Annotated in this window: 45 protein-coding genes and 1 tRNA gene; 31 read left to right on the top strand and 15 right to left on the bottom strand. The window is 71.1% G+C overall.

Annotated features, from left to right (window positions below; translation table 11 throughout):
- Window positions 1–67 precede the first annotated feature (67 nt).
- Window positions 68–2044 (bottom strand): dolichyl-phosphate-mannose--protein mannosyltransferase, encoded by a 1977-nt coding sequence (locus HMPREF9062_RS11885; protein ID WP_009750403.1) that lies wholly within the window; start codon window positions 2042–2044, stop codon window positions 68–70.
- A 35-nt stretch (window positions 2045–2079) separates the two neighbouring features.
- Here HMPREF9062_RS11885 and rsmI point away from each other — a divergent pair, with 35 nt between their 5' ends.
- Together rsmI and HMPREF9062_RS11875 are read left to right on the top strand one after the other, a co-directional pair.
- Window positions 2080–3063, top strand: a complete 984-nt coding sequence (gene rsmI, locus HMPREF9062_RS11880; protein ID WP_009750402.1) for a 16S rRNA (cytidine(1402)-2'-O)-methyltransferase — start codon at window positions 2080–2082, stop codon at window positions 3061–3063.
- Between the two features lie 9 nt (window positions 3064–3072).
- Window positions 3073–3693, top strand: coding sequence for an isochorismatase family protein (locus tag HMPREF9062_RS11875; protein WP_009750401.1), 621 nt, complete (start codon window positions 3073–3075; stop codon window positions 3691–3693).
- 7 nt (window positions 3694–3700) lie between these two features.
- Here the strand turns inward: HMPREF9062_RS11875 and HMPREF9062_RS11870 are convergent, their stop codons facing one another.
- Complete coding sequence (locus HMPREF9062_RS11870) at window positions 3701–4528, bottom strand: hypothetical protein (RefSeq protein WP_009750400.1); 828 nt, start codon at window positions 4526–4528, stop codon at window positions 3701–3703.
- A 25-nt stretch (window positions 4529–4553) separates the two neighbouring features.
- Window positions 4554–5333, bottom strand: a complete 780-nt coding sequence (locus tag HMPREF9062_RS11865; protein WP_050795292.1) for a hypothetical protein — start codon at window positions 5331–5333, stop codon at window positions 4554–4556.
- Between the two features lie 135 nt (window positions 5334–5468).
- Here HMPREF9062_RS11865 and metG point away from each other — a divergent pair, with 135 nt between their 5' ends.
- The 7 genes from metG to HMPREF9062_RS12255 all read left to right on the top strand — a co-directional run bounded on the left by metG (window position 5469) and on the right by HMPREF9062_RS12255 (window position 14426).
- A complete protein-coding gene (metG, locus tag HMPREF9062_RS11860) occupies window positions 5469–7307 on the top strand; it encodes a methionine--tRNA ligase (RefSeq protein WP_009750398.1) in 1839 nt (612 codons plus the stop codon).
- A 33-nt stretch (window positions 7308–7340) separates the two neighbouring features.
- Entirely contained in the window at window positions 7341–8282 is a 942-nt protein-coding gene (locus HMPREF9062_RS11855) for a TatD family hydrolase (protein ID WP_009750397.1), read from the top strand.
- Window positions 8283–8354: 72 nt separating this feature from the next.
- Window positions 8355–9359, top strand: a complete 1005-nt coding sequence (locus HMPREF9062_RS11850; RefSeq protein ID WP_009750396.1) for a G5 domain-containing protein — start codon at window positions 8355–8357, stop codon at window positions 9357–9359.
- Window positions 9360–9431: 72 nt separating this feature from the next.
- On the top strand, window positions 9432–10433 hold the full coding sequence (gene rsmA / locus HMPREF9062_RS11845) for a 16S rRNA (adenine(1518)-N(6)/adenine(1519)-N(6))-dimethyltransferase RsmA (protein WP_009750395.1): 1002 nt from the start codon (window positions 9432–9434) through the stop codon (window positions 10431–10433).
- Complete coding sequence (locus HMPREF9062_RS11840) at window positions 10430–11407, top strand: 4-(cytidine 5'-diphospho)-2-C-methyl-D-erythritol kinase (RefSeq protein ID WP_009750394.1); 978 nt, start codon at window positions 10430–10432, stop codon at window positions 11405–11407. The genes rsmA and HMPREF9062_RS11840 overlap by 4 nt, the downstream gene beginning before the upstream one ends.
- Window positions 11407–13392, top strand: a complete 1986-nt coding sequence (locus HMPREF9062_RS11835; RefSeq protein WP_009750393.1) for an ABC-F family ATP-binding cassette domain-containing protein — start codon at window positions 11407–11409, stop codon at window positions 13390–13392. Before HMPREF9062_RS11840 ends, HMPREF9062_RS11835 begins: the two co-directional genes overlap by 1 nt.
- Entirely contained in the window at window positions 13389–14426 is a 1038-nt protein-coding gene (locus HMPREF9062_RS12255) for an acyltransferase family protein (RefSeq protein ID WP_009750392.1), read from the top strand. The genes HMPREF9062_RS11835 and HMPREF9062_RS12255 overlap by 4 nt, the downstream gene beginning before the upstream one ends.
- Here the strand turns inward: HMPREF9062_RS12255 and HMPREF9062_RS11825 are convergent.
- Complete coding sequence (locus HMPREF9062_RS11825; RefSeq protein ID WP_009750391.1) at window positions 14420–15043, bottom strand: TetR/AcrR family transcriptional regulator; 624 nt, start codon at window positions 15041–15043, stop codon at window positions 14420–14422. The two genes, HMPREF9062_RS12255 and HMPREF9062_RS11825, sit on opposite strands and share 7 nt — an antisense overlap.
- Before the next feature lie 162 nt (window positions 15044–15205).
- Here HMPREF9062_RS11825 and HMPREF9062_RS11820 point away from each other — a divergent pair.
- The 17 genes from HMPREF9062_RS11820 to pth all read left to right on the top strand — a co-directional run bounded on the left by HMPREF9062_RS11820 (window position 15206) and on the right by pth (window position 33673).
- Window positions 15206–15277, top strand: a tRNA-Gln gene (locus HMPREF9062_RS11820).
- Window positions 15278–15444: 167 nt separating this feature from the next.
- Window positions 15445–16434, top strand: a complete 990-nt coding sequence (locus tag HMPREF9062_RS11815) for a bifunctional UDP-N-acetylglucosamine diphosphorylase/glucosamine-1-phosphate N-acetyltransferase GlmU (protein WP_009750390.1) — start codon at window positions 15445–15447, stop codon at window positions 16432–16434.
- 117 nt (window positions 16435–16551) lie between these two features.
- Window positions 16552–17526: a ribose-phosphate diphosphokinase gene (locus HMPREF9062_RS11810; RefSeq protein WP_009750389.1), complete on the top strand. Its 975-nt coding sequence runs from the start codon at window positions 16552–16554 to the stop codon at window positions 17524–17526.
- Window positions 17527–17746: 220 nt separating this feature from the next.
- Entirely contained in the window at window positions 17747–18469 is a 723-nt protein-coding gene (locus HMPREF9062_RS11805) for an LPXTG cell wall anchor domain-containing protein (RefSeq protein WP_034254306.1), read from the top strand.
- 111 nt (window positions 18470–18580) lie between these two features.
- Window positions 18581–22396, top strand: a complete 3816-nt coding sequence (gene mfd / locus HMPREF9062_RS11800) for a transcription-repair coupling factor (protein WP_034254304.1) — start codon at window positions 18581–18583, stop codon at window positions 22394–22396.
- Between the two features lie 88 nt (window positions 22397–22484).
- Entirely contained in the window at window positions 22485–23036 is a 552-nt protein-coding gene (locus HMPREF9062_RS11795) for a hypothetical protein (RefSeq protein ID WP_009750386.1), read from the top strand.
- Window positions 23037–23139: 103 nt separating this feature from the next.
- Complete coding sequence (locus tag HMPREF9062_RS11790; protein ID WP_083820068.1) at window positions 23140–24186, top strand: FecCD family ABC transporter permease; 1047 nt, start codon at window positions 23140–23142, stop codon at window positions 24184–24186.
- On the top strand, window positions 24183–25262 hold the full coding sequence (locus tag HMPREF9062_RS11785) for a FecCD family ABC transporter permease (protein ID WP_009750384.1): 1080 nt from the start codon (window positions 24183–24185) through the stop codon (window positions 25260–25262). The genes HMPREF9062_RS11790 and HMPREF9062_RS11785 overlap by 4 nt, the downstream gene beginning before the upstream one ends.
- Complete coding sequence (locus HMPREF9062_RS11780; protein ID WP_009750383.1) at window positions 25259–26110, top strand: ABC transporter ATP-binding protein; 852 nt, start codon at window positions 25259–25261, stop codon at window positions 26108–26110. The genes HMPREF9062_RS11785 and HMPREF9062_RS11780 overlap by 4 nt, the downstream gene beginning before the upstream one ends.
- 76 nt (window positions 26111–26186) lie before the next feature.
- On the top strand, window positions 26187–27212 hold the full coding sequence (gene fepB / locus HMPREF9062_RS11775; RefSeq protein ID WP_009750382.1) for a Fe2+-enterobactin ABC transporter substrate-binding protein: 1026 nt from the start codon (window positions 26187–26189) through the stop codon (window positions 27210–27212).
- Window positions 27213–27428: 216 nt separating this feature from the next.
- On the top strand, window positions 27429–28715 hold the full coding sequence (gene eno, locus HMPREF9062_RS11770) for a phosphopyruvate hydratase (protein WP_009750381.1): 1287 nt from the start codon (window positions 27429–27431) through the stop codon (window positions 28713–28715).
- A gap of 279 nt (window positions 28716–28994) precedes the next feature.
- Window positions 28995–29699, top strand: a complete 705-nt coding sequence (locus tag HMPREF9062_RS11765) for an FtsB family cell division protein (protein ID WP_034254302.1) — start codon at window positions 28995–28997, stop codon at window positions 29697–29699.
- A gap of 68 nt (window positions 29700–29767) precedes the next feature.
- On the top strand, window positions 29768–30334 hold the full coding sequence (locus HMPREF9062_RS11760) for a DUF501 domain-containing protein (RefSeq protein WP_050795361.1): 567 nt from the start codon (window positions 29768–29770) through the stop codon (window positions 30332–30334).
- A complete protein-coding gene (locus HMPREF9062_RS11755; protein WP_009750377.1) occupies window positions 30312–31292 on the top strand; it encodes a Ppx/GppA phosphatase family protein in 981 nt (326 codons plus the stop codon). Before HMPREF9062_RS11760 ends, HMPREF9062_RS11755 begins: the two co-directional genes overlap by 23 nt.
- Window positions 31289–32071 carry a type I 3-dehydroquinate dehydratase gene (aroD, locus tag HMPREF9062_RS11750; RefSeq protein ID WP_009750376.1) on the top strand — a complete coding sequence of 261 codons (783 nt, stop codon included), beginning with the start codon at window positions 31289–31291 and terminating at the stop codon, window positions 32069–32071. The genes HMPREF9062_RS11755 and aroD overlap by 4 nt, the downstream gene beginning before the upstream one ends.
- Before the next feature lie 332 nt (window positions 32072–32403).
- Window positions 32404–33021, top strand: coding sequence for a 50S ribosomal protein L25/general stress protein Ctc (locus tag HMPREF9062_RS11745; protein ID WP_009750375.1), 618 nt, complete (start codon window positions 32404–32406; stop codon window positions 33019–33021).
- Window positions 33022–33073: 52 nt separating this feature from the next.
- Complete coding sequence (pth, locus tag HMPREF9062_RS11740) at window positions 33074–33673, top strand: aminoacyl-tRNA hydrolase (RefSeq protein WP_009750374.1); 600 nt, start codon at window positions 33074–33076, stop codon at window positions 33671–33673.
- A 19-nt stretch (window positions 33674–33692) separates the two neighbouring features.
- Here the strand turns inward: pth and HMPREF9062_RS11735 are convergent, their stop codons facing one another.
- The 4 genes from HMPREF9062_RS11735 to HMPREF9062_RS11720 all read right to left on the bottom strand — a co-directional run bounded on the left by HMPREF9062_RS11735 (window position 33693) and on the right by HMPREF9062_RS11720 (window position 38021).
- Window positions 33693–34385 carry a response regulator gene (locus HMPREF9062_RS11735; RefSeq protein WP_009750373.1) on the bottom strand — a complete coding sequence of 231 codons (693 nt, stop codon included), beginning with the start codon at window positions 34383–34385 and terminating at the stop codon, window positions 33693–33695.
- Complete coding sequence (locus HMPREF9062_RS11730) at window positions 34382–35914, bottom strand: sensor histidine kinase (RefSeq protein WP_034254300.1); 1533 nt, start codon at window positions 35912–35914, stop codon at window positions 34382–34384. The genes HMPREF9062_RS11735 and HMPREF9062_RS11730 overlap by 4 nt, the downstream gene beginning before the upstream one ends.
- A 223-nt stretch (window positions 35915–36137) precedes the next feature.
- Window positions 36138–36986: an ABC transporter permease subunit gene (locus tag HMPREF9062_RS11725; protein ID WP_009750371.1), complete on the bottom strand. Its 849-nt coding sequence runs from the start codon at window positions 36984–36986 to the stop codon at window positions 36138–36140.
- A gap of 48 nt (window positions 36987–37034) precedes the next feature.
- Complete coding sequence (locus HMPREF9062_RS11720) at window positions 37035–38021, bottom strand: ABC transporter ATP-binding protein (RefSeq protein ID WP_009750370.1); 987 nt, start codon at window positions 38019–38021, stop codon at window positions 37035–37037.
- Window positions 38022–38432: 411 nt separating this feature from the next.
- On the opposite strand from HMPREF9062_RS11720, the gene HMPREF9062_RS11715 reads away from it, so the two are divergent.
- Together HMPREF9062_RS11715 and ilvD are read left to right on the top strand one after the other, a co-directional pair.
- Window positions 38433–39350, top strand: a complete 918-nt coding sequence (locus HMPREF9062_RS11715; protein WP_009750369.1) for a Bax inhibitor-1/YccA family protein — start codon at window positions 38433–38435, stop codon at window positions 39348–39350.
- 356 nt (window positions 39351–39706) lie between these two features.
- On the top strand, window positions 39707–41593 hold the full coding sequence (gene ilvD / locus HMPREF9062_RS11710; RefSeq protein WP_009750368.1) for a dihydroxy-acid dehydratase: 1887 nt from the start codon (window positions 39707–39709) through the stop codon (window positions 41591–41593).
- Window positions 41594–41712: 119 nt separating this feature from the next.
- Here ilvD and HMPREF9062_RS11705 read toward each other — a convergent pair whose 3' ends face one another.
- The 3 genes from HMPREF9062_RS11705 to HMPREF9062_RS11695 are packed head-to-tail and all read right to left on the bottom strand — an operon-like array spanning window position 41713 to window position 43957.
- Window positions 41713–42261, bottom strand: a complete 549-nt coding sequence (locus HMPREF9062_RS11705) for a hypothetical protein (RefSeq protein ID WP_253270718.1) — start codon at window positions 42259–42261, stop codon at window positions 41713–41715.
- Complete coding sequence (locus tag HMPREF9062_RS11700) at window positions 42248–43603, bottom strand: hypothetical protein (RefSeq protein WP_156790038.1); 1356 nt, start codon at window positions 43601–43603, stop codon at window positions 42248–42250. The genes HMPREF9062_RS11705 and HMPREF9062_RS11700 overlap by 14 nt, the downstream gene beginning before the upstream one ends.
- A 3-nt stretch (window positions 43604–43606) precedes the next feature.
- A complete protein-coding gene (locus tag HMPREF9062_RS11695) occupies window positions 43607–43957 on the bottom strand; it encodes a hypothetical protein (RefSeq protein WP_009750365.1) in 351 nt (116 codons plus the stop codon).
- A 196-nt stretch (window positions 43958–44153) separates the two neighbouring features.
- Between HMPREF9062_RS11695 and ilvA the strand changes: the two genes are divergently transcribed.
- Both ilvA and HMPREF9062_RS11685 read left to right on the top strand, forming a co-directional pair.
- Entirely contained in the window at window positions 44154–45740 is a 1587-nt protein-coding gene (ilvA, locus tag HMPREF9062_RS11690) for a threonine ammonia-lyase, biosynthetic (protein ID WP_009750364.1), read from the top strand.
- 142 nt (window positions 45741–45882) lie between these two features.
- Window positions 45883–46437, top strand: a complete 555-nt coding sequence (locus HMPREF9062_RS11685) for an NADPH-dependent FMN reductase (protein WP_009750363.1) — start codon at window positions 45883–45885, stop codon at window positions 46435–46437.
- A 112-nt stretch (window positions 46438–46549) separates the two neighbouring features.
- Here the strand turns inward: HMPREF9062_RS11685 and HMPREF9062_RS11680 are convergent, their stop codons facing one another.
- The 4 genes from HMPREF9062_RS11680 to trhA form a co-directional block, all read right to left on the bottom strand.
- Window positions 46550–48430 (bottom strand): ABC-ATPase domain-containing protein, encoded by a 1881-nt coding sequence (locus tag HMPREF9062_RS11680; protein WP_009750362.1) that lies wholly within the window; start codon window positions 48428–48430, stop codon window positions 46550–46552.
- 475 nt (window positions 48431–48905) lie between these two features.
- Entirely contained in the window at window positions 48906–49634 is a 729-nt protein-coding gene (msrA, locus tag HMPREF9062_RS11675; protein WP_050795291.1) for a peptide-methionine (S)-S-oxide reductase MsrA, read from the bottom strand.
- Window positions 49635–49794: 160 nt separating this feature from the next.
- Window positions 49795–50289: a GreA/GreB family elongation factor gene (locus HMPREF9062_RS11670; RefSeq protein WP_009750360.1), complete on the bottom strand. Its 495-nt coding sequence runs from the start codon at window positions 50287–50289 to the stop codon at window positions 49795–49797.
- Window positions 50290–50657: 368 nt separating this feature from the next.
- Window positions 50658–51401, bottom strand: coding sequence for a PAQR family membrane homeostasis protein TrhA (trhA, locus tag HMPREF9062_RS11665; RefSeq protein ID WP_009750359.1), 744 nt, complete (start codon window positions 51399–51401; stop codon window positions 50658–50660).
- Between the two features lie 177 nt (window positions 51402–51578).
- On the opposite strand from trhA, the gene HMPREF9062_RS13730 reads away from it, so the two are divergent.
- Window positions 51579–51996: undecaprenyl diphosphate synthase family protein (locus HMPREF9062_RS13730; protein WP_009750358.1), on the top strand; the 418-nt coding region annotated here is incomplete at its 3' end.

Here is a 51996-nt window from a genome sequence, read left to right as displayed (position 1 = left end):
ACGAACCACACGTGTTATCCGTCCAAATGCGCGTGTTCTTTGCGTCGTGAAGCGATGAAGCGTCCGCTCAGATCCAGGACGGCAGAATCATATGCCAGCGCCAGAAATCATAGGGCACCGGCTCGCCGGTCCAGATCGGCCACCATAGGATCGCGAACACCACCGAGGCGAGTACGACGCAGGCCGTCAAGACGACGCCCTCGACGTGCAGACGCCACGCGGGCACGCCCGTCCACTCCTGTGACAGCCGCAGTCGTGTGGGCTGTGTGCCGAAACCGAGGTAGGCCGCCAACGCGCCCCGGGGATGCGGCCGGTCCTCGCCCAGGTACCCCAGCCGCAGCATCCGGTCCTCGTACTCCGCCTCGCGCGATCCGGGAACGGGAGCGAGCGCGCCCATCGCCGAGCCGAGAGACAGGACCAGTACCAGCACGACGAACGGCACGAAGGCCACAGTGTAGAACGTGAAAATCGTGCGTTTTCCGTACAGGAACCACGGCAGGTAGAGGCCCGCATAGCCGACGAGCGCCACCCACACCCGCCAATCGCGGTTCTTGACCGCCAGGACGGCGACCGCGAAGACGAGGGCGACGAGCGCCGACCACCAGATAGGGATATTACCGATGGAGGTGATGGCCGCAACGCAGCGGTCGGAGCCGCAATCCCGTCCGCCGAGCTCTTCGGCACTGGGCCAGTAGAACGACGTCGGCCGCCACTGCACGAGCCAGCCGATCGGCTTGGACATGTACTGGTGGGGCGAATTCAGCTTCACGTGGAAGCCGTAGGCGACCTGGTGGTATTCCAGCAAATCGTTGAGAGAATCGGGCAACCACGAGCGCGTCACAGTGCCGTTGGTCAACCGCTCACTGGCGGCCCACCCGTGCTTGTACGCGTCCGCGTGAAGGAACCACGACCACCAGCCGGCCACGTACACGACCAGGGCGGTCGGGACCAGGCGCAGAAAATCGCCGAAGCTGCGCGCGATAAGGCCCTCAAGGAGCCATGCCCTGGCCTCCACGCGCTGCAGTGCCAGCGTATCCCAGACGACCACGAGGACCCCGACCGCCGCCAGCAGGTAGAGGCCGGACCACTTGATCGAACAGGTCAGGCCCGCGGCGATCCCTGCGGCCAGCAGCCACGGGCGCAGATGCGCGCGCGGCGCCAGATGTCCGATGGCGGTGCCCGACAAGTCGCGGGCGAGCCGGGCGCGCGACCACTCCCGATCCCGCACGACGAAGTAGACGGTCAGGGTTGCGAAGAAACCGATGAAGATGTCGAGGAGTCCGATGCGGGACTCGGTGATGGCCGTACCGTCGATAGCGAGCAGGAGCCCGGCGAGCCCGGCCAGGAGGGGCGAGCGGGTCAGACGCATGGTCAGCCTGGTCAGCAGCACGACGGTGGCCACGCCCGCCAGGGCGGGCATGAATCTCCAACCGAATGAGGAGTCCGCCCCGAACAGTTCCATGCCCGCCCCGATGATCCACTTGCCGAGCTGAGGGTGCACCACGAAGGACGGCTCCGACGTGAGCCCCGAGAAGTCGCCGTGCGCGAATAGGGGATCGGAGTCCTTGGACCATGTCGACTCGTAGCCGTTGTGCCACAAGGCGTAGGCGTCCTTGACGTAGTAGATCTCGTCGAACATGAGCGAATGCGGGTGGCCCAGCCCGATGAAACGGGTCAGCACGGCGATGACCCCGGTCACCGCTGTGACGATCCACCCGTTGAGGCGGACCGAGACGGGCAGGACCCACCCCACCGGGTCCAGGCCGAGTATTGAGCGCAGCTGGTCCTCCGACCGGGTGGACCGCGCGCTCCGGACGTCGTCCTCCTGCTGCACGGCCGTACGGAGCGGACCGTAGGGGCTCGCCTCGTAGGGGCCCGACGTGTCGAAGGGGCCCGTCCCTCGCGGGTCGGCCCATTGGGTGGAGGACTGCGTCTCCTGAGCCGGGGCAGCGGGATCTCCCTCGACGGGATCGTCGGCGGGTCGCGGGTCGCTGGCAGAGGCGCCCGAGGCGTCATCAGGCGAAGGAACGCTGCGTGAGATCACGGCCGCGAGTCTAAACGGGCCACCATACTGGAACCATGAGTGACACCACCCCGGCGTTGCCGGACGCGCAGCCGGCCCCGCCCGACACCGACGTGCCGAGCCGCGGCGCCATCACCCTGGCGGCCACTCCCATCGGAAACGCCGGGGACGCCTCCGCACGACTGCGGGCGGGGCTCGCGCACGCCGACGTCGTCGCCGCGGAGGACACTCGGCGGGCCCTCGCGCTCGCTCAGCGGCTGGGCGTACGCGTGGGCGGGCGCCTGCTCGCCCTCCACGAGCACAACGAGCGGGACAGGGCGGTCGAGCTCATCCGAGAGGCGCGCTCGGGACGCAGCGTCCTCGTCATCTCCGACGCCGGTATGCCCTCGGTGTCCGATCCCGGCTACAGGCTCGTCGTCGCCGCCGCCGATGAGGGCGTGCCCGTGACCGTCGCGCCCGGTCCCTCCGCGGTGCTCGCCGCGCTCGCCGTCTCGGGGCTGGCCAGTGATCGCTTCACCTTCGAGGGCTTCCCGCCCCGCAGGCGCGGTGAACGGCACCGCGCCCTGACCGCCCTGGCCGCCGAGCGGCGCACCATGATCTTCTTCGAATCCCCGCGCCGCACTCGCGACACCCTGGACGCCATGGTGCGGGCCTTCGGGGCCCGACGTCGGGCGGCGCTGTGCCGAGAGCTGACCAAGACTCACGAGCAGGTGCGGCGGGCGACCCTGGGCGAACTCGTCGAGGCGACCGCCGAGGCGGTCCTGGGAGAAGTCGTTATCGTCGTCGCCGGGGCCCCGGCCCTCGCCGCCGACTCGCATTCGGCCGCCCGGGAGGCTCTGGAACTGGCCGACGGCGGAATGAGGCTGAAGTCGGCCGCCGGATGGACGGCTCAACGGGCTGGACTGCGCCCCAACGAGGTGTACCGGGCCGCCCTCGCCCTGCGGGAGACGGATCCGACCGCGGGAGGTGAGCACGCCGTCCCGGAAGATTCTGCGGAAAGCCCTGCGGGCGATCTTGGACATGACCGCCACCTCCGCTAAGGTGGTGTCATGACAGAGAGCAGTGCCATAGATCCTGCACCGACCGTCCGCGCTCTGATCGTCGTCGATGTTCAACCGACCTTCTGCGAGGGCGGTGCGCTCGCCGTCGCCGGCGGCGACGCCGTCGCCGCGCGCGTCGCGGACTACGTGGCCGCCCACCGCGGCGATTACCGGATGGTGGTCACCACGCAGGACTGGCACATCGACCCCGGCTCGCACTTCTCGTCCGCACCGGACTTCATCGATACCTGGCCGCCTCACGGCGTCGCCGGAACCTCCGAAGCCGAGCTCCACCCCGCGCTGGCGGAGCTGAAACCGGATGCGCGCGTCAAGAAGGGGCAGTACGCCGCCGCTTATTCGGGGTTCGAGGGCGTTAGCGAGGACGGGACCGACCTCGATCATCTCCTGGCCGGCGCCGGTGTCACGGCTTTGGACGTGGTCGGGCTCGCCGAGTCGCACTGCGTCAAGGACACCGCCCTGGACGGCCTGCGTCGAGGCTACGCCGTGCGCGTGCTCACCGACCTGACCGAACCCGTGAGCCCCGAGCAGGGCGAGGCGGCCCGCGCCGCGTTGAGCGCCGCCGGTGCCGAGCTCATCACCTCGCGGGCGGCGAGCGCCTCCGGCGCCTGAACGCCGGTCAGTCGGGAGTGGTCGAGTGCGGCCGTCGGCCGCCGGAGCCGCGTGGCGGTGCCGGCCGGTAGATGACCCGCTGCGGCGGCAGGCCGTAGCCGTACGGGCTGGTCGGGGCCGGCGGCGGTGCCGCCCGCGAGGCGGAGAGGACGGGCGGAACCTGCCGCGACGGGCCGCCTGCGGCGTCGGGTCCGGCAGTCGGCGTGTGCCCGGGCGGGAGCGCACCGGTGCTTGGAGGGGGCGCCGAGCCCGCTGGACCGGCGGGGCCCGCGAGGGCGGATCGGGTGCGCTGCCGGAGCACCAGGAGCCAGCCGGCGCCCGCCAGGACGAGCAGGCCTCCGAGCGCCCCCGTCGTCAGTGCGCACGTGTACAAGAGGGTGGCGCGAGAGAATTCGGGGGAGATGTCGGCGATATCGACGGTGATCTCACCGGTTCCCGTGCAGGAGACGGTGTAAGTTCCGGCTCGTGCGGAGCGGAAGCCGAGCACCTGGCGGGAGGTGCGGGCGGAGTATCCGGTCGTGTCCGACAGTGTCAGCGCCTCGCCCGAGGGCGCCGTCACCTCGCAGCTCAGATTGTGGTCGTCGGAGAAGAGGCCGTACTGCGTGTTCTCCCGCAGGGTGACGCTCCGCCGGGTTCCGTCGCCGGTCACAGGTACGGCCGCGTTGGCTCTGGACGGGTTGGTGCGCAGGGCGAGGACGAGGACGGCCAGGGCGATCAGCAGCAGCGAGGCGCCTAGACGGATGGTGATCCGTGGACGCCTCGAGCGGCGGCGCAGACCGGCCCAGGTGGTGACGATCGCGGAGCCCTGGGCGGGCGGCCGGTTCCACGCCGTCATGGGCGCCCGGCCCCCATGACCGTCCTCACGCTCCGGGCCACTGCCCGGCCCCCGTGTAGCCGGACGAGATCTGCCCCTGGAGAGCCTTCTTGTTGCCCGAGCTGCGCACGCCCAGCCACACGCCGCCGGCGATGAGCAGAGCCACGCCGACGACGCCGAGGGCGATGCCGATCAGGACGCCGGCGACGGTGCCCACCACGCCGCCCATCGAGATGGCGTTGCCGACGTAGACGTCCTGGACGCCGGAGGTGGTGCAGGAGATCGTGTGGTCGCCCGACGCGGTCGTCGTGAAGTGGCCGAACATGGTCTTGTTGTTCAGGGTGGTGGACGTGTCCGACGACGGGGGGCTGACCTGGACGTTGCTGCCGTCGGGCCCGGTCACGTTGCACGTCGAGGAGCCGTTGCCGTACAGCCCGTAGTCGGAGTCGGCCTTCAGCGACGCGGTCGAGGTGCCGGTCGGGGCGATCTGAGCCATGGAGTTGGTGGCATTGACCATGGGGACCGCCGAGACCGCGAGGACGATGGCCGCCACGACGGCCACGACGGCGCCGGCGGCGAGCAGGATGGCCGGGGGCTTGCGGCTCTTGACCGTGGGGCCGGCGGCGGGCTGGGGGGCGCCGTAGCCGTAGGGATCCGGCTGCGGCGGCATCGAAAAAGCGCCGGCGGGCGCGTACGGGTCGGGCTGGGGCATCGTCGGACCCGCTGCGGGAGCGCCGTAGCCGTCGGCCTGCGGGGCCGAGCCCGCGCCCGCGGGCTGCTGCGGATCGGCGGGGTAGGGTGATCCGGAGGGCGGGGGATAGGACATTGGAGAACTCCTCGACGCGGAAGGGGCGGCCCGGCAGTGGCGACCCGGATCCCTCTACCATACGGGTCGTGGACCCGCTGGTACCATACGGGTCGTGGACCCGCTGGTCACGGGGGACCGGATAGGCTTACGGTCATGAGCCACATCCTGTCCTCGGTCGCCTGGCCTTACGCCAACGGCCCGCGCCACATCGGTCACGTCGCCGGCTTCGGTGTCCCCTCCGACGTCTTCTCGCGCTACATGCGCATGGCGGGCCACGACGTCCTCATGGTCTCGGGCACCGACGAGCACGGCACCCCCATCCTCGTGGCCGCCGACGAGGAGGGCGTGAGCGCCCGCGAGCTCGCCGACCGCAACAACAGGGCCATTGTCGAGGACCTCGTCGCGCTCGGTCTGTCCTACGATCTGTTCACCCGGACCACGGCCGGCAACCACTACCGCGTCGTGCAGGACATGTTCCGCACCGTGCGTGACAACGGCTACATGGTCCAGGAGATCACCCGCTCCGCGATCAGCCCGTCGACCGGCCGCACCCTGCCCGACCGCTACATCGAGGGCATCTGCCCGATCTGCGGGACGCCGGGGGCGCGCGGCGACCAGTGCGACACCTGCGGCAACCAGCTCGACCCCACCGACCTCGTCAATCCCCGTTCACGCATCAACGGCGAGATCCCTGAGTTCGTGGAGTCCACCCACTGGTTCCTCGATCTGCCCGCGCTCGCCACCGCGCTGGGGGCCTGGCTCGATGAGCGCGAGGCCTCCGGCACTTGGCGGCCCAACGTCATCAGGTTCTCCCAGAACATTCTCAGAGAGATCAGACCGCGCGCCATGACGCGCGACATCGACTGGGGCATCCCCGTCCCCGGCTGGGAGGACCAGCCCACCAAGCGCCTGTACGTGTGGTTCGATGCCGTCATCGGGTACCTGTCGGCCTCCATCGAATGGGCGCGGCGCACCGGAGACCCGCAGGCCTGGCGGGCCTGGTGGAACGAGCCCGACGCCCTGTCCTACTACTTCATGGGCAAGGACAACATCGTCTTCCACTCCCAGATCTGGCCCGCCGAGCTCCTGGGCTACAACGGGCAGGGGGACAGGGGCGGGGCACCCGGGGATCTGGGTGCTCTCAACCTGCCCACCGAGGTGGTCTCCAGCGAGTTCCTCACGATGGAGGGCAAGAAGTTCTCCTCCTCGCACGGCATCGTCATCTACGTGCGCGACTTCCTCACCCGCTACCAGGCTGACGCCCTGCGCTACTTCATCTGCGCCGCCGGCCCCGAGACCGCCGACGCCGACTTCACATGGGCGGAGTTCGTTCGCCGCACCAATGGCGAGCTCGTCGCCGGCTGGGGGAACCTGGTCAACCGCACCGCCACCATGATTCACAAGCGCTTCGGCGAGATCCCGCGGCCCGCCGAGCTTCACGACGTCGACCGTGCGCTTCTGGACGCCGTCGAGGCCGGTTTCGTCGACGTGGGCGGCCTCATCGCCCGCCACCGGCAGAAGGCCGCCCTCGCGGAGGTCATGCGGCTGGTGGGCGAGGCCAACAAGTACATCGCCGACACCGAGCCCTTCAAGCTCAAGAGCGAGGAGGACGACCCGGCCCGGCGGCGCCTGTCGACGATCCTGCACACCCTGGCCCAGGTGGTGGTCGATCTCAACCTCATGCTCTCGCCCTTCCTGCCGCATGCGGCCAACGACGTCGACCGCGTCATGGGCGGGGCCGGCGACGTCGCCCCGATGCCCGAGATCCGTGAGGTCGATGAGCTCGACCCCGAGGTCCTGCCCGAGGCCTTCGCCGGGCGCACCGGCTACCCGATCATCACCGGCGACTACACCGCCGCCCCCGCCTGGGGGCGCCGCGAGGTCGTCGTCGGGACGCCGGTGGCCAAGCCGTCCCCCGTCTTCGTCAAGCTCGACGAATCGATCGTGGACGAGGAGCTCTCGCGCTACGCCGACCAGCTGCCCTGCCGGTGAGATCGGCGCGGCGCGTTCGCTGAGGAGTGAGGCATGAGCCGCAGGAGGCGCGACCGCTCGTGGCCGCCCGCCGGCGCTGTCGCCCCGCTGGCGACACCGGTCACCGACAATCACACGCATCTGCCCGTGCCCGGTCTGCCGGTCGAGGGGCCCGGGGCCGAGGCGCCGCTGAGCGCGGCCGAGCTCGTCTCGCGCGCCGCCGATGCCGGCGTGAGAAGCATCATCACTTCGGCCTGCCAGACTCCCGCCTGGGAGGGCAGCATCGGCCTCGCCCGCACGCTGCCGGGCGTGCGCGTGGCGCTGGCCGTCCACCCCAATGAGGCCGTCGCGCACGCCGGGGTGCGCGAGGTCGGGCCCGACGGCCTGACCCCCGTCCGCGAGCCGTACCACGACGAGCCCCTCGATCTGGCTCTGGCCCGCCTCGAGCGCCTTGTGCGCGACAGTCGCGACGTCGTCGTGGCCGTGGGCGAGACCGGCCTCGACCTGTTCCGCACGGGCGCGTGCGGGGCCGCCGTCCAGCGTGCGGCCTTCCGCGACCACGTCGCCCTGGCCAAGGAGACGGGCCTGCCGCTCCAGATCCATGACCGGGACGCCCATGCCGAGTGCGTCGAGGTGCTGGAGGCCGACGGCGCCCCCGAGCGCACCGTCTTCCACTGCTTCAGCGGCGGGGAGGGCCTCGCCCGCGCCTGCGCCGACCACGGCTGGTACGCCTCGGTGGCCGGGCCCGTGACCTACCCGGCCAACGATGCTCTGCGCGCGGCCCTGGCGCACGTCCCCGACGAGCTGCTACTCGTGGAGACCGACGCCCCCTACCTCCCGCCCGCTCCGTGGCGGGGGCGGCCCAACGCCTCCTACCTCATGGGGGAGACGGTGCGCTTCCTCGCCGAGCAGCGGGGCCTGACGGAGGATGAGACGTGCGTCCTCTTAGCACGGAACACCGAGATGGTCTATGGGGCGGAATCCCCGCAGGTGTGACATTTGGCATTGCCCAGTCGACGGATTGTCCGCTAGCGTGCTGGGCAGATCGCCAACCGTTAGGAAGTTACCGTGGGTCGACACTCCCAGACCAGCTCATGGAGCACGACGCTCGTCGAGCTCGGGGCTCTGGCCTCCAAGAGCCTGCCCGGCGCCAACACAGGTACTCACGGCCGTCGCCGTGCTGATGGCGCGGCCAAGACGTCCGTGGCTCCCATGATGTACCGGGCCGGCGGGGTCGCCGCTGCCCTGTCGCTGGCAGTCTCCGGCGGCGCCTACGCCGCCACGCAGATGGGCGACAGCAACGTCAAGCCCCTGAGTGAGAGCCAGGCACGCATGGCCGCCATCGGCGCTCAGGGCGCCGATGTGACCACCACCGAGTCCGCGGGGATGGTCGTCGAGGGCCAGTCCGACTCCGTCTACACCGTCACCGAGGAGACCACCGAGGCCCACGGGAGCGTCGAGAAGGAGACCGACTCCCTGCCCGAGGGCGAGACCAGGGTCGAGACCGAGGGTGTCGACGGCGTCACTCGTACCACGTACGAGGTCACCGCCCAGGACGGTGCCGAGGTCTCGCGTGTGGCGCTGTCCAGCGTCGTGGTCACCGAGAAGGTCGACGAGGTCGTTCTGGTCGGTACCGGCTCCGCCTCGCAGCCCGCCTCAGCGAGCACCGGCGGCGGTGGCGGCGACACGGCGGCCGCCCCGGCGGATACCGGGGGCGGCTCATCGGAGGCCGCCGCTCCTGCGGCCAGCGCTTCCGGTGACGGCACCACCCCGGAGGGCGCCCAGTCCATCGCCCGCTCGCTCCTGGGCTCCCACGGCTGGGCGGACAGCGAGTTCTCCTGCCTGCAGAGCCTGTGGAACAAGGAGTCCGGCTGGAACTACCAGGCGCAGAACGCCTCCTCCGGTGCCTTCGGCATCCCCCAGGCCCTGCCCGGCTCCAAGATGAGTTCGGTGTCCGCCGACTGGGCCACCAACCCCACCGCGCAGATCACATGGGGCATGCAGTACATCGAGGGGCGTTACGGCACCCCGTGCAGTGCCTGGGCCCACTCCCAGTCCGTCGGCTGGTACTGATCCGTCACACGCCCGTCTTGCGGGACCGGAGGTATGCGCCGTCGCATCGGTGGTGCCCGTTACGCTGGACCCATGGCCCAGACCCCCGACGCGATCGACGTCGCCTCCGCCTCCGGCGCGCGGACACGCGATCGGTCCGCCCCGCGTCCGGTCGAGCAGGCGGACGCCGGCGCTCGCCTGCTCGGGCCCGGTGATGTTCGGGGTCTGGCCACAGCGCTCGGCATCCGTCCCACCAGGCTCCTCGGGCAGAACTTCGTCCAGGATCCCGGCACTGTGCGCCGCATCGTGCACTCGGCGGGCGTGCTCTTCGGGGAGAGCGTGCTGGAGGTCGGCCCGGGGCTCGGGTCTCTGACTCTGGCGCTCCTGGAGGCCGGGGCCCGCGTCACCGCCGTCGAGGTCGATCCGGTCCTAGCCCGTGCCCTGCCCGTCACCGTCGCCGATCGCGCGCCGGGGGCCGTCGGCCGACTCCGCGTCGTCCTCGCCGACGCCCTGACCATCGATGCGCCGGCCGCGCTGGGTATGCCGGAGAATGCCCCCGCCCCGACCCGGCTGGTGGCGAACCTGCCCTACAACATCGCCGTACCGGTGCTCCTGACCCTGTTCGCCGCCCTGCCGGATCTGGGGAGCGCCACCGTCATGGTCCAGGCGGAGGTCGCCGACCGCCTCACCGCCGCGCCCGGCTCGCGGACCTACGGCGTCCCCAGCGTCAAGACCGCCTGGTACGCGGCCGCCCGCCGTACGATCACCATCGGCCGCACGGTCTTCTGGCCCGCGCCCAACGTCGATTCCGCCCTGGTCGAACTCTCCCGCCGTCGACCGCCCGCCACCAGCGCCAGTCGCAGCCAGGTCTTCGCCGTTGTCGATGCCGCCTTCGCCCAGCGCCGCAAGACCCTGCGCAAGGCGCTCGCCCCCCTGGCCGGCGGCCCGCGAGCCGCCGAGGACGCCGCCCGCGCCGCCGGCATCGACCCGTCGCTGCGCGGCGAGAAGCTCGACGTCGCCGCTTTCGCGGCCCTGGCCGAGACCCTCGCGGCCACCGGCTCCCTGCCCGCCCCCACTGCACAGGAGAACCGATGAACCACCTGAGAGCCGTTCCCGGCGCCGATCCGCGCGCACCGCTACCGCCCCGGCCCGGCTCCGCCACGACCGTGAGGGTCGAGGCGCCCGGGAAGATCAACCTGTTCCTGTCCGTCGGCGCCCCCGGCCCCGATGGCTACCACCCGCTGACCACCGTTTTCCAGGCGGTGCGGCTCATCGAGACGGTCACCGCCCGCAGCCAGTCCCGCCTCGAGCGGGGCCGTATCACGCTGCGCCTTGAGGAGGCCGATGCCCGTGTGCCCGCCGACGGCGCCAACCTCGCCGTGCGCGCGGCGCGCCTGCTGGCGGAGGCGACCGGCGTGGATGAGGGCGTCGACCTGATCGTGCGCAAGCGCGTGCCCGTGGCCGGTGGCATGGCCGGCGGATCCGCCGACGCCGCGGCGACGCTGACGGCGTGCAACGCCCTGTGGGGCACCGGCCTCGGACCCGAGGACCTGCAGGCACTGGCGGCCCGCCTCGGCGCCGACGTCCCCTTCCCGCTCCTGGGCGCCACCGCCGTCGGGCACGGACGCGGGGATCGCCTCACCCCGCTGATGACCCGGGGCCGGTACCTGTGGGTCCTCGCCCTCGCCTCGCGGGGCCTGCCCACGCCGGCGGTCTTCCGGCGCTTCGACGAACTCACCCCGCAGCCACCGGCCGCGCTCGCCGAGGCCTGCGAGGAGATGACCGCGGCCCTGCGCTGCGGGGACGCTCGGGCTCTGGCCGCCGGACTGCACAATGACCTCCAGGAGGCGGCGCTCTCGCTGCGCCCGGAGCTGGCCGACGTCATCGCGACCGCCGAACGCGCCGGGGCGCTGCGCGCCATCGTCTCCGGCTCGGGCCCGACGGTGGCCGCCCTCGTGCCCGACTCGGGCAGCGCCGCGTGCGTCGCCCGCGCGCTGGAGACCTCCGGTCCGGTGCGCGGCACCGTGAGAGTCGACGCCCCCGTGGCCGGGGCCCGGATGGTGGGCTGATGGCGCACCTACTGGGAGCCGAGTCCATTCGCATCGTGGTGGGCTCGCGTATCCTCCTGGACGACGTGACCCTCGGTATCGGCGACGGCAGCCGCGTGGGCGTCCTGGGGCCCAACGGCGCCGGCAAGTCGACTCTCCTGGCGGCGCTCGCGGGCGTCCGCGACGTCGATGGCGGTCGGGTCACCCGCTCCGGGGCCACCGGCGTTGTCATGCTCCCCCAGTCCGACGGATTCGATCCCGGCGCCACCGTGCGCACGGCCGTGCACGGCGATGCGCCCGAGTACGAGTGGGCCTCGCGGGCCCCGGTGCGGGACGTCCACGCCGGCCTGCTGGCGGACATCGACCTCGATGCCCGGGTCGGCACCCTCTCGGGCGGTCAGCGCCGGCGGGTCGCCCTGGCGGCGGTGCTGACCGCGGACGCCGACGTCGTCATCCTCGACGAACCCACCAACCACCTCGACATCGAGGGCGTGGACTGGCTCGCCCGCCACCTGAACACTCGTTTCGCGGCCCGACGACGCGCTGGCGCGCTGGTCACCGTCACCCACGACCGCTGGTTCCTCGACGCCGTGTGCGCCAACGTGTGGGAGGTCGTCCCCGGGGTCGACTCGGACGGCGGCCGCCCCCAGACGCCCGGGAGGGTCGAGGTCTACGACGGCGGTTACGCCGCCTACGTGTTGGCCCGAGCCGAGAGGGCCAGGCGGGCCGCTGCTGCCGCCGCCAAGCGCGAGAACCTTCTGCGCAAGGAACTCGCCTGGTTGCGCCGCGGGGCGCCGGCGCGCACCTCCAAGCCGCGTTTCCGCATCGACGCCGCCGAGGCCCTCATCGCCGATGAGCCGCCGCCGCGCGACGGCGTCGAGCTTCAGGCCATGGCCACCGCCCGCCTGGGCAAGAGGGTCATCGAACTGGAGGACGTCACCGTGCGCTACTCCGCTCCTCGCGCCCGGCGCAGTGCCGGACCCGCTGAGGACGCTGTGCCCGCGGCTCACGAGGCGGATGCGGCGGGTGTTGAGGGTACGGAGGTGCTGCGTCACGTGACCTGGCGTCTGGCGCCGGGCGAGCGCGTCGGCGTCGTCGGCGTCAACGGCGCCGGCAAGACCACCCTGCTGCGGCTGCTCGAGGGCGCCCTCGAGCCGACCCGGGGGCGCGTCGTGCGCGGGAAGACGGTCAGAGTCGCGACCCTGTCCCAGTCCACCCACGAGCTGGACGCCCTGGCCCACGTGCGGGTCGTCGAGGCGGTCGCCATGGTCGGCGAGCGGGTGAGCGCGGGCGGCAGGGAGCTGACCGCGGCCCAGCTCGTCGAACGCCTCGGCTTCACCCGCCAGCGCGCCTGGACTCGGGTGGGCGAGGTCTCCGGCGGTGAGCGCCGCCGCCTCCAGCTGCTGCGTCTGCTCATGACGGAGCCCAATGTGCTGCTCCTCGACGAGCCCACCAACGACCTGGACACCGACACGCTCGCCGCCGTCGAGGACATCCTCGACTCCTTCCCCGGCACCCTCGTCGTCGTCTCCCACGACCGCTACCTGCTCGAACGGGTCACCGACCACCAGGTCGCCCTTCTGGGCGACGGCGGCGTGCGCGACCTGCCCGGGGGAGTGGGGCAGTACCTCCGGCTGCGGCGCGATGCCGTGAAGGTCGACGACGCGGTCCGCGTGCGCGGCGGCGAGCCGGCCGGGCGCGGACCCGGCGGACCCGCGAGATCAGCCGGGTCAGCCGGGTCCGCGGACCCCGACGGCGACGCCCGGCCGGGTCTGAGCGGGGCCGATCGACGCCGAGCCCAGAAGAACCTGGCTCGCATCGAGCGCCGTCTCGACAGGGCCGGGCAGGCCGTCGACGCGCTGCACGGCCGTTTGGAGGCCGTCTCGGCCGATCCGACTCGTGCGGACGAGCTCGCCGGGCTCGGCAGGCAGCTCGCCGCCGCCCAGACCTCCCGCGCCGAGCTGGAGACGCAATGGCTGGAGGCGGCCGAGGTGTTGGAGCCATGAGTCGCCCATCCGCGCCCTCCGCCATCGTCCCCGGGATCGACCTGGTCAAGCCCGTCCTGGCGCTGCTGGTCATCTGGATCCACACCGCCCCCCTCGCCGGACCCGCCCCCACCGTCAACACCTACGTCACAGCCGGTGCGGCCCGCCTGGCGGTCCCCCTCTACCTGGCGATCTCCGGATACCTCCTCTTCCGCAGGATGAATCCTCCGGTGCGCCGCCAGATCCGGCGCCTCCTCGAGCTCTACCTCATCTGGGTGGTGCTCTATCTGCCCGTCATCGTCCACGACCAGCTGTCCGAGGGCCTCGAAGGGCCCGTCCACCTGGTTCGGCTCGTCCTCACCGGCGGGATGACGCATCTGTGGTATCTGCCGACCGCGGCCATCGGCATCGGCATCGTTGCCATCGGCCTGCGGGTGATGTCTCCGGGACGACTGCTCGTCGTCCTGGCCTGCCTCAGTGCCGTCGGAACGCTCGCCTACGGCGCTCAGGGGAGGGGGATGCTCTCCGGGGGCGGAGTCCAGGGACTCGTCGGCGGTCTTCTGACGGGACTCAACGATCTGTCCCTCGCACCGCGCGACGGTGTTTTCACCGGTGCGTGCTATGTGGCGGCCGGGGCGTGGGTCGCGCGCACCGGCGGGTGGCGGCCCCGGACGGCCGTCGTCGTTACCGCGGTGGCGTGGATCGGCATGCTCGGCGAGGTCTTCGTAAGACGTCGGGCCGCATTCGGAGCGGACCTGGCGGAGCCCGTGGCCACCTGCTCGCTGTGCGCGGTCGTTCTCGTCCCGGCCCTGCTGCGCCTGTTGGTGGCCCGCACCGCCCGGGCGCCGTTGCCCGGGCAGGTGACCGCCCGCCGCACGGGGAGCCTGGTGTACTTCGTCCACTACGGCGTGCTGACGGCCTTCGGCGCCGATATCGCGCACAGCGCCGGCCCGATCCGCTCACTGCTCATCGCGCTGGTCTCCTTCGCTCTGAGCGTCTGCCTGGTAGGCGCGTCCCGGGTGCGCGGGCTGGGTCTTCTCAAACGGCTCTACTGAGCGGGGACGCGCAGCGTCGGTCTGGGCTCCATGGCCCGCAGGCCGTTCCAGGCGAGGTTGACCATATGGGCGGCGACCTCCTCCTTGCTCATGGTCCGGTTTTCCAGCCACCACTGCGAGGGCATGGCCACGATTCCCACGAGCATCTGGGCGTACAGCGGCGCCGTGCGCGGGTCGATGCCGTGGTCGGAGAACTGCGAGGCCAGCAGTCCTGAGACCTGGATGGCGACGTCGGCCAGCAGCGTGGAGTACGTGCCCGAGGCCCGGTCGTTGCCGCTGGAGAGGATGCGGAAGCCGTCGGGGGAGTCCTCGATGTAGCTCAACAGGGCCAGGGCTGCGCGTTCGACGGTGACCGAGGCGGAGGACGACGAGCCGAGCGCCCGGGTGATCGTTGTCGAGATGGTGTTGAGTTCGCGGTCCACAATGACGGCGTACAGGCCCTCCTTGCCTCCGAAGTGCTCGTAGACCACGGGTTTGGAGACTTTCGCCCGGGCGGCGATCTCCTCGATACTCGTCCCGTCGAAACCTTTGGTGGCGAACAGGCCGCGCGCCACTTCGATGAGCTGTTCGCGACGCTCGCCCGCGCTCATGCGGGTGCGCTTGCTCTTGCTGACCATGGGCCAATCATGCCGTGCCGCGTGCGGGCAGTCGTCGGCCGGCCCGCCGTGATGCCGGCCGCCGATGCGCCGTGGCGCGCCCGACAACATCGGTCCTGCGGGGACGATGCGGCCGTGAGACACTGGCGCAGCCGCGGGGCCGGTGCATCCGGGTCGCGGTGATCCGCCCTGGTGTAGTGGCAGCACGCAGGCCTTTGGAGCCTTGAGGTCCGGGTTCGAACCCTGGGGGCGGAACCGGACGCGGCGGGGTCCGGCGGAGCGGCGCGTACCGGTCCGACGGCGACGGCGGCGCGCGACACGCCCCGTCTCCTGCCGCCATGGGCGACGTAGGATGACGGCGTGCGCTCGTTGCACCGGGCGCGATCCGCGACCACCTGCGAGAACCTGCGAGAAGAGGACCCGTGGCTCCCACTCCGACCGCCGTCATCATCATGGCCGCAGGCAAGGGCACCCGCATGCGCTCGGCCACCCCCAAGGTGCTCCACACCATTGGCGGACGCAGTCTCCTCGATCATGCCGTCCGCGCCGCACGCGGCCTGGAGCCCGAGCACCTGGTGGTCGTCGTCCGTCACGAGCGCGACGCCGTCGTCGCCCACCTGGCCGAGGTCGCACCGGACGCCGTGCCCGCCGATCAGGACGACGTCCCGGGTACCGGCCGAGCCGTCGCCTGCGGTCTGGCCCGGCTGCCCGACGATCTGACAGGGCCCGTCGTCGTCACCAGCGGCGATGTCCCGCTCCTGGACACCGCGACCCTCCGGGCCCTGCTCGCCCAGCACGTCGAGCGCGGCGACGCCGTCACCCTGCTGTCCACCGTCCTGGAGGACCCGACTGGCTACGGCCGTGTCGTGCGCGAGCCGGACGGCGCCGTCTCGGCGATCGTCGAGCAGCGCGACGCGAACCCGACCCAGCGCGCCATCACGGAGATCAATGCCGGCGTCTACGTCTTCGACGCCGCCCACCTGCGCTCGGCCCTGGCCGCCCTGGGCACCGACAACGATCAGGGGGAGGTCTACCTCACCGATGTCGTCGCCCGCGCCCGCGCCGCGGGCCGGCCCACCTCCGCCCTGGTGGTCGCTGATCACTGGCTGGTCGAGGGCTGCAACGACCGCGCCCAGCTGGCCGCGCTCGGCGCCGAGCTCAACCGGCGCACGCTGGCCCGCTGGATGGAGGCGGGCGTCGGCGTTGTCGACCCGGTCGGCACCCGGGTGGACGTCGACGTTGAGCTCGCCCGGGATGTGACCCTCGAGCCCGGCGCGCTCCTGCGCGGCACGACCCGCATCGGCGAGGGCTCTCGTGTGGGTGCCTACGCCATCCTGACCGACGTCGAGATCCCCGCCGGCGCGGTCGTCGCGCCCTTCAGCCAGCTCGACGGCGACGCCGCCCCCGGCTGATGGCCGCCGGGCGCACCCCGGCGCTGAAAGCCGCGTGCATGCACGAGAGCGCGGGGACGCCCCGGCGCCGGCGCGCTCACCAGAGGGTCCCACCGACCGCGAGAGAGGAACCACGCCATGACGGGCATCATCACCAGCGGCGAGAAGCGACTGGTCGTCGTCTCGGGCAGGGCGCACCCCCGGCTCGCCCGGGACGTGGCCGCCGAGCTCGGCACCGAGGTGCTCTCCTCGACCTCCTATGACTTCTCCAACGGGGAGACCTACGTCCGTTTCAACGAGTCGGTGCGAGGCTGCGACGTCTTCGCCGTCCAATCCCACGGGGACCGGGTCAATGACTGGCTCATGGAGCAGCTCATCATGGTCGACGCGCTCAAGCGCGCCTCCGCCAAGCGCATCACCGTTGTCGCCCCCTTCTTCCCCTACGCCCGCCAGGACAAGAAGCACCTGGGTCGTGAGCCCATCTCCGCGCGCCTCGTGGCGGACCTGTACAAGACGGCGGGCGCGGACCGCATTATGAGCGTCGACCTGCACTCCTCCCAGGAGCAGGGCTTCTTCGACGGCCCCTGGGATCACCTGTGGGCCCAACCGGTTCTCGTGGACTACATCCGCGGACGCATCGACACCGCCAATGCCGCCGTCGTCTCCCCCGATGCCGGTCGCATCCGCGTGGCGGAACGCTGGGCCAACGCCCTGGGCGGCACGCCGCTGGCCTTCATCCACAAGACCCGCGACATCACCCGTCCCAACGAGATGGTGGCCAATCGCGTCGTCGGCGACGTCGAAGGACGCTCATGCGTGCTGGTCGACGACATGATCGATACCGGTGGCACCATCGCCAAGGCCGTCCAGGTGCTGCTGGGCGCCGGCGTGAAGGATGTCATCGTCGCCGCGACTCACGGCATCCTCTCCGGCCCGGCCGTCGACCGCCTGTCGACCTGCGGCGCCCGGGAGGTCGTCGTCACCGATACCCTGCCGATCCCGGAGCCCAAACGCTTCGAGCGGCTGACCGTCCTGCCGATCGCACCGCTGCTGGCGCGGGCCGTCAAGGCCGTCTTCGATGACGGTTCGGTGGCCGGCCTGTTCGAGTTCTGAGGTTTTCTGAAGAACCGTGCGAAGACCCGGCCGTGCCCGCCCGCGGATGGTATGAGGCTTCCGGAACGGGCCCGTACCCGTAGGAGCGGGACCCGCGCATGTCCTCTCCTTCTGCCGATAATTCCTCTCGATGCGCGCGGATTTTATTGAAGTTGGTCGCGACATTGGACTATCGTGGCAGCCGCCCTGATCTCTCGTCCCTCCTGGAGAGCTAGTCCCGATGTTCACGGTTATCCCCTGTCAGAACCGAGCGGCCGATCGTCGGCCCCTTCTCGTCCTGTCCCTCGGCCTGGTCGTCGTCCTCACTCCGGTCGTGCCCGCGGCGACGGCCCGGGCGGACGCGGGCGATGGGCCCGGCGCCGCCGCAACCGCCGTCTGCTCCGGATCCTCGGAGCCGGCACCGGCCCTCTCGGCCGGGACGCCGGCCGGGGCGGACGGACCCTCCGCCCCTCCGAGCGCCGAACCCACCCCCGTCCGATCCCCCGCCGACTCCACCGCCGCGTCACCCGGCTCCGCACCGCCCTCGTCCGGGCCGACCGGAGGCGTGCGGCCCAGCTACCCCCAGCCCTCGGTCGCCCAGCCGTCGATCGGGCAGCCCGACCTCGACCCGTCCCCCGATCCCGGCGCCGCCATCCCGGCCGGGGCGGGCGCCGGATACGACGGGACCGCGCCCGCGCCCGCCGTCAGACCGGTGCAGGACCAGCGGGGCATGGGGTTCCTGGAGGACCCGACCGCCGAGCCGCCCGCCGAGCCCGTGCCGCTCGTGCAGACGCCGGCGTCGTTGTCGGCCGTACCGGTGCCCGCGTCGCAGCCCATGCGCGCCCTGGGACCCTTCGCTTCGCTGGCGCAGACCGGGGGGTCCGCATTCGCGCCGCTCGCCGCCTCGGCGGCGATGATGGTGACAGGGGCCGGCCTTGTGGTCCGGCGTCGTCGGAGCGCCTGAGCCCCGTCCGCGCCCGCCGCTCGACTCGCCGCAACGACGGGAACCGCGATGAATCGCGACGAACCGATCCCGGTGGGCGGGCCGAGGACCCGACCTTTTAGACTGCTCGTCGTGCGCTTGACTGCTCTTCTGCCTCTGCTGCTCGCAGACCCGACCGTCGACGGCCTCGTCGCCGCGGCCGCTGGCCGTTCGCGCACCGACCGCAGCGTCGTCGTCCCCCCCGGCGCGCGGCCCGCCGTGCTGGCGGCCATGACGCTGGGGGAGGCCGGCATCGCCCGCGCCACCGGCGCACCGGATCGGGCGCCCGGCACCGCCGCGTCGGCAGACCCCGCTCCGGTCCCGGCCGCCGACGGTCCCCCGCTGCTCGTCATCACCGCCACCGGCCGCGAGGCCGAGGAGACCGCCGCGGCCCTGGCCTGCTACCTGCCCGCCGACGACGTCGCCGTGTTCCCCGCCTGGGAGACCCTCCCTCACGAGCGGCTCTCCCCGCGCGCCGACACCGTCGCCACTCGTCTGGCCGTCCTGCGCCGTCTGGCCCACCCCGAGGACGGGCGGACCGGCGCCGCGCGCACCGCTGGCCCTGGGCCTTCCGGAGCGCCGGACCCTGGGCCTTCCGGAGCGCCGGACCCTGAACGCGGCCCGATCCGCGTGCTCGTCGTGCCCGTGCGCGCTCTGCTCGCCCCGATCGTCGAGGGACTCGGCGACCTCGAGCCCGTCCACCTCGCCAAGGGCCTGGACGTCGGCCTTCAGCCCACCGCCGAGCGTCTGGCCGCAGCCGCCTACACGAGGGTCGACATGGTCGAGAATCGCGGCGAATTCGCCGTGCGCGGCGGCATCCTCGACGTCTTCCCGCCCACGCGAGCCCGCCCCGTGCGCGTCGACTTCTTCGGCGACGAGATCGAATCCGTCTCCACCTTCGCCGTGGCCGACCAGCGCACCATCGAGGAGGTCGGGGGCGTCACCGCCACCGCCTGCCGTGAGATCATTCTGACCGATGCCGTGCGCGAGCGCGCCCGCAGGCTCACCGGCGTCATCCCCGGTGCCGCGGACATGCTGGACAGGATCGCCGAAGGTGTCCCGGTGGAGGGCATGGAGTCCCTCGCTCCGGTCCTGGTGGACCGCATGGTCCCGCTGCTCGACGTGGTGGGCGATCGCCTCGTCGTCGTCCTGGAGCCCGAGCGGGTGCGCAAGCGCGCCGAGGACCTCGTGTCCACCACCGCCGAGTTCCTCGCCGCAGCCTGGACCTCCGCAGCCTCCGGCGGCACCGTCCCCATCGATCTGTCCGCCGCCGCCTTCGCCCCGCTCGCCGAGGCCCGCGCTCTGGCTCTATCGACGAACCGCGGCTGGTGGTCCCTGACCTCCTTCGCCGCCTCGCCCGACGTCGCCGAGCCGGCCCTGCGCGACCCCGAGCGCTACCGGGGTCGCCTGGAGGAGGCCACGGCCGACCTGGGCGACCTGGCGCGCGAGGGCTGGAGCGTCATCGTGACCACCGACGGTCCCGGACCCGGCCGGCGCATGGCCCAGCTGCTCGCCGACAGCGGCGTGCCCGCCCGCATCGTCACCCAACTCGACGAACCGGCCGACCTGGGCGACGTCGCCGCTGACGGCACCGTAAGAGGCGACGGCGTCATCCGCGTCACCCAAGCCGGCGCCGGTCACGGCTTCGTCGCCCGGACACTGCGCCTGGCCCTCATCGCCGAGTCCGACCTGACCGGCCGGGCCAAGGCGGGTCCGCGCGAGCGCAGGACCGTCCCCGCCCGCCGCTCCCGCAAGAGCGTCGACCCGCTCTCGCTGCGCCCCGGCGACTTCGTCGTCCACGCCCAGCACGGCGTCGGCCGGTTCGTCGAGCTCATGCGCCGCAGAATCGGCAGTGGAAGGACCGGGGCGAAGGACCCCGCGGGCCCGGCGACCCGCGAGTACCTCGTCATCGAGTACGCCGCCTCCAAACGCGGCCAGCCCGGCGACCGGCTGCTCGTTCCCACCGACTCCCTGGACCAGGTCACCAAGTACATCGGCGGCGAGACCCCCGTCCTGAACAAGATGGGCGGCGCGGACTGGGCCAGGACCAAGTCCCGGGCCCGCAAGGCCGTGCGCGAGATCGCCGGCGAGCTCGTGCGCCTCTACGCCGCCCGCTCGGCGACGACCGGCCACGCCTTCGGCCCCGACACCCCCTGGCAGGCCGAGCTCGAGGAGGCCTTCCCCTACACCGAGACCCCCGACCAGCTCGCCACCATCGACGACGTTAAGCGCGACATGGAGGCCGCCCAGCCCATGGACCGCCTCATCTGCGGCGACGTCGGCTACGGCAAAACCGAGATCGCCGTGCGCGCCGCCTTCAAGGCCGTCCAGGAGGGCAAGCAGGTCGTCGTGCTCGTACCCACGACTCTGCTCGTAACCCAGCACGCCGAAACCTTCTCCGAGCGCTACGCCGGCTTCCCCGTGCGGGTGGCCCAACTCTCCCGCTTCCAGACGCCGGCCGAATCCGCCAAGGTCCTGGCCGGCCTGGCCGACGGCACGATCGACGTCGTCGTCGGCACGCACCGGCTCATCACCGGGCGAGTGCACGTCAAGAACCTGGGCCTGGTCATCATCGACGAGGAGCAGCGCTTCGGCGTCGAGCACAAGGAGACCCTCAAGGCGCTGCGCACCGACGTCGACGTCCTGTCCATGTCCGCCACCCCCATCCCCCGCACCCTGGAGATGGCCGTGACCGGCCTGCGCGAGATGTCGACGCTCGCCACCCCGCCCGAGGACCGCCACCCCATCCTGACCTACGTCGGCGCCTACGAGACCAAGCAGGTCGGCGCCGCCATCCGTCGCGAGCTGCTGCGCGACGGGCAGGTCTTCTACGTCCACAACCGGGTCGAGGACATCGACGCCGTCGCCGCGAAGCTGGCCGACCTCGTGCCCGAGGCGAGAGTCGCCACCGCCCACGGGCAGATGAGCGAGGCGCGCCTGGAGAAGGTCATCGACGACTTCTGGCACAAGGAGATCGACGTCCTGGTGTGCACCACCATCGTCGAGACCGGGCTGGACGTGTCCAACGCCAACACTCTCATCGTCGATCGCGCTGACCGCATGGGGCTCAGTCAACTCCACCAGCTGCGCGGACGCGTGGGCCGCGGCCGGGAGCGCGCCTACGCCTACTTCCTCCACCCGGCCGACAAGCCCCTGACCGAGACCTCCCTGGAGCGGCTGCGCACCATCGCCTCCAACACCGACCTGGGGGCCGGCATGCAGGTGGCCATGAAGGACCTGGAGATCCGCGGCGCCGGCAACCTGCTCGGCGGCGAGCAGTCCGGTCACATCGCCGGGGTCGGCTTCGACCTGTACGTGCGCATGGTCTCCGAGGCCGTAGCCGCCTACAAGAAGGCCCTTCAGGTCGGAGGAGCCGAAGCGCCGCAGGTCGGGGAGGCGGAGATCGACGAGGACCTGCGCGTCGACCTTCCGGTGGACGCCACCATCCCCGAGGACTACGTGCCCCACGAACGGCTGCGTCTGGAGGCCTACACCAAGTTCGCCGCCGCACGGACGGACGCCGACGTCAACGACATCCTCGATGAGCTCACCGACCGATACGGTCCCGTCCCCGAGGCGACGGCGCGCCTGGCGGCCCTGGCCCGCCTGCGCGCGCTCGCGGCCCGCCTGGGGGTGCGGGAGATCGTCGCGCAGGGCAAGTCGATCCGCTTCGCACCCGTGTCTCTGGCCGAGTCGGCGCGTATGAGACTGACCCGTCTCTACCCCGGCACCGTGCTCAAGCCCGCGACCCGGACGATCGTCGTCCCGGCGCCGAGCGCCGCCCGCATGGGCGGGGGAGCGGTCGAGGGCGAGGCGCTGCTGCGCTGGGCGGAGGTGCTCCTTCACGCCGTCGTCGCCGGCGAGGCCGACTACGAGACCGAGGCCACCAGATATCGACGCCGGCGCTGAGGGCGGGCGCGGGCGGGCCGTCACGAACGCGGGATACCATGAGCACCGACCGTCGGTTCCACCTGGAACCCGTCATAAGGAGCTCACCGTGACCCGTACCGTCCCGCGCACCGCACGTCTCCTCGCCGCAGCCGCCGCCCTGGCACTGGCCGGAGGGGCGCTCACCGGGTGCTCCGCGCACCCCGGGCAGGCCTACGTGGGCTCGTACACGGGTCTGGACGGGGCGACCCGCTCCGTGCGCGTCTCGGAGGAGGACGTCCAGACCGCGTCGTCCCAGCTGTCCGCGATCGATGGCGTGACTAGCGACACGGTCTTCAGCGCTCTCGTCGTGCTGCAGCCCTATGACGAGCTCGCCGGGCGGTACGGCATCACCGTGACCGATGACGATGCCCGGAGCACTCTGGAGACCCAGCTCGGCCCCGGCGACTACTCCCGGCCCACGATCAACGCCGTCCGCTCCATACTCATCCAGCAGAGCTTCAGCGCGCTGGACCAGGACACGCTGGCCCAGCTCGGGTCGGACGCCAGCGCCATCAAGGACTCGACGACCGGTGATGCCTCGCCTCGCTACACCCTGACCAGGGAGAGATGGCTCGTCCATGGCGGCTCCAGCAGCTCTCCGACGATGGCTCCGGGCTGACCGGCCCAGACCGGGGCGACCCGTCCAAAAAGCGGAATGATTAGGTGAGGCTAACTTTGTTCGCATAGGGTGTGCGGCATCGCCGTTCACGAGGTGCCCAGGTATGAAGTCAGCCCGTCCGGGACGCGCCCCGACTCGAGCCGCCCAGCCCGCCCCCCGCTCAAGGGCGGCGACGCGCGGACCCGCCCTCCTGTTGTGCTCCCTGCTGCTCCTGGCCGCAGTCGTCTGGCTGTCGCTGGCCGTGGGGTCCTCGGATCTGCCGTTGGACGTGCTGCGCGCCGAGCTGGCCCACCGCACCGCCAGCTACGAGGGGTTCGTCGTCGGCCAGCGCGTGACCCGCACGGTTCTCGGCCTCCTCACCGGCTGCGCTCTGGCGGTGTCCGGGGCGATCATGCAGGCCGTCACCCGCAATCCGATGGCCGAGCCCGGCCTGCTCGGCGTCAGCTCCGGGGCCTCGCTCGCCGTCGTCCTGGGCTCGCTCGCCGGTCTGACCGCCGTGCATGACCAGCTCCTGCTCGCCTCCGCGGGCGCCCTGGGCGCCTCCCTGATCGTCCTCGGCCTCGGCTCGGCGGGTGCGGCCGGCGCCTCGCCGGTGCGACTCGTTCTGGTCGGCGTCGCCTTCTCCGCGGCCTCCGGCGCCGTCATCCAGGCGGTCGTCTTGCGACGCCCCGAGGTCTTCGACGCCTTCCGCTACTGGGATGCGGGCTCCCTGACCCGCACGGACCTGCCTCTGGTGCTCGTGTCCGTCCTCGTCTGCCTCGGCGTCCTGGGAGCTCTGGGAATCGCGCGGAGCCTGACCGCCATGTCCCTGGGCGACGACGTCGCCGCCTCCCTGGGCACCAGGGTCCCCGTCGTCCGGGCGGCGGCGCTGGGCTGTCTCACCCTCCTGTGCGGCACCGCCACCGCCATCGCCGGCCCTATCGGCTTCGTCGGCCTCATGGTGCCTCTCGTGGTGGGGCGGCTCGCGGGGCCCGACAGGGGCTGGACCATCGTGCTCAGTGCGGTCCTCGGGCCGGTCCTCATGCTGGCGGCCGACGTGCTCGGACGTCTCATCGCCCGGCCCGCGGAGCTTCAAGTCGGGCTGCTCACGGCCTTCGTCGGATCTCCGGTGCTCCTGTTCGTGCTGCGTCGGTCCAAGGAGCGCGGGTGAGGGGCGCGTCCTGCCGGCCGCCCCGCACCGGGCCCGGCCCCGCAGCCGGGCGCTGGTGGCTGCGACGCCGGAGCGCGTCGGTCCTCATCGAGCCGCGCGTCGTCCTCGTCGGCGTTCTTCTCCTGATCGGCATCGTCTGCCTGGGAATCCTCGCCCTGCGGGTGGGGTCCTTCGCGCTCGAGTGGGGCGAGATCCTCCAGGCGCTGCGCGGGCGGGGCGGGCGCGCCACGACGCTGGTCGTCACCCGATGGCGGGCTCCGCGGATCCTTCTGGCCATCGGGGCGGGAGCGGCCCTGGCCGCGGCCGGCCAGGCCTTCCAGGTGGTGACCCGCAATCCGTTGGGATCCCCCGACCTCATCGGCTTCTCCACGGGCGCGCAGACCGGCATCCTGCTGGCTGTCCTCGTCCTGCCTGTGAACATGGTCGCCGTCTCGCTGGCGTCCCTCCTCGGCGGTGGCCTCGCGGGGGCGGCCGTCCTGGTTCTCTCGCGGCGCGGAGGCTTCGGGGGCCTGCGACTGGTGCTGGGCGGTATCGCCATCTCCTCGATGCTCGAATCCCTCAATCGGTGGCTCATTGTGCGGGTCGACTCCGACACCGCCTTCGGAGCCCTGCGCGCCGTCACCGGCACCCTGGCCGCGGCCAGGTGGTCCGTGACCCTGCCCGCCCTGGTGGGGATCGCCGCCGTGCTCGTGCCCATGACGCGGCTGGACCGGTCCTGTCGCGTGCTGCTCCTCGGGCAGGACGTGGCCGTCGGACTGGGGGTGAATGCGACCGGAGTCCGTCTCGCCCTCGTCATGGGCGGAACCCTCCTCGTCGCGCTCGTCACCATGGCGGCCGGCCCCATCGGCTTCGTCGCTCTCATCGCCCCGCACCTGGCCCGGGGTCTGGCGGGGCGGGCCGTGCCGCCGCTGATCCTGACCGCCGCCACCGGAGCCCTGCTCCTGCTTATGTCCGACATCGCCACCCAGGCCGTCCTGGAGTCCCTCCCGGTGGGTGTGGCGACCAGCGCCGTCGGCGGCGCCTACCTCATGGTCGTGCTCACCGTCGCGGCCCGCTCACGGAAGGTCCTGCGATGACGTCATCCGCATCCCGTCCGTCCGCTTCCGACGCCGATGAGGGCCGGGGCGCGTCGTCGATCCGCCTGCGCGCCGACGCCCTGACCCTGGCCTACGACGTCCACGTGGTCTCCCGGAACCTCGATCTGGACCTGGCCGCCGGGGAGCTCACCGCCATCGTGGGCCCCAACGCCTGCGGCAAGTCGACCCTGCTGCGCGCCCTGGCGCGCCTGCACCGGCCGACCGAGGGCGTCGTCCTCCTGGACGGCGCCGACATCGCCGGTATGGCCACCAAGCGGGTGGCGCGTCGAGTGGGGCTCCTCTCCCAGTCGGCCCGGGTCCCCGACGGCATGACGGTGCGCGACCTGGTCTCCCGCGGACGCTTCCCCCATCAGGGTCTGCTCTCCCAGTGGAGCGGGGCCGATGAGGCGGCGACGGTGCGCGCCATGGAGCTCACCGGCGTCGCCGAATTGGCCCACCGCGACGTCGACGCCCTCTCGGGCGGGCAGCGTCAACGGGTCTGGCTCGCCATGGTCCTCGCCCAGGAGACCCCGACGATCCTCCTGGACGAGCCCACCACGTATCTCGACCTCGCTCACCAGGTCGAGATGCTCCAGCTGTGCCGACGTCTCAACGAGGAGCAGGACCGGACGATCGTCGCGGTCCTTCACGACCTCAACCAGGCGGCGCGCTGCGCCACCCGCCTCGTGGTCATGCACGAGGGCCGGGTGCGGGCGGTCGGTGCGCCCCAGGACGTGCTCACCGCCGACCTCGTCGGCGAGGTCTTCGGCCTCGACGTCGTCGTCGTCCCCGATCCGGTGGCGGGCACGCCCATGGTCGTCCCCCTTCACCTGGGGCCCGTCCCCTGATCACCGCCCACTGACCATCACCGCCCACCATTGCGCTCCGTCGCCATGACGGGGCTCGCACGAAAAGGAAATCCGCATGTCTCTTCTCCTCTCGCGCCGCCGCGCGCTCGCCGGCGCCGGCCTGGGCGCCGTCCTCGCCGCCGAGCTGAGCGCCTGCTCCGCCTCGTCGTCCGACTCCGAGACTCCGGCCGCCCAGTCCTCGGGCGACTGGCCGCGAACCGTGTCCTGCGACGACGGCGAGGTGACCATCGACGCTCAGCCCCGGCGGATCGTGTCGACCTCGGTGACGCTGACCGGCTCCCTGTTGGCCGTCGGCGCGCCCGTGGTGGCCTCGGGGGCCACGGCCCCCGACAACGCCGGGCTGACCGACTCCCAGGGATTCTTCGTCCAGTGGTCGGAGCGGGCCCGGGACGCCGGAGTCGAGAAGCTGTTCGAGAACTCCTCCCCGGACATGGACAGGGTCCTCGCCTACGAGCCCGACCTCATCCTCGTGGCCAAGACCGGCGCAGACTCCTTCACGGACAGCGTCGAGCAGCTGCGCGACATCGCCCCGGTGCTCGTCATCGACTACGGCGGGCGTTCCTGGCAGGACGTGACGGCCCTTGTCGGCGAGGCCACCGGTTGCGAGGCCGAGGCCCGGGAGGCCATCGCCGACGTCGAGACGCGGCTGACCGAGGTCAAGGATGCGATCACCGTTCCCGAGGGAACGACTTCCGCGTTCGTCGTCTTCGAGTCCGGGGGAGGTGAGGGGGCGGCGGCCATTCTCACGGGCGTCTCCCCGCAGGTTCAGATCCTCGCCGAACTGGGCTTCACCATGGCGGAGATCCCCGACGAGGTGAAGGGGGACACCTCCATGGGGCAACGGCAGGATATCGTCAAGGTCTCACTGGAGAACGTCCAGAAGGGTGTGACCGGCGACAACTGGGTCGTCGTCGCCTCCGGGGGTGAGACCGAGCGGATCGTGAGCTCCAATGCGGCGTTCAGCACCGCCGCGGCGTATCGGGCGGGTCGGGTCGCCTACCTGCCGAGTTCGACCTTCCGGCTGGACTACTACTCCGCCCTCATCATGATCGATTCCCTCGAGGAGTCCTACGCAGCCTGACAGCCGCCCGCCCACCTGGAGGTCGGCGGCCCCACCCGGCCCCGTCGTACTCGCCCACCCGGCCCCGTCGTACTCGGAGGCCGCCCGACCCGCTCGCCCGGCGTGAACAGGCCGGTTTCTGGGGACCTACGCCCTCGATGCGGCGGGCGGCGCCCGGTAGGCTGACCCTGCATACGGATCATCTCGATCGATCGACAGAACTTTTAGGAGCACCAAGTGGCCCTCATCGAGAACGTTCACGCCCGCGAGATCCTCGATTCCCGCGGCAACCCGACCCTCGAGGTCGAGATCCTGCTCGAGGACGGCGCCTCCGCTCGCGCCGCCGTCCCCTCCGGAGCCTCCACCGGCGCTTTCGAGGCCGTGGAACTGCGCGACGGCGACAAGTCCCGTTACGGCGGGAAGGGAGTCGAGAAGGCCGTCGCCAATGTCAACGATGTCATCGCCCCCGAGGTCATCGGTTTCGACGCCGCCGACCAGCGCGGGCTGGACCGCCGCATGATCGAACTCGACGGCACCCCGAACAAGGGCAAGCTCGGCGCCAACGCGATCCTGGGCGTCTCGCTCGCCGCCGCCCAGGCCTCCGCCGAGTCCGCCGGGCTGGACCTCTTCCAGTACGTCGGCGGCCCGAACGCCCACGTCCTGCCCGTGCCGATGATGAACATCATGAATGGCGGCTCCCACGCGGACTCCAACGTCGACATCCAGGAGTTCATGATCGCCCCGATCGGTGCCAAGACCTTCCGCGAGGCGCTGCGCATGGGCGCCGAGGTCTACCACTCGCTCAAGACGGTTGTGAAGGAGCGCGGCCTGTCCACCGGCCTGGGCGACGAGGGCGGCTTCGCGCCCAATCTCGACTCCAACCGCGAGGCCCTCGAGCTCATCGTCGAGGCCATCGAGAAGGCCGGTTACACGCCCGGCGTCGACGTCGCCCTGGCCATGGACGTCGCCTCCTCCGAGTTCTTCGACGACAAGACCAAGACCTACGCATTCGAGGGGGAGGCTCAGGACACGGCCTCGATGGTCGACTACTACAAGAAGCTCGTCAAGGACTTCCCGATCGTCTCCATCGAGGACCCGCTGAGCGAGGACGAGTGGGATGACTGGAAGCACCTGACTGAGGAGATCGGGGACAAGGTCCAGATCGTCGGTGACGACTTCTTCGTCACCAACCCCGACCGTCTGGCCAAGGGCATCTCCCTGGGCGCCGCCAATGCGCTGCTGGTCAAGGTCAACCAGATCGGTTCGCTGACCGAGACCCTCGAGGCCGTCGAGATGGCCCACCGCGCCGGCTACAAGACGATGACCTCCCACCGTTCCGGCGAGACTGAGGACGTCACCATCGCCGACCTGTCCGTGGCCACCAACGCCGGCCAGATCAAGACCGGTGCACCGGCTCGCGGTGAGCGCATCAACAAGTACAACCAGCTTCTGCGCATCGAGGAGACCCTGGGCGAGGACGCCGTCTACGCCGGCGCCAGCGCCTTCCCCCGTTTCAAGGCGTGAGCTGCTCGGGTCGGGCCGGTCGGTTCAGTGCGATGCGTTCGCTGGCCGACCGCTGAGCCGGCCGGCGCCGGCCCGGTCCAACGGCGGCGGAGAGTTCGTCGCGGGTCATGCTCCTGCTGGCCGCCGTCGGGGCGTGGCGGTTCTCCCTGCGGCATCCCGACGGCGGCGGGGTGCGGCGGCGCGCCGTGAACGGCGGCCGGGACGCTGGTACGCCCAGGGCGAGCGACCCGCCGACGTCGGCGTTAGCCCCCGTCTGACGCCTGCGGCAGGATCAGCATCATGACACCGCGCCGACCCGCACCCGCCCGCCCGGGAGTGCGCCCGGGCACTCGCCGCGGTGCGCGCACCGCCTCCAGGTCGGGCCCCGAGCAGCAGACCCCGCCTCCGGACGCCGCCGCGCCGCCCACGGGCCCGGACTCCTCCACCGACCGCACCGACCGCGGCGGTCAGCCCCCGGAGCGGACCGTCCTCCGCCTGGGCGGCATTGACGGCATGGCCGTTCCCGCTCACGCGATCAGTCTGGCTCTCGTCCTTCTGCTGGCCTTCGTCGTCGTCTTCCCTTCGCTGCGCGGGTACCTGTCCCAGCGTGCCCGCTACGACGCCGTCGTCAACGAGATCGCCGACGCGCGGGCCACGTCGTCCGCCCTGGAGGAGGAGGCCGCCCGCTGGCAGGACGAGGACTACGTCAGGTCCCAGGCCCGTGAGCGGCTGTCCTACGTCATGCCGGGTGAGACGACCTACGTCGTCGTCGGCGCCGACCAGGTTGGGAGCGGTGGAACGGGGGACGCCTCCGAGATGACCGACGAGACAGAGCGGAGCCCCTGGTACGAGGTCCTGCGGGACTCGGCCAGGACGGCGGGCGGGGACGAGGAGGGGATGAGCGCCGTCGACCCCGCCCGGCAGGGCTGGCCGACCCTCTCGCCAGCCGCGTCGGATGCGCCGGCCGCCCCTGGCGCATCCGATCCCGCCCCGACCGGACGGTGAGGCGACGCCCCGTGAATCGGACTCCCCGCCTCGTCGCCGGCAGCGCGCCGGCCCCCGCTCCGGCCGACATGGGGCCCCGGACGGTGACCGATACGGACCTGGAGGCCCTGCGCGAGCAGCTCGGCCGGGTCCCCCGGGGCGTGGTCGCCATCGCCGCCCGCTGCGTGTGCGGTCGACCGGCGGTCGTACGCACGGCGCCGCGTCTGTCCGACGGGTCGCCTTTCCCCACCACCTACTACCTCACGCACCCGGCGGCCGTGAAAGGGTGCTCCACCCTGGAGGCCGAGCACCTCATGGAGGACTTCAATGCGCGTCTGGCTGACGATGAGGCGCTCGCCGCCGCCTACACGGCCGCCCACGAGGACTACCTGGCCCGTCGCGCCGAGCTCGGCCGGCCCGAGGAGATCGAGGGCGTCTCCGCCGGCGGTATGCCCGCCCGGGTCAAGTGCCTCCACGCCCTGGTGGGGCATGCGCTGGCGGCCGGTCGCGGAGTCAACCCCGTGGGGGACCTGACTCTGGACGTTCTGGCCGAGCGGAATCTGTGGGATCCTGGCCGCTGCTCGTGCTCGGGCCCCTCCCGCAGCATCCGGACCGACCCAGGAGAATCCGCCCATGACGCGCGTCGCCGCCATTGACTGCGGCACCAATACGATCCGTCTGCTCATCGCCGATCTCGTCCGGGACGGGGCGGGCGGCGTCCGCCTGACGGCGGTGCGCCGGACCAATGAGATCGTGCGGCTCGGCCAGGGGGTGGATCGCACCGGCCGGCTCGACGACGCGGCACTGGCTCGCACACTCGACGTCGTGCGCGACTACGCCGCCGCCTGCGCCGAGCTGGGTGTGGACCTGGCCGGCGGTCGCGGCCGCTTCGTGGCCACCTCCGCCACGCGCGACGCCTCCAATCGTGAGGACTTCGTCGAAGGGGTGCGCGCCGTTCTGGGGATCGAGCCCGAAGTGATCTCCGGCCGGGAGGAGGCGCGCCTGTCCTTCGCCGGTTCGCTGCTCGGGGCGGGCGCCGCGGCCTCCTCCGGTTCACGGCTCGTCGTGGATCTGGGCGGCGGCTCCACCGAGCTGGTCCTGGGCGCGCGCGCTCCGGTCGCCGCCGTCTCCATGGACACCGGCAGCGTGAGGATCACCGAGCGCCACCTGACGGGCGGCCTCACCCCCGAGGCCGAGCAGGCCGCGCGTCGGGATGTGCGCGGCCTGCTGGAGGGGGCGGCCGGCGCCGTCGACCTGGGCGCCGCCACCGAGCTCGTGGGTCTGGCCGGCACGATCACCACTGTCACCGCCCACGCCCTGGGACTGGAGGAGTTCGACCCCATGGCCATCGACGGCGCCCGGCTGAGCGTCGAGACGGTCCTCGCCTCCTGCGAGGCGATCGTGCACTCCACCGCCGCCGAGCGCGAGTCCTGGGGCTACCTGCGGCCGGGCCGTCGTGATGTCATCGCCGGCGGTGCGCTCGTGTGGAGCGAGGTCATCACCCGGGTCGTGGCCGCCACGAGGGCCGCCGGACGGCCGCTGGCCACGACCGTGACCAGCCTCCACGACATCCTCGACGGCATCGCCCTGTCCCTGGCGGAGCCCGCCCGGTGAGCCGCCTGCTGCCCGATGACGGGCGAGTGGCGATTGCGGTCGCCACCACTGGGACGACGCCCGACGCCTGCTGCGCTCAGGCCCGGGCCGCCGTCGGGGCGGGCGCGGACGTCATCGAGCTGCGCGCGGATCTGCTGGCGGCCGGCCCCGGGTCGCCGTGCGCGGCCGGCCCGACCGGCCTCGCCGACCTGGCCGGTGAGCTGTCAGCGCAGTCGGGCGGCGCACGGGTGCTGGTGACCGTGCGCACCGCCGCGGAGGGCGGGGGGGCACGGCTGGACGACGACGCCTACCGGACGCTGGTGCGCTCCCTCGCCGGGAGCCTGGGCGCGCTGGACGACGACGCACGGCCCGCGGCCCTCGATGTCGAGTCGGCCCGCGGCTGGACGGCCGGGCTCGTCGCGGCGGCGCACGAGGCGGGGCTCGAGGCCGTCGTCTCCCGCCACGACACGGCCGCCACCCCCGGGGACTCCGTCATGCTGGAGGGCCTGCGCGCCATGGCGGGGGCCGGCGCGGACGTGGCCAAGCTCGCGGTCATGCCGCGCAGCGCCCGCGACGTCGCTCGCCTCCTGGCGGTGACCGCGCAGGCGAGCGAGGAGCTGGGCCTGCCGGTGGTGACCATGTCCATGGGCGCTCTCGGAGCGGTCAGCCGTGTGAGCGGGGCGGTGTTCGGCTCGGCCCTGACCTTCGCGAGCGTCGACGGCGACCCCTCCGCCCCGGGCCAGCTGCCCATCGAGCAGGTGCGGGCGGGACTGCGCCTGCTGTCCGCCCGGCTCGAGTGATCCGGGCGGCCCGGCCGCTGTCCGCTCGGCTCGACCGGACCGGTGGACGCCCCGTCGGCCCCGCCCGCTCCTGCGGGCGCAAGCCTCGCCCGCCGGCCCCGTATCCGGTGGCACGGCGCACTCGCCCGGGAGGGAGAGGACGCCTCATTCGGGCCTCGCCGGCCGGGCACTGGCCGACCGGCGGCCGGACGCATACACTGCGTCCATCGCCCCGGCGAGGGACGCGCGAGCGCGTCCGTGATCGACGTGGTGGCCCTCCAGGGCGCCGCGCCTCGTCGCGGCGCCGGACCACCACACCCGCGGGGCGCGGCCCCGCCATGACAGGAGCACTCATGGCCGACAACGCCATCACCCTCAAGGCCACCGTTCGCAGCGACCTCGGCAAGGGGGCGTCCCGTCGGGCCCGCCGCGCCGGCCAGGCCCCCGCCGTCGTCTACGGTCACGGCACCGATCCGCGCCACATCCTCCTCGACGAGCACGACGCCCGCCTCGCACTGCGCGGCAACGACAACGCGCTCGTCGAGCTCGACATCGACGGCGAGACCGTCCTCGCTCTGACCAAGGAGGTCCAGCGCCACCCCATCCGCCCCGGGGTGCAGCACGTCGACTTCCTCCTGGTCAGCCGCAACGAGCGCGTCGAGGTCGAGATCCCCGTGACCGTCGTCGGTGAGCCGGCGCCCGGCACTATCCACATGATCGAGCTGCCCCACGTCCTCGTCTCTGCCCCGGCCGTCTCGATCCCCGAATCCATCGAGGTCGACATCACGGGCATTGAGGCGGGCACCGCCGTACGCATGGCCGACGTCGCCCTGCCCGAGGGCATCGAGGCCGTTACCGAGGCCGCCACCGACATCGTCAACGTGGCCGCTGAGGCCGCCGTCGCCGATGACGTCCCCGCGGATGAGACGGCCGAGAGCGGGACGGCCGACGAGGCTCCCGCCGCTGAGTGATCCCGCGACTGCGGATCGCGACCGTGCACCCGCGTGCACCCGGAGGAGAGCCGTGAACGACCCCTGGCTCATCGTCGGGCTGGGGAACCCCGGGGCCCGGTACGCCCGCAACCGCCACAACGTCGGCCGTATGGTCATCGACGTCCTGGCCGGGCGCACAGGGGTCGGGCTCTGCGGGCACAGGTCCCGCGCGCGAGCGGCCGAGGCGCGCGTGGGCACGCTGCCCGGCGGGGCGCCCGGCCCCCGCGTCGTCCTCGCCGAGCCCGCCGGCTACATGAACGTGTCGGGCGGCACGGTCACGGCGCTCGTCCGGTTCTACGACGTCGACCCGGCGGACCGGTTGCTCATCATTCATGACGAGCTCGACCTGCCCGCTCATGAGCTGCGTCTCAAGCGTGGTGGCGGTGAGGGCGGGCACAACGGCCTGCGTTCGATCAGCCGGGCCCTGGGCATGCGGGATTACATGCGCGTGCGCGTGGGGATCGGGCGGCCTCCGGGGCGGCAGGACCCGGCCGACTTCGTCCTGTCGGACTTTCCCGCGCGGGAACGCGACTCGCTCGCCGTCACGCTCGAGCGGGCGGCCGACACCGTCGAGGACGTCGTCACCCGCGGCTTCGAGGACGCCCGGCAGCGCCTGCGCTCCTGCTGCTGACGCGCGGCGCCGGACTCGGTCAGGCCATGAGGCCGGTCTCGTAGGCGACGACAACGGCTTGGACGCGGTCGCGCACGTCCAGCTTGGCCAGGATGTTGCCCACGTGGGTCTTGACGGTCGTGGCCGAGACCACCAGGTGGGCGGCGATCTCCGAGTTGCTCATTCCCTGCGCCATGAGCACGAGGATCTCCCGCTCGCGCGGCGTGAGCGAGGCGATCCGGGGGTCCTCATCGATCGCCTGGCTTCCGTCGTCCGGCAGGTGGGAGGCGAACATCTCCAGCATGCGTCTCGTGATGCGCGGGGAGACCACGGCCTCGCCGTCGGCCACGGTGCGGATCGCCTCGGCGAGCTCGGCCGGCCGGGTGTCCTTGAGCAGGAAGCCGCTGGCGCCGGCCCGCAATCCGGCGAAGGCGTACTCGTCGAGGTCGAAGGTCGTCAGGATGAGGATCTTCGTGCTGGGGCAGTGGGCGGTGATGGCCGTCGTCGCGTCAATGCCGTTCATACCGGGCATGCGCACGTCCATGAGGATGACGTCGGGGTGCAGGGCGCGGGCCTGGGCGAGGGCGGAGGCCCCGTCGGAGGCCTCGCCGATGACCTCGATGCTGTCCTCCGCGTCGAGCACCATGCGGAACCCCATGCGCATGAGCGCCTGATCGTCGGCCAGCACCACGGTGACCGGCGCCCCTTCGGCCCGGCCGGTGGAGGAGCTCATAGCGGAAGCTTCCACGGAGAGGTCCCTTCGTCGTTTTCATCCCAGCGCAGGACGGCGCGCACACGCCATCCCGTGGCGGTCGGCCCCGCCTGAACAGTGCCACCATAGACGGCCGCGCGCTCCCGCATGCCGATCAGGCCCTTGCCCGATCCGTGCATCGGCTTGGAGCCCGGCGCGGCCTCGTTGTCGATCGTGAGCACTGCTGTGCCGGCGTGGCGTTCCACGGTGACCGCCACCGCGTGCGTCGTGGGCGCGTAGCGCAGGACGTTGGTCAGAGCCTCCTGGGCGACGCGGAACAGGGTCAGCTGCAGGCCCTTGTCCTCGGGCAGGCGGGTGCCGTTCCACGTGTAGGTCACGGGCACGCCCGCCGCCTCGAAGCGGGAGACGAGTACTGTCAGGTCCGCCTGCTCCGGCGCGGGCGCCAGGGGGATGTCGCCCCGCGAGGCGTCCGCGCTCCTGCCGGTGGCCTGCCGGCGCAGGTCGGCGATCTTCTCGCTGGGTTCGATGGGGGCGACGGTGCCCGGCGGCGCGAACTCGGGGACGGGCAGGTCGCGGACTTCGGGCGTCCGAGTCGGGGCCGCGGTGCCGGGGCCGGCCGGCGCATCGTCGGGACCGTCGGGTCGACTGGCTCCGCGGGAGTCGTCCGCGGGGTCCTGGGGCTGGGTCTGCGACGGAGCGGAGGAGGCGCCGGGGTCATCGCGCAGGACGCCGACGAGGCGACGGGTGTCGGCCAGGGCGGAGCGTCCGGTCTCGGCGAGCATGCCGAGGGCCTCCTTGGCCATGGCGGGGTTGCGTTCGACGGCCGCCGCGGCGCCGTCGGCCATGGTGATCATGACGGCCAGGGAGTGGGCGACGACGTCGTGCATCTCCCGGGCGATACGGCCGCGCTCGTTGGCCGCCGCGAGGAGGGCCTCCTGTTCCCGAGCCAGCACCAGGCGCGCCGAGCGCGCCTCCACCTCGCGCAGCTGAATGTCTTGAATCCGCATGATCGTTCCGATCAGGGCGGCAATGACGTTGATGAGGATGAAGATGAGAAGCTCGGACCATGACGCTCTGGTGACCAGCCCGCCCGGCCAGGTCAGAACCAGCCAGAACGGAAGCGCGGAGGCGACGGCCGCCGTCCACGCCCAAACGGGACGGTAGCGCATGGCGAGCGCGATCAGGCACAGGGGGGTGCCGATAATGAAGTAGGCGGCTATGGTTCCCGTCACGACCATGATGTTCTCCGGATCGAGTCCGGAGGTGCAGCGGATCGTGAGGTGGTGCAGCACCGGGACGATGACGACGGCGGCCCACGCGGTGGCCGGACGTGTGCGTCGCAGGCACAGGGCCGCGGTGCACAGGGCCGTGGCGGCGATGGTGGCGGGCAGCCAGGACTCGAAGGAGGGGAGCTCCCCGGATATCAGCAGTGGTGCCAGGGACAGCAGCACGTCGAGTCCGAGCACCAGGAGCGACAGCACGGAATCGGTCAGGATCCGATGCCGACTCTGCCACCGCATGAGGCGTATGGCACTGGGGGATATGCTCATCGTCTCTGCTCCGTTCCCGTCCCCGGAGTGGGTCTGCGGGGGCTTCGGGATTTCTGCGCGGTCCACGGGACCATTGTGTCCTGCGTATCTCGCATCGTCGGTATTCGTTCGGGCGTCGCCCGAGAGTGGGGCCGACGGCGTCCGGGCGGTTGCGGCCGCGGACGCCGTCGGCGGTGATCGGGAGAGGCGGGGCGAACGGGTCAGCGGATTCCGCCGAGCCGGTTCAGGCGTCGCGTTTGGAGAAGACGAACCAGCCGGCGATCAGCGGGACGAGGACCCACGCCCCGAAGATCAGGACGGCCTGGGTGTGCGTGAGGAAGAGGGAGGGGTTGGTGTCCGCCCATGTCGTCTGCCCGGAGACGGTGAAGGGGTCGGTGACGCTCTGGACCACGCTGGAGGGCATGACCGAGCTGACGTTGGCGGCCCAATGCCATTTCATCGCCATGAGGCTCAGCGGGATGGAGATGATGAACAGCAGAATGACCACGACCGTGATGGCGCCCGCGGTCGAGCGCACGAGGTAGCCCATGCCCAAAGAGAGGAGCGCGATCCCGGCGAAGGCCAGACCGGTGCCCCAGATGAACCCCACGATGTGGGTATCGGAGAAGGACGGGGCCTCATCGCCCATGAAAGGTGCGGCCACCAGCCAGCTCAGCAGCAGGGAGATGACGCCCAGAAGAAAGGACCAGATGGCGATGACGAGGGATTTGGCTGCGAAGACGCGGGTACGGCGGGGAACGGCGGCCAGGGTGGAGCGGATCTGCCCGGAGGAGTATTCGCCGGTGATGACCAGCGCCCCCAAGACGGCGACGACGATCTCCCCGAAGGTGGTCCCTGTGATGAGTCCGCCGGCGGCGGAGTCGCTCATGCCCTCGGTCTTGGCGTAAGCAATTGCGCTTCCCGCGCCGAACAGAACGGTCAGGAAAACGGCGATCATGGAGGTGATCCACGTCGAGCGCAGGGTGCGGATCTTGATCCATTCCGAGCGGGTGGCGCGGAAGAAGTTCTGCTTGGGGATTCGGGCGGCGGGTGCGCGGGTCTGCGGAGCGGGTTGTGCGGCTGCTGCGGTCATGGTCGGTGTCTTCCTCGAGTGGGGCGGGGCGGGATGGTTGGACGAAGGTCAGGCGCGGCGGGCGCCGTGTCCGGCCGGTACGGGCTGCACCGGCTGCGGGCGACGCGGGCCGGTCGGCTGCGGACGCGCGGGCTGACCGGTTGTGTACTCCACGGAGTTGCCGGTCAGTTCGAGATAGGCATCCTCCAAAGAGGCGCGCTGAGTGGCGAGCTCGTGCAGGACGATGCCGTTGGCGGCGGCGATCTCGCCGATGCGGGCCGCGGGAGCGGTGGTGGCGGTCAGGATGTTCGGCTCGGGGGCGGCGGTCTCGATGCCCTGGGCGGCCAGAGCCCGGGCCAGGTCGCCCGCCTGGGGGGAGGCGACGCGGACGGTGTCGCTGGTGGCCGAGGCGATGACGTCCTGGACCAGGCCGGAGGTGAGGATTCTGCCGCGCCCGATGACCAGGAGGTGATCGGCTGTCTGAGCCATCTCGCTCATGAGGTGAGAGGAGATGAAGACGGTACGGCCCTCGGCGGCCAGGCGGCGGCAGGTCTCCCGGACCCAGATGACTCCTTCGGGGTCCAGGCCGTTGACGGGCTCGTCGAAGAGGAGGACCTGGGGGTCGCCCAGGAGAGCGGCGGCCATGCCGAGGCGCTGGCCCATGCCCAGGGAGAATCCTTTGACGCGCTTCTTGGCCACGGCGGTCAGGCCGGTCAATTCCAGAACCTCATCGACCCGTCTGGTGGGGATGGCGTTGGAGACGGCCAGCTGGGTCAGATGGGCGCGTGCCGTTCGCGACCCGTGCAGGCCCTTGGCATCCAGCAGGGCGCCGACCTCCCGCAGCGGGGCGGGCAGGAAGCGGTAGGGACGGCCGTTGACTTTGATCGAGCCGGTGGTGGGCTTGTCCAGGCCCATGATCATACGCATGGTGGTGGATTTGCCCGCTCCGTTGGGGCCGAGGAAGCCGGTGACGGTGCCGGGCGCGACGGTGAATGAGATGTGGTCGACGGCGACTTTGTCACCGTAGCGCTTGGTCAGGTTGACGGCCTCGATCATGGGGAATCACTACTTCTCGAAGAAGGCGGGCTGGGTGTGCGGAGAGCGTCGGATCACGATTGGACTCCGATGTGGAATCAAGGTTAGGAGCGGACCGCTGCGCGCCCCATCAGCCCGTGTAACGAACCGCATACCCGGCGGGTTCCTCCTGGAGGACGAGAGCGGTCGGTCCGGGCGATGAACTCGGACTGGGGCGCGGGGAATCGCCGGGCGTGCCCGCTCGGAGGCGCACTCGCCGGCGGCGAGCCGGACTCGGGGCGGGGAGCTCTCCCCGCCCCGAGCGGAGCCGACGGGACTAGGCGTCGGGACGGAATCTCGGGCAGGATAGGGGTGTTACGAGTACGGGGTCGGTGCCGGAGGATCCGGCTCCGAGCACCACACGCATTTGGCCCTATTCGAGAGGATGCCACTGTGAGCAATCCGTTCTTCTCCCGCAGTGCGGCCTTCAACGGCCGTGGTCCCGTCGCTGCGCCGTCGCAGCCGGTGACGCCCAACGGCTACCCGGCCATGCCCGGCTACCGGCCGGGCCAGTACGGCCCGACGCCGGCCGCCTACGGTCAGCCTCAGGTCTCCCCTGAGCGGCTCGCCGGTCTGGAGAGCCAGTACGCGGCTCCGAGCGCCACGAACGTCGATCGCGGTCGCATGACCTACGACGACGTCATCGTTCGCACCGCCGGCATCTTCGCCGTCATCGTCGGCGTGGGCGCCGTGGCCTGGTTCCTGGCCACTCACCGGGCCACGGCGGGGCTCGGCTACGGTGCCATGATCGTCGGCTGCATCGGCGCCCTCGTTCTGGGCCTGGTCAACTCCTTCAAGCGTGAGCCCAGCCCGGTGCTCATCCTCGTCTACGCGGTGTTCGAGGGCGCCATGCTCGGCGCTCTCTCCGGCGTCATGGAGTACGCCTTCCCCGGCATCGTCCTGCAGGCGGTCCTCGCCACGTTCGCGACTTTCGCCGTCATGCTGTGCGTCTACAAATTCGCCGGCTTCCGCGTCTCCGGCAGGGCCGCGCGCATCCTCCTGGTGGCCATGGGCGGCTACCTGCTGTTCAGCATCGTCAACGTCGTCCTCATGCTCACCGGCGTCGTCTCCGACCCGTGGGGCATGCGCAGCATGGAGGTCATGGGCATTCCGCTGGGACTGGTCGTCGGCGTCCTCGCCGTCGTCATGGCGTCCTTCAGCCTCGCCATGGATTTCGAGGCCATCCAGCGCGGCGTCGAGTCCGGACTGCCCACCCGCTACGCGTGGGCGGGGGCCTTCGGACTCGTCGTGACCATCGTGTGGCTCTACGTCGAGTTCCTGCGCATCCTCGCCATCCTCCGCGATAACTGACGCACCGACCGGGTCGCCCGCCGCACGCCCCTCACGGTGGACCGCGGCGGGCCGGCTCACCGAGATTGACATGTCGGACCGAGATCGACGGCGCCGCCGTCAGCCTCGTACGAGAATGCCGATCTCGCGCCCGCCATCGCCACCGGCGGCCCTGAGCGCAGGAGCAGAAGCCTCGTGTGCGCTAATTCGCTCGCCCGGGCCGGGGGTTCGCACCCGGCTCGGGCGATGGGTCGCACCGGCGCATCGGCGCGACCGCGGGAAGGACTCCCCATCACTGACCGAGGCCTCGCGTTGAGGCGACGCGGTGACGGCTACTGTTGGGGCTTGTCGAAATTGCTCGTCCCAAGGAGACGCTCATGCCTCGCTATCGCAGTGCAACCTCCACCTCCGGCCGCAATATGGCCGGCGCCCGCGCCCTGTGGCGCGCCACGGGTATTAAGGACTCCGATTTCGGCAAGCCGATCATCGCGATCGCCAACTCCTTCACCCAGTTCGTGCCCGGTCATGTGGGGTTGCGCGATGTCGGCCGGCTCGTGGCCGAGCAGATCGAGGCCGCGGGCGGGCTGGCCAAGGAGTTCAGCACCATCGCCGTCGACGACGGCATCGCCATGGGTCATGACGGCATGCTCTACTCTCTACCCAGCCGCGACCTGATCGCCGATTCGGTGGAGTACATGGTCAACGCGCACTGCGCCGACGCTCTGGTGTGCATCTCCAACTGCGACAAGATCACCCCTGGCATGCTCATGGCCGCCCTGCGTCTGAACATTCCCACCATCTTCATCTCCGGCGGGCCGATGGAGTCGGGCACGATGGTGGCCGCCGACGGCACCACCCGCAAGCTCGACCTCATCGACGCCATGATGGACGCCGCCGACCCCACCGTCGCCGACTCCACCATTTCCTCCATCGAGCGCCTGGCCTGCCCGACCTGCGGCTCGTGCTCGGGCATGTTCACCGCCAACTCCATGAACTGCCTGACCGAGGCCCTCGGCCTGGCCCTGCCGATGAACGGCTCCCTGCTGGCCACCCACGTCGACCGCGGCGAGTTGTTCAAGGAGGCGGGCCGTCGGATCGTCGGTATCACCCGCGCCTACTACGAGGAGGACGACGCCTCCGTCCTGCCACGCTCCATCGCGACCAAGCCCGCCTTCGAGAACGCCATGAGTCTGGACATCGCCATGGGGGGGTCCACCAATACGGTTCTGCATCTGCTGGCCGCCGCTCAGGAGGCCGAGGTGGACTTCACCATGGCCGACATCGACCGGCTCTCCCGCAGGGTGCCGCACCTGTCCAAACTCGCCCCCTCCACGAACCTCTACCATGTCGAGGACGTCCATCGGGCGGGCGGGATCATGGGGATCCTCGGCGAACTCGACCGCGGCGGCCTGCTGGACACCTCCGTCTCGACGGTGCTGCACGGCACGCTGGCCGATTCCCTGGCCGCCTACGACATCGCCCGCCCCGGAGCTGATGGGGTCCCGGGGTCCGGCGTTTCGGAGAGGATCCGCACTCGCTACCTCGCCGCCCCTGCGGGCGTGCGCACCACGGAGATGTTCTCCCAGGCGTCGCGATGGGAGGCCCTCGACACCGATCGCGCGGGCGGTTGCATCCGCGACGTCGCCCACGCCTACTCGGCCGACGGCGGGCTGGCGGTCCTGTTCGGCAACATCGCGGAGAAGGGCTGCATTGTCAAGACCGCGGGGGTGGACGCCTCCATCCTCACGTTCTCGGGACCGGCCATCGTCTTCGAATCCCAGGAGGACGCCGTCGAGGGCATTCTCGGCAAGAAGGTCGAGGCCGGGGACGTCGTCGTCATCAATCACGAGGGCCCGCGCGGCGGCCCGGGCATGCAGGAAATGCTGTACCCGACGACCTACATCAAGTCGATGCATTTGGGGAAGGAGTGCGCCCTGTTGACCGACGGCCGTTTCTCCGGCGGTACGTCGGGCCTGTCCATCGGGCATGTCTCCCCGGAGGCGGCTGCCGGCGGTCTCATCGGCCTGGTGCGCGACGGCGACCGTATCGAGATCGACATTCCCAACCGCCGCATCGAGCTCGTGGTCGATGAGGCCGAGCTGACCGAGCGGCGCGCCGTTGAGGAGGCACGCGGGGCCGATGCGTGGTCGCCGCATGTGGAGCGGCCTCGGAGGGTCAGCGCCGCATTGCGCGCCTACGCCATGCTCGCCACGAGCGCCGATGTCGGCGCGGTGCGCGACCTGGGCAGGCTGCCGCGCTATTGAGCCTCGCTGCTGGGCCGCGGGACCGATCCGGCGATGGCCGCGGTTCAGTCTGCTTCCGGTCGGTTTGAGCGAGGGCGAGCGGAGTTCTCCTGGCCGCTCCCTCTTCTGGTTCCGTTGTTTTAGCGGCCGCCGCCTATGATGATGAGCCAGCCGCGTCCCAGGGGTCGTTCGAAGAGGAGAATGGTGTCGCCGAAGCTCGTGCTCCAGGGGTTGTTGATGGTGGTCAGGTCGACGGCATTCATGCCGGAGAACTTCGCTGATGCTGTTGGGCCGGTGTCGAGGTCGTTTCCGTTAAAGATGGTGTGTTCGGTGACGTAGTTGCGGATGGCTGGGTCGGTGGCGGTGAAGGCGATGACGTACCCCCAGGTGCCGGGGCTGAAGCCTGAGAGGTTGGTGGTGAGGTCGACTGAGACTACCTGGGCTTGTTCGGGGAGTTCGTGTCCGGTGCCGATGGCGAGGATGTCGTCCAGGTGGTTCATGTCGGCCGGGTAGGGGGCGCCGGTCTGCTGGGCCGTGCCTGCAGTGGCGGCCGAGCTCGCGTCCGCACGGCTCGGTCGCGGCGAACCGCACCCGACTGCACCAGCAAGGGTCAGCACGATCACCACCGCAGCCGCCGCACCGCGAACGGCACGGCCTTTGCAGGCGAGCATTGTTTTACTTACTCCCACGACCGCTCCTGACCGAGGACTCGCCAGTCAGGTCGTACTCCTGGGCGATGCCGGCACGGTGCAGCTCCTGGAGCTCCGCGTCCGTGATGTTCATGCCCAGGATATTGGTGGACTTGTTCCCGTCCCAGTTGTAGCGGTCGGCCATGTGGACGCGATAGTCGTACGTGTAGGTCCACTCCGAGTTGTCGTCCGTCGGTGGGTAGACGGTGACGGTGCCGTCCGTGGCGTACTGGTAGTTCCCCGTGGCGTAGAACCAGTTCTCGCTGTCATCGGGGCCTTCCGGTGTCCATGGGGTGTTGAAGGGGTAAGTCACCGGTCCGGTCGCTCCCGAGGCCTGCGCGTCCTCCACTGCTTTCCCCGCCATAACCTCGGCGTCCGCCTGCGATCCATCGTGTAGGCTGGGAATATCATGTAGCATGCCATCGACGTCGACCCCCTGGGGGGTGCCGGTGTTCTCGAGATAGTGACGCAGGTTTGCCGACGCGTCCGGCCACGCCGGAGCGCATGCCTCCGCGGCGGTGGCGGCGAGCTCGTGAACGGCGTAATCATGCATAGTTGGATTTCTCTGACCATGCTGTCCCGATCCCTCGCCGGGGGAGTCGCCCGGGTACTGCCAGGGGTCCACGCCGGGCATGTCCGCGTGCTCGCCGGGAACCGGCTGTCCGAGTCCCGTGCTGCTGTCGTTGTCGCCGTCCCCTTCGCTGTCATCCGGCCCGCCATCACGGAGACGACCGGACCGGGAGGTGTCCGGGCTGCCGCGTGACGGCCTGGTCGGACTGGAGCTGTGGTCGGGCGGCACGGGCGGCGCGGGCGATGGCCCGGGCTGCGGGTTCGGGGTTGCCGAGGCTGTCAGGTTGTTTGCGAAGGATCCGTCGACCTCGTTGGCGTAGAGAAGGGTTGCTGAGACCATCATCTCGAGCTCGTTGGCCTGCTCCTGCAGCTGCCCGGCCGTGAGCCCCGAGGCCGTGCCGCCGCTGCCGCCAGCGGCCTCCGCGTTCGTGGAGACCGTGCCGTCGGGGTGGAGCGTGAGCAGGGGGTGGTCGGCGGCGTAGTCCTGACAGGCCACCACCTTCTTCTCCACCACCGCCACACCGTCGCACGCCTCAGACGTCGCCCTTCCCAAGGAGCTGACCTGTTTCAGGAGCTCGCCATGGGAAGTGCTGCAACATCCCAGGGCGTCACGAGCCGCATCGACGCTTGGAGCCTCGGAGACGAGCCGTGCAAGCGCCAGCTGCGCCTCGTCCTCCAGGTCGGCCAACGAGGTGCTGATCGTCCGCAGTGCCTCCGCGGTTTCTCCCAGCGGTCCATGACGCCAGCCGCATATGTCCGCCCACGTCGCCACTGTTCAGCTCAGCCCCTTCGCGCGTGCCCACCGCTGAGCCGATTTCGATCCGGTCGTCCCCGCCTCAAGGGCGGGCGTGCCGGCGGCGACAGCGCTGTCGTTCCTTCGGTGGATGGCTGCAACATCGAGGACTCCGTCGCTCACCATCTCGTACTGGCCGCCCAGGGTGGCGCGCAGGCCATCCGCCTCGGCGGCGGCTGCCTTCACCATTCCCGCGCTCGCAGCGCCCGGCATTGACGAGGCGACTCCTTCCGCCGTGCCGGCGATATCAAGATCGCGCACTTTGTCGCGCACCGCGCTCACCGAGGCGGACAGCGCCTCGAGATCGCCTCGCACAATATGAATATCAGCCATTATCGGGCCTCCAGCGCAGAGAAATTCAGGAAACGTACCGGACAGGAACTCGGAGAAAATGGGATGCGGGCCGAACCGCCGATCGATGACGGTGCGAAACTGCGCCTCATGCTAGTGTCGCAATTCTCTCCTGTCCAGCGCGCGGCACCCAGTCGGAGCCCGGCCGGTCCCGGAGCCGCTCATCTAGGGTGGGGCCGTGAAGGACCGCTCCACTGACCCCGCTGACACAGCTGACACCACTGACGCCGCCGGCGCTCCCTGGGACTGGGCCCGCTACCTGCGCGCCATTCTGCGCGCCCCCGTCTACGAGGCCGCCGAGCACACGCCCCTGCAGGTCTTGCCCGCCCTGTCCGCGCGTCTGGGCAACGTCGTTGCGGCCAAACGCGAGGACCTTCAGGCCGTCCATTCCTTCAAGATCCGCGGCGCCTACAACGCTATGCACGCCCTGGCCGACGCCGAGCGCGCCCGCGGCGTCGTGACCGCATCGGCCGGCAACCACGCCCAGGGCGTGGCCCGCTCCGCCTCGATCCTGGGCATCCGCGCCACCATCGTCATGCCCACCGTCACTCCGCGCATCAAGGTCGACGCTGTGCGCGCGCTCGGCGGCGAGGTCCTCCTGCTCGGAGAGAACTTCGACGCCGCCAAGGCCGAGGCCCAGCGCCTGGCCGCCGATGGCCCGACCTTCATCGCCCCCTTCGACGACCCGCGCGTCATCGCCGGGCAGGGAACCATCGGTCTGGAGATGATCCAGCAGGACGCCGGGCTCGACCGCGTCTTCGTGCCCGTGGGCGGCGGCGGCCTGGCCGCCGGCATCGCGGTCCTGATCAAGCAGCTCATGCCCGACGTCGCCGTTATCGGCGTCGAGCACGAGGAGTCCGCCTGCCTGGCCGCCGCCCTCGCCGCCGCCGAGCCTGTCACCCTCGAACGCGTCGGCCTGTTCGCCGAGGGGGTCGCCGTGCGACGCGTCGGCGAAGAGACCTTCCGCCTGTGCTCGGCCCTGCTCGACGATGTCGTCACCGTTTCCTCCGACGAGACCTCCGCCGCCGTGCGCGACCTGTTCGAGGACCTGCGCGCCGTGCCCGAGCCGTCCGGCGCCATCGCCCTGGCCGGCCTGAAGAAGTACGTCGCCGCCCGCCGTACGACCGGCGAGCGGCTGGCATGCGTGCTCTCAGGCGCCAACCTCAATTTCCACCAGCTGCGCTACATCAGTGAGCGCAGCGAGATCGGCGAGCAGCGCGAAGCGATCCTGGGCGTGACCATCCCCGAGGTTCAGGGCGAGTTCCTCAGCTTCGCCTCGGTGCTCGGCGGGCGGGCCGTCACCGAGTTCAACTACCGGGTCTCAGCCTCCGCCGCCCCCGGGTCGCCGGCGCGGATCTTCGTCGGCGTGCGCCTGACCGGCGGGCGCGAGGAGCGCTCCGGCATCGTGCGCGACCTGGAGGCCGTGGGCTACGACGTCGTCGACCTGACCGACGACGAGCTGGCCAAGGTCCACGTGCGCTCCATGATCGGCGGGCGCGCCCCCGAAGGACTGACCGAGAGGCTCTTCAGCGTCGCCTTCCCCGAGGCCCCCGGGGCGCTCATGCGCTTCCTGGAGGTGCTCGGCACCCGGTGGAACATCACCCTGTTCCACTACCGCACCGACGGCGCCGACTACGGGCGCGTCTTGACGGCCTTCGAGGCGGGCCCCGACGACATCGAGCTGACCGAGCACATGGATCGTCTCGGATATGCCTACCACGAGGAGACCAACGCCCCCTCGGCTCGTTTCTTTCTGGCCCGCTGATCTCAGGCCCGACGCCGGGGCAGCATCGGAGCGGACCGATGTGGTGTGGCAACCCTCATGCCAGCGGTGCTGGTGGACCGGGGATGTGAACCCTATGGTGATTCATGACTCAACTGCCTCTACTTCTTCTCAAGGAGATCTCATGACCCGCATCGCCGTCATCCTCGGATCCGTCCGCCCTCACCGCGCCGGAGCCCAGGTCGCCGACTGGGTCGTGGCCCGGGCGAACACCGTCGAGGGGGTTCGTGCCGAGCTCGTCGATCTCGCCGCCTTCCACCTGCCGGCTTTCGCCGAGGAGCTTCCGCCGATGATGGCCCCGGCCGAGGATCCCGCCGCCGTCGCCTGGAACGAGGCCCTCGCCGGCTTCGACGCCTACATCATCGTCACCCCCGAGTACAACCACTCCATCCCCGGCGCGTTGAAGAACGCCATCGATTTCATCACGCCCTCGGTGCTGGCGGGCAAGGCCGTCGGCCTCGTCGGCTACTCCTACTCCGCCGGCCACCGCCCGATCGAGCACCTGCGTTCCATCCTGGCCAACTTCACCACCGGCGTCGTCGGCGCCCAGGTCAACCTCCACCTCGCCACCGACTTCTCCGGAGGCGATTTCGCCCCCGCCCCCTTCCATGACGGCGAGGTTCCCGCCATGGTCGAGGCCCTTGTCGCCCAGGACAGGGCCCTGGCCACTCTGCGCTGATATCCGCTGACGTGCGAGGGGCTGGCGAGCGCCGCCGGACGCGTACTCGCCGACCGCTGACACGCACGCGAGGGGCCGCCGATCCGGTGGATCCTCTCGCGACGCGCAGCCCTCAGGCCAACTCGAGACTCCGGTAGCGGTTGACGGCCCCGGCGACGTCGACCGCCCGGGGTCGCACGAGGAAGGCCGGGTGCTCGCGGGCCGAGCCCAGCGCGTCCAGACCCTCGTCATCCAGCAGCGCGTCCAGATCCTCCAGGCATTGCGCCAGCGACGACTCCCCGTCGAAGCGCTGCTCCAGAAGGGCCCGCAGGGCGTGGGCGATCGCCTCGGTCTGGCCCGGGTCGACGATCCCCGACACGTCCGCGACATCGATGTCCTCACGGTCGAGCGTGACCTGGGTCAGCCCGCGCGAACGCGTGCGGACCGGGCCGCGCCGGTCACGCGGGGGAGAGGGCAGCGGTACGCGCGCCCCCGCCGTCGGCCACTGAGACAGGGCCGTCGAGACGCGCGGCTGGGCGGCTGCGACGGCGGCTGCCTCGGTGGTGGCGTCGCGCAATGCGTAGGAGTCCATGAGCACGACCCGATCGGCGACGTCCAGGTAGTCGCCCGACCCGCCCATGACCATGACCGTCGAGACCCCCGAGGCCGACAGCGCCCCCACCCGATCGACGAAGGGCGTGATCGGCTCGCGCTCATCGGCCACGAGCGCGCGCATGCGGGCGTCGCGGATGAGCAGATTGGTCGCCGAGGTGTCCTCGTCGAGCAGAAGGGCGCTCGCCCCCGCCTCGATGGCCTCGATGATCGAGGCCGCCTGCGAGGTCGAACCCGAGGCGTTCTTGGTGGTGAAGGCGGTGGTGTCCCGACCGCCCGGCAGGTGGGAGATGAAGGGGGACAGGTCGACGCCGGTGACGGCCCGCCCATCCGCGGCGCGCACCTTGACGGCATCGGGGACCGTGGCCACCAGCTCGCGACCGTCGCCCGGCACATGCGGGTAGACGCCCCGCTCGATGGCGGCCAGCAGCGTCGACTTGCCGTGGTAGCCGCCGCCGACGATGACGGTCACCCCCGACCCGATGGCCGTGCCCCGCACCCGGCCGGCGTGCGGAAGCTCCACGACGGCGGCCAGCGGTTCCGGCGCCCGCAGCGGCACGGCGCCAGTGCGCATGGGCGCATCACTGACCCCGGAGCGGCGGGGAAGCTCGGCGCCGTCGGCGAGGAAGGAGACCCACCCGTTCTCGCGCACGGCCCGCGCCAGCGCGCGGTGGTCCTCGAGCGCGGCAACGTGGGCGGTCAGCCGTTCGGCCCTCCGGCCGGTCAGATCCAGGGCGGTTCCCACCTCCCGGGTCAGGTCACGGGAGACGATGCGGGCGGCCTCGTGCCCCTGGATGGAGCGCCCGCGCGCCGGCAGGGCCATACGGGCGCGGATCTCCAACGTCCAGGCGGCGGCACTGGCCGCCTGCTCGCCGTCCTCCCCGTCCTCCTGCGGGTCGGCGTCGGGCAGAAGGACGACGGCGGAGCGCTCCAGGATCTCCTGGCCCGGTGAGGCGATCGACAGCGCAGTACCCTTGAAGCCCGCGTGCAACTCGCGAGTGAGGAAGTCCCGCACCGCCAGGCGGCGGTCGACCGTGCCGACGAGCCCGCGGTCGGCCAGGATCTCCAGGCCGGGCAGGTCGGCGGGGATTTCGAGACGAATACGGGTCGGAGGGGCGTAGGGGTCAGGCTGGACCCGGTCGATGCGCAGCACCCAGCCTTCGGGGGCCTCGTAGCGGCCGACGGTCGCCTTGTAGGCGGCGTAGGAGCGACCGTCCAGGGCGTGGAGGTGACCGACGAGGTCGGCGAGGATGCCGTCGCGCGGCTCGTCGTCGTAGTCGCGGCGCGAGCGATCGTCCCGGCGAGCAGAGCCGCCTCCGTGGTAGCCGCCTCCGCGGTAGCCGCGGCCGCCCCGGTACTCGCGCCCGCCCCGGCGGCTCCGCCCGTATTCGTTCTCGCTCATGCGCCGATCCTGACACACCGCCCGTTCGTATCCCGGGATCTCGAGACCGACATGTCGAGTCGAGATTGACGACCCCACCGGCAGCGCGGGCCCTGCTGGGGCCGGATTCGTATCCCGGAGCAAGGCTCTCCTCGACGAGGGGGCGGGAGCCGGTTCTCAGAGCGGTGACATCCTCTCTCGGAGAGCTCGTCCGGCTTCCGATGTCCAAATCTGCCACAAAGGTCCTGATTCTGACGGACTGAGAAAAGACGATCATTGGAATTCCAGTCTTTTCTTCGAGCTCGTTGCCGCCGCGCAGCCCCTTTGTGGCAGATTTGGACACTTCTCTGTTCGAGTCAGTCCCAGGAGCCCCATGCGCCCCACGGCACCCGTGCCCCGCGCGGTCGCGGAAGCGGCGGCGGCGCTGGGGCGGCGTCCGCACCGTGTTCCGGCGGAACGCGCTCTCCGCCCAGCCGACCGCGGTGGAATCCCGGCCTCAGACCTCGGGAGCCGTCTCCGGGGGCAGGACGTCGGTCTGGGCGGGCAGGTCCGCCACGCCCACCGGACAGGTCACCCCATTAGGACCGTGGTTGCAGTAGCCGCCCGGGTTCTTGTGCAGGTAGCCCTGGTGGTAGTCCTCAGCCGGGTAGAACGGCCCGCCGAAGTCGGCGTACAGCTCGTCGGCCGGTCCGATCGTCGTCACGCAGGTCCCCAGGCCCAGACGGGTCAGCTCGCCCTGGAACAGGTTGCGGATCCGGCGGGCGGCGGCGGCCTGCTCGGGTGTCGTCGTCCACACCGCTGAACGGTATTGAGGGCCGATGTCGTTGCCGTGGCGGTTGAGGCGGGTGGAGTCGTGGTTCTCCCAGAAGACGCGCAGCAGCGCCTCGCCGCCGGCTCCGACGACGGCGGGATCATAGGCCACCCGTACGGTTTCGGCATGACCGGTGGCGCCGGTGCACACCTCCCGGTAGGTGGGGTTGGGCGTCGTGCCGCCCATGTAGCCGACGGCGGTGGCGACCACGCCCTCCTGCCGCCACAGGATGCGCTCCACTCCCCAGAAGCAGCCGCCCGCCAGGTAGAGCACCTGTGTGCCCTGCGGCCAGGGGCCGTCGAGCGGGGCACCCAGGACGACGTGCTCGCCGGGATGCGGCAGCACGCTGGTCCGACGGCCGGGGATTTCGGTGTTGCGCGCGGGCGGAGGCGTTGTGGAGCTGCAAACCGTCATGCGCGCACGCTATCGCGGGGTCGCCGTCCGCGTTTCCGCGCTCTGTCATCGTCGACGGCGAGTGCCCCGCGCGGTCCCGGGATGGGGCCTCGCGGAGCGCTCGCGATCTGCGACGGCGCGCCGTCGGCGGTCGTCGGGACCGACGCGGACGCCAGCCGGTTCACAGCGTGGTGACGTCGACGATCTCGGCCTTGATCTCCCTGCCGTTGGGGGCGGTGTAGGTCACGGCCTCACCGGCCTTGTGCCCCTTGAGGGCTTTTCCCAGCGGCGCGTCGGGGGAGAAGACCTTGACGCCCTCGGGGACGTCGGCGGTGATCTCCTGCCCGCCGAGCGCGAAGCGCTGTTCCTTGCCGGCGACCTTGGCGGTCACGATCGTCCCGGCGGACACCGACCCGTCCGAGGCCGCCTCGCCGATCTGGGCGTGCTCGAGCAGCTCGGTGAGCTGGATAATGCGCGCCTCGTTGAGCGAGGCCTCCTCGCGGGCGGCGTGATAACCAGCGTTCTCGCGCAGGTCTCCCTCCTGACGGGCGGCCTCGACGCGCGTCGCGATCTCCTTGCGGTCGTTCTCCTTACGGCGGCGCAGCTCCTCGGTGAGGCGGTCGAAAGCATCCTGCGTGAGCCAGGTGCCCTGCTGCTCGGTGGTCTCCTCGGCCATGGGTCCTCCTAGACTGAACGAACTGAACGATGGATATGGGTAATGGTGGGTTACGGGGCGCGAGTCTAGCCCCCGGAGGACGGCGTCTCCGCTCGCGCGCGGGCGGGAAGTCCGCGCGCTGACTCTCCGCCGTGGCGCGGGCCTCTGCTCTTCGAAGGCTCTCCGAAGCGGGGTTCGGATCGGTGGTCCGCCGTCAGGACTCGGCGGTCGTCGTCCTGGTCTTGGCCATACGCGCCTCCTGGGGTCGGTGGCGGCAGGCTACCGCCGTTGCGGTCCGACGACGGCGCTTTCCGCGGCCAGCGTGAGGGCGCAGGGGGTCGGCGTCCCGGGCGGTCGCCCGCTGTCCGTGAGGCGGGGCGCTCGCGCGCTCAGCCGAGGACGGCGAGGTAGCAGGCGACGCACTGGCAGGCCCAGGCGGCGACCGTGCACACGTGGAAGATCTCGTGGAACCCGAACCACCGCGGTGCGGGGTCGGGGCGTTGACGCACGAAGATGACGCCGCCGATGGTGTAGAGCACGCCGCCGGCCACGAGCAGGCACACGATGGCGACTCCGCCGGTGACCCAGAACTGGGGCAGGAACCAGATCGCCACCCAGCCCAGCGCCACGTACAGGACGGTGGAGAACCAGCGCGGGGCACTGGGCCACACCAGGCATTTAATGATGCCCATGGCGGCCCCGCCCCATACGATGCCGAGGACGAGAGCGGTGGTCCTGGTGCTGAGCAGGGCCACCGACAGGGGCGTGTAGGTGCCGGCGATGAGCAGGAAGATGTTGGAGTGGTCGAGGGACTGGAGGGTGGTCGACACCTTGCGCGGGAGATGGCCGTTGGAGATGTGGTAGACGCCCGAGTTGGCGAACAGCAGCAGGGAGCAGGTCAGGTAGGTGGCGCACGCCCACATCAGCCCGGCGCCCGGGGCGAGGACGGTCAGGACGATGCACGCGGCCAGCGCCAGCGGGGCGGTGCCCGCGTGGATCCAGCCGCGCAGACGCGGTTTGATGATGCCTTCGAAGGTGCGGGAGAGCTTCGCGTTCAGGATATCCGCCGAGGTGGCGCTGCGCGCGCCCTCATCGGTCGGGGCGGTCTCGTGCACGGGGGTCTGAGTAGTCATCGACTGACCTCCTGAACGGGGTTGAGGATCGCCGGAACCGGCAACTTACGGTCCCGTAGGTTACGTTACCGTAGGTTCTGATGGAAGGTGGGGTGCGCCTCACCTGCGCGCTACCGTTGGGTCGGGGGCCCGCTCGGGCGCCCGGGGCAACGAGCCGACCGCACCCGGAGGAGAGCCATGGCAGGGAGGAACCTCGTCTACGAGCTCTATGAGCGCCGTCTGGCTGCGCAGATCGAACCCGGACGGGTGCCCGGACACGTCGGCGTCATTCTCGACGGTAACCGCCGTTGGGCCCGTACTAGAGGATTCGGCACCGCTCAGGGTCATAAGCGCGGAGCGGACAAGATCGAGGAGTTCCTCGGATGGGCGGAGGCCGCCGGCGTGCGCGTCGTCACCCTGTGGCTCCTGAGCACCGACAACCTCGCACGCGACCCGGCCGAACTCTCGTCCCTGCTCGACATCATCGCCCACGCCGTCGGCGAGCTCGCCTCCACGGGACGCTGGCATCTGCGGCTGGTCGGTGCGGTCGATCTGCTGCCCGCTCCTGTCGCCGAAAGGCTGCGCGCCGCCGTCGCGCCCGGTGAGGACGCCCCCC

Source organism: Actinomyces sp. oral taxon 448 str. F0400 (assembly GCF_000220835.1).
In the GTDB taxonomy this organism is placed as follows: Bacteria; Actinomycetota; Actinomycetes; order Actinomycetales; family Actinomycetaceae; genus Actinomyces.
The sequence above is the reverse complement of the archived record's forward strand: the minus strand, read 5'-3'. Positions and strand labels throughout refer to the sequence as shown.

Coding starts and splice junctions, on each gene's coding strand:
- rsmI (WP_009750402.1), top strand. CDS start 2,080: ATGAGTGACACCACCCCGGCGTTGCCGGACGCGCAGCCGGCCCCGCCC.
- HMPREF9062_RS11875 (WP_009750401.1), top strand. CDS start 3,073: ATGACAGAGAGCAGTGCCATAGATCCTGCACCGACCGTCCGCGCTCTG.
- HMPREF9062_RS11870 (WP_009750400.1), bottom strand. CDS start 4,528: ATGACGGCGTGGAACCGGCCGCCCGCCCAGGGCTCCGCGATCGTCACC.
- HMPREF9062_RS11865 (WP_050795292.1), bottom strand. CDS start 5,333: ATGTCCTATCCCCCGCCCTCCGGATCACCCTACCCCGCCGATCCGCAG.
- metG (WP_009750398.1), top strand. CDS start 5,469: ATGAGCCACATCCTGTCCTCGGTCGCCTGGCCTTACGCCAACGGCCCG.
- HMPREF9062_RS11855 (WP_009750397.1), top strand. CDS start 7,341: ATGAGCCGCAGGAGGCGCGACCGCTCGTGGCCGCCCGCCGGCGCTGTC.
- rsmA (WP_009750395.1), top strand. CDS start 9,432: ATGGCCCAGACCCCCGACGCGATCGACGTCGCCTCCGCCTCCGGCGCG.
- HMPREF9062_RS11840 (WP_009750394.1), top strand. CDS start 10,430: ATGAACCACCTGAGAGCCGTTCCCGGCGCCGATCCGCGCGCACCGCTA.
- HMPREF9062_RS11835 (WP_009750393.1), top strand. CDS start 11,407: ATGGCGCACCTACTGGGAGCCGAGTCCATTCGCATCGTGGTGGGCTCG.
- HMPREF9062_RS12255 (WP_009750392.1), top strand. CDS start 13,389: ATGAGTCGCCCATCCGCGCCCTCCGCCATCGTCCCCGGGATCGACCTG.
- HMPREF9062_RS11825 (WP_009750391.1), bottom strand. CDS start 15,043: ATGGTCAGCAAGAGCAAGCGCACCCGCATGAGCGCGGGCGAGCGTCGC.
- HMPREF9062_RS11810 (WP_009750389.1), top strand. CDS start 16,552: ATGACGGGCATCATCACCAGCGGCGAGAAGCGACTGGTCGTCGTCTCG.
- HMPREF9062_RS11805 (WP_034254306.1), top strand. CDS start 17,747: ATGTTCACGGTTATCCCCTGTCAGAACCGAGCGGCCGATCGTCGGCCC.
- HMPREF9062_RS11790 (WP_083820068.1), top strand. CDS start 23,140: ATGAAGTCAGCCCGTCCGGGACGCGCCCCGACTCGAGCCGCCCAGCCC.
- HMPREF9062_RS11780 (WP_009750383.1), top strand. CDS start 25,259: ATGACGTCATCCGCATCCCGTCCGTCCGCTTCCGACGCCGATGAGGGC.
- fepB (WP_009750382.1), top strand. CDS start 26,187: ATGTCTCTTCTCCTCTCGCGCCGCCGCGCGCTCGCCGGCGCCGGCCTG.
- HMPREF9062_RS11765 (WP_034254302.1), top strand. CDS start 28,995: ATGACACCGCGCCGACCCGCACCCGCCCGCCCGGGAGTGCGCCCGGGC.
- HMPREF9062_RS11760 (WP_050795361.1), top strand. CDS start 29,768: ATGGGGCCCCGGACGGTGACCGATACGGACCTGGAGGCCCTGCGCGAG.
- HMPREF9062_RS11755 (WP_009750377.1), top strand. CDS start 30,312: ATGACGCGCGTCGCCGCCATTGACTGCGGCACCAATACGATCCGTCTG.
- HMPREF9062_RS11745 (WP_009750375.1), top strand. CDS start 32,404: ATGGCCGACAACGCCATCACCCTCAAGGCCACCGTTCGCAGCGACCTC.
- HMPREF9062_RS11735 (WP_009750373.1), bottom strand. CDS start 34,385: ATGAGCTCCTCCACCGGCCGGGCCGAAGGGGCGCCGGTCACCGTGGTG.
- HMPREF9062_RS11730 (WP_034254300.1), bottom strand. CDS start 35,914: ATGAGCATATCCCCCAGTGCCATACGCCTCATGCGGTGGCAGAGTCGG.
- HMPREF9062_RS11725 (WP_009750371.1), bottom strand. CDS start 36,986: ATGACCGCAGCAGCCGCACAACCCGCTCCGCAGACCCGCGCACCCGCC.
- HMPREF9062_RS11720 (WP_009750370.1), bottom strand. CDS start 38,021: ATGATCGAGGCCGTCAACCTGACCAAGCGCTACGGTGACAAAGTCGCC.
- ilvD (WP_009750368.1), top strand. CDS start 39,707: ATGCCTCGCTATCGCAGTGCAACCTCCACCTCCGGCCGCAATATGGCC.
- HMPREF9062_RS11695 (WP_009750365.1), bottom strand. CDS start 43,957: ATGGCTGATATTCATATTGTGCGAGGCGATCTCGAGGCGCTGTCCGCC.
- HMPREF9062_RS11685 (WP_009750363.1), top strand. CDS start 45,883: ATGACCCGCATCGCCGTCATCCTCGGATCCGTCCGCCCTCACCGCGCC.
- HMPREF9062_RS11680 (WP_009750362.1), bottom strand. CDS start 48,430: ATGAGCGAGAACGAATACGGGCGGAGCCGCCGGGGCGGGCGCGAGTAC.
- msrA (WP_050795291.1), bottom strand. CDS start 49,634: ATGACGGTTTGCAGCTCCACAACGCCTCCGCCCGCGCGCAACACCGAA.
- HMPREF9062_RS11670 (WP_009750360.1), bottom strand. CDS start 50,289: ATGGCCGAGGAGACCACCGAGCAGCAGGGCACCTGGCTCACGCAGGAT.
- trhA (WP_009750359.1), bottom strand. CDS start 51,401: ATGACTACTCAGACCCCCGTGCACGAGACCGCCCCGACCGATGAGGGC.